General features: G+C 42.2%; 58 protein-coding genes and 1 pseudogene (1 of these 59 only partly in view). 24 read left to right on the top strand and 35 right to left on the bottom strand.

Going from position 1 to position 57671, the window contains the following annotated elements; genetic code table 11:
• The first annotated feature begins 204 nt into the window (after nt 1-204).
• From mobC to KV40_RS29485, 3 genes are all read left to right on the top strand, one after another.
• Nucleotides 205-711: a plasmid mobilization relaxosome protein MobC gene (gene mobC / locus KV40_RS29495; RefSeq protein WP_036488818.1), complete on the top strand. Its 507-nt coding sequence runs from the start codon at nt 205-207 to the stop codon at nt 709-711.
• Nucleotides 708-1739: a relaxase/mobilization nuclease domain-containing protein gene (locus KV40_RS29490; protein WP_052056077.1), complete on the top strand. Its 1032-nt coding sequence runs from the start codon at nt 708-710 to the stop codon at nt 1737-1739. The genes mobC and KV40_RS29490 overlap by 4 nt, the downstream gene beginning before the upstream one ends.
• Before the next feature lie 99 nt (nt 1740-1838).
• Nucleotides 1839-2381 (top strand): hypothetical protein, encoded by a 543-nt coding sequence (locus KV40_RS29485; RefSeq protein ID WP_036488816.1) that lies wholly within the window; start codon nt 1839-1841, stop codon nt 2379-2381.
• Between the two features lie 34 nt (nt 2382-2415).
• Here the strand turns inward: KV40_RS29485 and KV40_RS29480 are convergent, their stop codons facing one another.
• Together KV40_RS29480 and KV40_RS29475 are read right to left on the bottom strand one after the other, a co-directional pair.
• Nucleotides 2416-3006: a hypothetical protein gene (locus KV40_RS29480; RefSeq protein WP_036488815.1), complete on the bottom strand. Its 591-nt coding sequence runs from the start codon at nt 3004-3006 to the stop codon at nt 2416-2418.
• A gap of 53 nt (nt 3007-3059) precedes the next feature.
• Nucleotides 3060-3524, bottom strand: coding sequence for a hypothetical protein (locus tag KV40_RS29475; protein WP_036488813.1), 465 nt, complete (start codon nt 3522-3524; stop codon nt 3060-3062).
• A 129-nt stretch (nt 3525-3653) separates the two neighbouring features.
• On the opposite strand from KV40_RS29475, the gene KV40_RS29470 reads away from it, so the two are divergent.
• From KV40_RS29470 to KV40_RS29455, 4 genes are all read left to right on the top strand, one after another.
• On the top strand, nt 3654-3857 hold the full coding sequence (locus KV40_RS29470; protein WP_036488810.1) for a cold-shock protein: 204 nt from the start codon (nt 3654-3656) through the stop codon (nt 3855-3857).
• A 314-nt stretch (nt 3858-4171) separates the two neighbouring features.
• Entirely contained in the window at nt 4172-4765 is a 594-nt protein-coding gene (locus tag KV40_RS29465; protein ID WP_052056076.1) for a hypothetical protein, read from the top strand.
• The gene (locus KV40_RS29460) at nt 4765-5385 is read left to right on the top strand and encodes an RES family NAD+ phosphorylase (protein ID WP_036488807.1); all 621 of its coding nucleotides are present in this window, start codon (nt 4765-4767) and stop codon (nt 5383-5385) included. The genes KV40_RS29465 and KV40_RS29460 overlap by 1 nt, the downstream gene beginning before the upstream one ends.
• 6 nt (nt 5386-5391) lie before the next feature.
• Nucleotides 5392-6507, top strand: coding sequence for a tyrosine-type recombinase/integrase (locus KV40_RS29455; protein ID WP_052056075.1), 1116 nt, complete (start codon nt 5392-5394; stop codon nt 6505-6507).
• 59 nt (nt 6508-6566) lie between these two features.
• On the opposite strand, the gene KV40_RS29450 is transcribed toward KV40_RS29455, so the two are convergent.
• From KV40_RS29450 to KV40_RS29425, 6 genes are all read right to left on the bottom strand, one after another.
• Nucleotides 6567-8027 (bottom strand): multicopper oxidase family protein, encoded by a 1461-nt coding sequence (locus KV40_RS29450; protein ID WP_036488804.1) that lies wholly within the window; start codon nt 8025-8027, stop codon nt 6567-6569.
• Between the two features lie 297 nt (nt 8028-8324).
• Entirely contained in the window at nt 8325-8888 is a 564-nt protein-coding gene (locus tag KV40_RS29445; RefSeq protein ID WP_052056074.1) for a DUF411 domain-containing protein, read from the bottom strand.
• Nucleotides 8889-8962: 74 nt separating this feature from the next.
• Entirely contained in the window at nt 8963-12139 is a 3177-nt protein-coding gene (locus KV40_RS29440; protein WP_036488801.1) for an efflux RND transporter permease subunit, read from the bottom strand.
• Nucleotides 12140-12191: 52 nt separating this feature from the next.
• Nucleotides 12192-12626: a FixH family protein gene (locus KV40_RS29435; RefSeq protein WP_036488798.1), complete on the bottom strand. Its 435-nt coding sequence runs from the start codon at nt 12624-12626 to the stop codon at nt 12192-12194.
• A 104-nt stretch (nt 12627-12730) separates the two neighbouring features.
• On the bottom strand, nt 12731-14533 hold the full coding sequence (locus KV40_RS29430; RefSeq protein ID WP_036488795.1) for an efflux RND transporter periplasmic adaptor subunit: 1803 nt from the start codon (nt 14531-14533) through the stop codon (nt 12731-12733).
• A 234-nt stretch (nt 14534-14767) separates the two neighbouring features.
• Nucleotides 14768-16075, bottom strand: a complete 1308-nt coding sequence (locus KV40_RS29425; protein WP_036488792.1) for an APC family permease — start codon at nt 16073-16075, stop codon at nt 14768-14770.
• A gap of 470 nt (nt 16076-16545) precedes the next feature.
• On the opposite strand from KV40_RS29425, the gene rppA (KV40_RS29420) reads away from it, so the two are divergent.
• From rppA (KV40_RS29420) to KV40_RS29380, 9 genes are all read left to right on the top strand, one after another.
• Nucleotides 16546-17226, top strand: coding sequence for a two-component system response regulator RppA (rppA, locus tag KV40_RS29420; protein WP_036488789.1), 681 nt, complete (start codon nt 16546-16548; stop codon nt 17224-17226).
• A gap of 34 nt (nt 17227-17260) precedes the next feature.
• On the top strand, nt 17261-18604 hold the full coding sequence (gene rppB, locus KV40_RS29415; protein ID WP_036488786.1) for a two-component system sensor histidine kinase RppB: 1344 nt from the start codon (nt 17261-17263) through the stop codon (nt 18602-18604).
• A 127-nt stretch (nt 18605-18731) separates the two neighbouring features.
• On the top strand, nt 18732-19127 hold the full coding sequence (locus KV40_RS29410) for a helix-turn-helix transcriptional regulator (RefSeq protein WP_036488783.1): 396 nt from the start codon (nt 18732-18734) through the stop codon (nt 19125-19127).
• Nucleotides 19128-19382: 255 nt separating this feature from the next.
• Complete coding sequence (locus tag KV40_RS29405) at nt 19383-21332, top strand: heavy metal translocating P-type ATPase (protein WP_036488780.1); 1950 nt, start codon at nt 19383-19385, stop codon at nt 21330-21332.
• A gap of 148 nt (nt 21333-21480) precedes the next feature.
• Nucleotides 21481-22575, top strand: coding sequence for a tetratricopeptide repeat protein (locus KV40_RS29400; RefSeq protein ID WP_036488777.1), 1095 nt, complete (start codon nt 21481-21483; stop codon nt 22573-22575).
• An 18-nt stretch (nt 22576-22593) separates the two neighbouring features.
• Nucleotides 22594-23106, top strand: coding sequence for a hypothetical protein (locus KV40_RS29395; protein WP_036488774.1), 513 nt, complete (start codon nt 22594-22596; stop codon nt 23104-23106).
• Between the two features lie 73 nt (nt 23107-23179).
• The gene (locus KV40_RS29390; protein WP_036488772.1) at nt 23180-23746 is read left to right on the top strand and encodes a hypothetical protein; all 567 of its coding nucleotides are present in this window, start codon (nt 23180-23182) and stop codon (nt 23744-23746) included.
• Nucleotides 23747-23805: 59 nt separating this feature from the next.
• Complete coding sequence (locus tag KV40_RS29385; RefSeq protein ID WP_216595769.1) at nt 23806-24453, top strand: cation diffusion facilitator family transporter; 648 nt, start codon at nt 23806-23808, stop codon at nt 24451-24453.
• 47 nt (nt 24454-24500) lie between these two features.
• The gene (locus KV40_RS29380) at nt 24501-25529 is read left to right on the top strand and encodes a sodium:calcium antiporter (RefSeq protein ID WP_036488770.1); all 1029 of its coding nucleotides are present in this window, start codon (nt 24501-24503) and stop codon (nt 25527-25529) included.
• A gap of 114 nt (nt 25530-25643) precedes the next feature.
• On the opposite strand, the gene KV40_RS29375 is transcribed toward KV40_RS29380, so the two are convergent.
• From KV40_RS29375 to KV40_RS29330, 10 genes are all read right to left on the bottom strand, one after another.
• Nucleotides 25644-25973 (bottom strand): DUF190 domain-containing protein, encoded by a 330-nt coding sequence (locus tag KV40_RS29375; RefSeq protein WP_036488767.1) that lies wholly within the window; start codon nt 25971-25973, stop codon nt 25644-25646.
• Nucleotides 25974-26029: 56 nt separating this feature from the next.
• A complete protein-coding gene (rppB, locus tag KV40_RS29370) occupies nt 26030-27406 on the bottom strand; it encodes a two-component system sensor histidine kinase RppB (RefSeq protein ID WP_052056071.1) in 1377 nt (458 codons plus the stop codon).
• Complete coding sequence (rppA, locus tag KV40_RS29365) at nt 27403-28098, bottom strand: two-component system response regulator RppA (RefSeq protein WP_036488764.1); 696 nt, start codon at nt 28096-28098, stop codon at nt 27403-27405. Before rppA (KV40_RS29365) ends, rppB (KV40_RS29370) begins: the two co-directional genes overlap by 4 nt.
• Before the next feature lie 14 nt (nt 28099-28112).
• A complete protein-coding gene (locus KV40_RS29360) occupies nt 28113-28589 on the bottom strand; it encodes a DUF2808 domain-containing protein (RefSeq protein ID WP_036488761.1) in 477 nt (158 codons plus the stop codon).
• A 172-nt stretch (nt 28590-28761) separates the two neighbouring features.
• Nucleotides 28762-31923 (bottom strand): efflux RND transporter permease subunit, encoded by a 3162-nt coding sequence (locus KV40_RS29355; protein WP_036488759.1) that lies wholly within the window; start codon nt 31921-31923, stop codon nt 28762-28764.
• Nucleotides 31924-31949: 26 nt separating this feature from the next.
• On the bottom strand, nt 31950-33740 hold the full coding sequence (locus KV40_RS29350) for an efflux RND transporter periplasmic adaptor subunit (protein ID WP_081942966.1): 1791 nt from the start codon (nt 33738-33740) through the stop codon (nt 31950-31952).
• A gap of 200 nt (nt 33741-33940) precedes the next feature.
• On the bottom strand, nt 33941-35332 hold the full coding sequence (locus tag KV40_RS29345; RefSeq protein ID WP_036488756.1) for a TolC family protein: 1392 nt from the start codon (nt 35330-35332) through the stop codon (nt 33941-33943).
• Nucleotides 35333-35798: 466 nt separating this feature from the next.
• On the bottom strand, nt 35799-36701 hold the full coding sequence (locus KV40_RS29340) for a metal ABC transporter permease (protein ID WP_036488754.1): 903 nt from the start codon (nt 36699-36701) through the stop codon (nt 35799-35801).
• A complete protein-coding gene (locus tag KV40_RS29335) occupies nt 36698-37480 on the bottom strand; it encodes a metal ABC transporter ATP-binding protein (RefSeq protein WP_036488753.1) in 783 nt (260 codons plus the stop codon). The genes KV40_RS29340 and KV40_RS29335 overlap by 4 nt, the downstream gene beginning before the upstream one ends.
• Nucleotides 37481-37527: 47 nt before the next feature.
• Entirely contained in the window at nt 37528-38523 is a 996-nt protein-coding gene (locus KV40_RS29330) for a metal ABC transporter substrate-binding protein (protein WP_036488752.1), read from the bottom strand.
• 183 nt (nt 38524-38706) lie between these two features.
• On the opposite strand from KV40_RS29330, the gene KV40_RS29325 reads away from it, so the two are divergent.
• A complete protein-coding gene (locus KV40_RS29325) occupies nt 38707-39435 on the top strand; it encodes a tetratricopeptide repeat protein (RefSeq protein WP_253274424.1) in 729 nt (242 codons plus the stop codon).
• Between the two features lie 155 nt (nt 39436-39590).
• Here KV40_RS29325 and KV40_RS29320 read toward each other — a convergent pair whose 3' ends face one another.
• The 4 genes from KV40_RS29320 to KV40_RS33860 form a co-directional block, all read right to left on the bottom strand.
• On the bottom strand, nt 39591-40088 hold the full coding sequence (locus KV40_RS29320; protein WP_253274423.1) for a Spy/CpxP family protein refolding chaperone: 498 nt from the start codon (nt 40086-40088) through the stop codon (nt 39591-39593).
• A 100-nt stretch (nt 40089-40188) separates the two neighbouring features.
• Complete coding sequence (locus KV40_RS29315; RefSeq protein ID WP_036488749.1) at nt 40189-40620, bottom strand: heavy metal-responsive transcriptional regulator; 432 nt, start codon at nt 40618-40620, stop codon at nt 40189-40191.
• 93 nt (nt 40621-40713) lie between these two features.
• Complete coding sequence (locus KV40_RS29310; RefSeq protein ID WP_036488747.1) at nt 40714-41505, bottom strand: glutaredoxin; 792 nt, start codon at nt 41503-41505, stop codon at nt 40714-40716.
• A 289-nt stretch (nt 41506-41794) separates the two neighbouring features.
• Nucleotides 41795-42142 (bottom strand): four-helix bundle copper-binding protein, encoded by a 348-nt coding sequence (locus tag KV40_RS33860; protein ID WP_072013939.1) that lies wholly within the window; start codon nt 42140-42142, stop codon nt 41795-41797.
• A 394-nt stretch (nt 42143-42536) separates the two neighbouring features.
• On the opposite strand from KV40_RS33860, the gene KV40_RS29305 reads away from it, so the two are divergent.
• The 4 genes from KV40_RS29305 (at nt 42537) to rppB (KV40_RS29295) (ending at nt 45291) form a co-directional block, all read left to right on the top strand.
• Nucleotides 42537-42875 (top strand): hypothetical protein, encoded by a 339-nt coding sequence (locus KV40_RS29305; protein WP_036488745.1) that lies wholly within the window; start codon nt 42537-42539, stop codon nt 42873-42875.
• Complete coding sequence (locus KV40_RS37500) at nt 42841-42963, top strand: hypothetical protein (RefSeq protein ID WP_371260853.1); 123 nt, start codon at nt 42841-42843, stop codon at nt 42961-42963. The genes KV40_RS29305 and KV40_RS37500 overlap by 35 nt, the downstream gene beginning before the upstream one ends.
• 241 nt (nt 42964-43204) lie before the next feature.
• Nucleotides 43205-43939 (top strand): two-component system response regulator RppA, encoded by a 735-nt coding sequence (gene rppA / locus KV40_RS29300; RefSeq protein WP_036488743.1) that lies wholly within the window; start codon nt 43205-43207, stop codon nt 43937-43939.
• A complete protein-coding gene (gene rppB, locus KV40_RS29295) occupies nt 43936-45291 on the top strand; it encodes a two-component system sensor histidine kinase RppB (RefSeq protein ID WP_036488740.1) in 1356 nt (451 codons plus the stop codon). Before rppA (KV40_RS29300) ends, rppB (KV40_RS29295) begins: the two co-directional genes overlap by 4 nt.
• A 6-nt stretch (nt 45292-45297) precedes the next feature.
• Here rppB (KV40_RS29295) and KV40_RS29290 read toward each other — a convergent pair whose 3' ends face one another.
• Nucleotides 45298-46077, bottom strand: coding sequence for a DUF1206 domain-containing protein (locus KV40_RS29290; RefSeq protein WP_052056069.1), 780 nt, complete (start codon nt 46075-46077; stop codon nt 45298-45300).
• A gap of 320 nt (nt 46078-46397) precedes the next feature.
• Between KV40_RS29290 and KV40_RS29285 the strand changes: the two genes are divergently transcribed.
• Together KV40_RS29285 and KV40_RS29280 are read left to right on the top strand one after the other, a co-directional pair.
• Nucleotides 46398-46667 (top strand): thioredoxin family protein, encoded by a 270-nt coding sequence (locus KV40_RS29285; RefSeq protein ID WP_036488735.1) that lies wholly within the window; start codon nt 46398-46400, stop codon nt 46665-46667.
• Nucleotides 46668-46673: 6 nt separating this feature from the next.
• The gene (locus KV40_RS29280; RefSeq protein ID WP_036488733.1) at nt 46674-47114 is read left to right on the top strand and encodes a heavy metal-responsive transcriptional regulator; all 441 of its coding nucleotides are present in this window, start codon (nt 46674-46676) and stop codon (nt 47112-47114) included.
• A 69-nt stretch (nt 47115-47183) separates the two neighbouring features.
• Here KV40_RS29280 and KV40_RS29275 read toward each other — a convergent pair whose 3' ends face one another.
• The 3 genes from KV40_RS29275 to KV40_RS29265 all read right to left on the bottom strand — a co-directional run bounded on the left by KV40_RS29275 (nt 47184) and on the right by KV40_RS29265 (nt 49233).
• Nucleotides 47184-48359 carry an IS4 family transposase gene (locus tag KV40_RS29275; protein ID WP_036488731.1) on the bottom strand — a complete coding sequence of 392 codons (1176 nt, stop codon included), beginning with the start codon at nt 48357-48359 and terminating at the stop codon, nt 47184-47186.
• A 17-nt stretch (nt 48360-48376) separates the two neighbouring features.
• Nucleotides 48377-48571 (bottom strand): transposase DNA-binding-containing protein, encoded by a 195-nt coding sequence (locus tag KV40_RS35420; RefSeq protein WP_036488729.1) that lies wholly within the window; start codon nt 48569-48571, stop codon nt 48377-48379.
• 194 nt (nt 48572-48765) lie between these two features.
• The gene (locus tag KV40_RS29265; RefSeq protein WP_036488960.1) at nt 48766-49233 is read right to left on the bottom strand and encodes a hypothetical protein; all 468 of its coding nucleotides are present in this window, start codon (nt 49231-49233) and stop codon (nt 48766-48768) included.
• 111 nt (nt 49234-49344) lie between these two features.
• Between KV40_RS29265 and KV40_RS29260 the strand changes: the two genes are divergently transcribed.
• Nucleotides 49345-50505: an RNA-guided endonuclease TnpB family protein gene (locus tag KV40_RS29260; RefSeq protein WP_036488725.1), complete on the top strand. Its 1161-nt coding sequence runs from the start codon at nt 49345-49347 to the stop codon at nt 50503-50505.
• A gap of 94 nt (nt 50506-50599) precedes the next feature.
• On the opposite strand, the gene KV40_RS29255 is transcribed toward KV40_RS29260, so the two are convergent.
• From KV40_RS29255 to KV40_RS29215, 9 genes and pseudogenes are all read right to left on the bottom strand, one after another.
• Nucleotides 50600-50941, bottom strand: a complete 342-nt coding sequence (locus KV40_RS29255; RefSeq protein WP_052056068.1) for a hypothetical protein — start codon at nt 50939-50941, stop codon at nt 50600-50602.
• Nucleotides 50942-51055: 114 nt separating this feature from the next.
• Nucleotides 51056-51984: pseudogene (dmeF, locus tag KV40_RS29250) on the bottom strand (CDF family Co(II)/Ni(II) efflux transporter DmeF).
• Nucleotides 51985-52018: 34 nt separating this feature from the next.
• Entirely contained in the window at nt 52019-52561 is a 543-nt protein-coding gene (locus KV40_RS29245; protein ID WP_036488723.1) for a cupredoxin domain-containing protein, read from the bottom strand.
• Nucleotides 52562-52592: 31 nt separating this feature from the next.
• Entirely contained in the window at nt 52593-53417 is an 825-nt protein-coding gene (locus tag KV40_RS29240; protein ID WP_253274413.1) for a hypothetical protein, read from the bottom strand.
• Nucleotides 53418-53419: 2 nt separating this feature from the next.
• Nucleotides 53420-55702, bottom strand: coding sequence for a heavy metal translocating P-type ATPase (locus KV40_RS29235; protein WP_036488447.1), 2283 nt, complete (start codon nt 55700-55702; stop codon nt 53420-53422).
• Nucleotides 55699-55920 (bottom strand): heavy-metal-associated domain-containing protein, encoded by a 222-nt coding sequence (locus tag KV40_RS29230; protein ID WP_036488444.1) that lies wholly within the window; start codon nt 55918-55920, stop codon nt 55699-55701. The genes KV40_RS29235 and KV40_RS29230 overlap by 4 nt, the downstream gene beginning before the upstream one ends.
• A 36-nt stretch (nt 55921-55956) precedes the next feature.
• Complete coding sequence (locus KV40_RS29225; RefSeq protein WP_036488442.1) at nt 55957-56151, bottom strand: heavy-metal-associated domain-containing protein; 195 nt, start codon at nt 56149-56151, stop codon at nt 55957-55959.
• 87 nt (nt 56152-56238) lie between these two features.
• A complete protein-coding gene (locus KV40_RS29220) occupies nt 56239-56616 on the bottom strand; it encodes a hypothetical protein (RefSeq protein ID WP_036488592.1) in 378 nt (125 codons plus the stop codon).
• Between the two features lie 49 nt (nt 56617-56665).
• On the bottom strand, nt 56666-57671 hold the 3' portion of the coding sequence (locus tag KV40_RS29215) for a rhodanese-like domain-containing protein (RefSeq protein ID WP_036488721.1). 389 nt of this gene lie beyond the right edge of the window; the window shows 1006 of its 1395 coding nt (coding positions 390-1395); its start codon lies beyond the right edge, outside the window; it ends in the stop codon at nt 56666-56668.

Below are 57671 nucleotides of genomic sequence, written 5' to 3'. Positions count from 1 at the left end.
AAAATCTAATTATTGTCTGGAATTTGCTCGAAAATACCTTGGATAAGACAGAATTTATTTTGACAGCAAGCAGTGCAAGTATCCGTACATTTAATACTATTGTACTTAATGACTAAAACTTGCTGCTTGCCGAACCATTTGACTCAAAATAGACTATTTGGGAATTATCGACAAAAAACAGTTATAAATCAGAAAATGTTCTCTATGCGATCGAGGTTACAGTCAAGCGAATTCAAGCAAAGCCAAAATGTAATTTTATCTTTAGCTGCGATGCCTTCGGCTAGGCTTCGCCAATCGCAAATGGCTCACTATCCTAACAGCAACGGCGAATTTAAAACTAAGCGAGTAGAAACTAAGTGGTATCCATCAGATTTGGCAATAATCGATCGCCAAGCTAAACGATTGAACTTAACTAGAACTGACTACATAACTAAATGTGTTTTGCACAAGCCCATAGAAAAAGCACACATTTTCAAAGTTAGTTGGCGTACCTATAGGGTTATGGGAGAAATAGCCAGAGAGTTAAAACGAATTGGCAACAATATCAATCAAATTGCTAAAGTCTTTAATGCAGAAAGATTAGAGGGCGGTAAAATACCAGAAGATTATCCTTTGCCAGAAGAATTGAGTGCTATCGGGAGTTATACCGATCGCATTAACCGAGAGTTGAACCAAGTCAGATTGCTAGTAATCGGCAGAAAAGAGAAGTGATTGGCAATATAAGTACTGGCAGCGATTTTAGGGGACTAGTTGATTATTTATTAGATCCCAGCAAAACGCCTCAAATAGTCGATACAAATCTAGCTGGAGGCGATCGCAACACAATGACTTGGGAATTAGATACTTGTGCCAGTCAAAGATTGAGTACTAAAAAACCAGTAAAACATATTTCTATTGGATTTGCTCCTAATGATGGACGGCTAAATTCCAAAACTATAGAAGAAATTGCGATCGCCATAATAAATGGATTAGGTTATGACAACAATCAATATTTAGTAGTACGTCACGGTAGAGTCGATCCAAAACACGACCGCGCACACGAACACGATCATTTTCATATCTTAATTAACGCGATTGATTTTGAAGGAAAAAGGGTCGTAGATAGTTATGACAAGAAAAAATTAGAAAATATTTTAAGACAACAAGAAATCGAACACAACTTGACTATTGTTGCTGACTCCGAACAACGCAAATACAAAGCTTCTACAACTGGTCAAGTACAGCGAATGATGCGAGAAATAGAAGAATATAGATCGGGAGCTAGAACAGAAAGATCGGTCGTGACTCATGCTATGAAGATTCAGTCAGGAATAGATTTAGCCAGTCGCGATCGCCCCAATTTAAGCGTGTTTTTAGCCAGACTCCAACAACTTCAAATAGATCCTAAATTGAGAGTCGAAGAAGGAAAAATTACAGGTATCAGCTATAGGCTACAAGATTTTAAAATAAGAGGATGTAAGCTACATCAGGCTAGCTATTTGCAACTGCTAGAACATAGAGTAACTTATGAACCTCAAAAAGATATGCTCGCTGTGCGTAAGGCAAATCGGAATGAAATAATTGGATTAGAGCCTCAATTAGAAGTGAGTTGGAATCAGGTCGAGATCGAGAATTATGTTCCAAGCCAAATAAAACAATTATTAGAAGTAGCTTCCAAGCAACAAGAAATAGATACTGTCAGAACATCTGCTGTTCTCGAACACAACAAAACGAACAAAGAATTTGAAATTGAATTTTAAAGGGTATAAATAGATTTTGTCTCTACTTTACATCCCAAGTTTAATTTGCTGTAATGGTAGTAGTAACAGACGTTTGAGTGATTTTTTTTGAGAAAGCCAATGGCAGATGGGATTTATTTAAGAGGAGTAATGAATATTCTCAACCTATCTGAGTCTGCGGTAAACAAACTAGTAGACGAGGGACATCTAACGTTTACAAAAACAGGAGCTAAAGGTAAACGAGTGTTTGACAAAACCTTGGTTCAAGAGTTCAAACGCGATCCTGTGTACCAATCTTTAAAAAAGCAAACTGTTTTGGTATATCTGCGCTGCGAAACAGAAGAACAAGAGCGCATGATGAAGCGGAAAGTAGAGCAATACTGCAAGAAAAATAATTTTAAAGCAAACATTATTGCTCAATTAAATCGAGGTATTAAAGATATATCTCAACAAAGTTATAAATTGACCATAAATTATATATTTGAACACACAGGGATTGCTGGATTAATATTTTATGGACGCACGGATGACACTAAAGAAATAAAAAAGATTTTTCAAGCAAGAGAAGAAGCTTTTAGCTACTGTATCCAAGATTTAGATGCAAATTTGAAGAATAGCTTGCCAGACAGTAATGAAAGTAGTGTCGTCTTTGGTCATTCTTAATATAAAGTAGTATTTATTAATACACTAAAAGAATTTACCCGAACAGTTTAAGTTGTTCGACCTCATAAAAACCACCAGCCTGCTCTATTTTAAAATTTCCAAATAAAGCTGCAACAAACGTCTGAGCTAAAGTTAAGTCGTTTGATTTGGCTATTTCTGGAAGGGTATTCACTTTTGGATACAGCTTCAAATGTCGCTCTACTGATTCGACCCAAACTTCGATGTTCTCATCATGAGCTAAAGTGAAAACTTCTGATTCAAATAAATCTTCTGCTATTACATCTAAAGCTTCTGTTGCGGATAAAAATTTAATTAATTTAGTTGTCTCTCGGTGATAATCTGCCCTTCGTTGAGGCTGAAGATATTTGGTTAGAAAAAGTGTGCTAATGCTCTTCTGAGTAAGCGATGACAGAAAAGTATTGAAACTACGATTTATTTGAGTATCTTCTTCATCAACTTGCGATTGCCGTGACTTTTCCAGTAATGACTCAGCCTTATGTAAAATTTGCTCGCTGACAAAACAGATAAGTTCACCTGAACGCCTGAGTTTTATCTCATCAGAAATAGTGGCAGACTGAATCTTATCTACTTGTTTAATTAATTGAGTAAAGGGAATATCTGACAAAGCTAATTTACTCTATATGAAAAGACCAAAATGAAAAAATGAATATATGACAGTTAATTTGGCAAGCATTCTGGACAATCCTCTGCATTCAACCAATAAATTAGACCAAAACAATCTATGCCATATTCTGTTTCCAAATAGGCTAACAGCGATGAGATATATTCTTCTAATTCTGGCTGTCTGAGTCCTTGAGTATGTTGGGGCAACATTTGATGTGAAAGCTCGTTACCTTTATAAATTTTAAGCGCGATCGCATGAACGAATTGATTCTCTTTACCGTATATTTCTAGTTCGGCTCGATAGGCTTCGGGTAGTATTGGCTCAATCGTTTCAATACCTCTTTTCCTAGCAGCATCTGAGCGGCGTTTGGCGTTTACCTGGCTCTTGTTTCTCAGCCGATAGCGTTTGACACGACAGTTATGTTCGACGTAACATTCAGCGTTTTTTTCTTTGGCCTCATCTTCACGGCGGTAATTTTTAGCACAGTATACACATTTAGGATTAGCTTTTCTGCCCATAGATCGGGTTCAATAATATCTGTTAAGTTAAGAAATTTACCTTGTTTGACCATTTTGAAAGAACATGTTGGTTATTTTTACGATACACTTCAAGCGACTGGATTATTTATTTAGCAAAGAGAAAATTGTATGAGTACGGGTACTGTAAAGTTCTTTAATAACGAAAAAGGCTTTGGTTTTATACTTCAAGATGACGGAGGCAAAGATCTTTTTGTCCATGCTTCTGAAATTCAAGGCGAACGCAATACTACTCTTAATGAAGGACAGAAAGTAAATTACGAAATCGGACAAGGCAGGAAAGGACCTTGTGCGATAAACGTTATTCCAAATTAATTTGGCTGGCGAATTTTTAAAAACTAACATCAACATAGCAATTGGGGAGAACTGGAGCGCGAGGTTGCCTCACGCTATGAAAATCTGTTATGGAAAAAACTCAAACACAAACTTTTTGAGTTTGATTTGAATAATAGCGTATCAATTGCGTATCAAATACAAAATGTAAAAATTGTATTTGCTTATCGTTCTTGTTTAGTAATATTTACAGCAACTTGCTGCTAATTTTAACCTCTTATTAGGACACTAATCAGATGTAAGTAATTATAATATATATGCTGTAAAATTTAAATATACATCGTATATATAGTGCTATGAAAACTAAACAATTAACTCCCAGTTTGGGTAGAAAAGAGGCTTCTCGCCAAGTTAAGGACTTAGTAGAGTCATTAATTGCGATCGCGGATACGGAACAACTTGAAAAGTTAGCTGCTTCCTTGCAACCTAAGAAAGTAAGTAATGAAGAGGTAGAATTAGCAAAAGAGATTGCTGGAGATGATTATACTGACGAACCATCATGGCCTCTAGAATTAGCTAATCTACATCGTTTGTATCAACGTCGTCAAAGGCTATTAGAAAAAAGCTTAACTTCGACTGAGGTAGCCGATCTATTGGACTGGAAAACTAGAAAGACCATACACGATAAGCTCAAAGCTAATAGTATTTTGGGCATTAAAGATAAAGGTATCTATCGGTTTCCTGCTTGGCAGTTCGATCCAGAAGGAGATGATGGGATCTTGGATGGTTTGCCCCAGGTGCTAGAAGCGTTAAAGGTTTCTGACTTTACCAAGCTTAATTGGCTCTCAAAACCCCATCCAGCATTTGACAACTGTACTCCTGTAGAAATGCTCAAACAAGGAAATATCCATGATGTTTTAGTCGAAGCAAGAGCCGTAAATACTTTTTAATGGTCAAAGTCAAATTACCGCCACCTCAGCGCAATGTAAATCCCCAAATCCAAATTCTTCCAGCTAACACTAAGCTTAGAAGGATATTCGACCCAACAAGGTTTAATGCCACACCTACTGGTTTTCGTAGCTATGGTCCAGTAAGTAGATTCGATCATCATAGTAGTAATGAACCAACAGAAGATCCAGAGCGGAGAATTATTTATGCAGGGTTTTCTCTTTCGTGTTGTATTGCTGAATATTTTGGCGATGGTGAGATTATCAACGTAGAAAACATTAAACTGGCAATTATCTATCTAGGTAGAGAACTCAAGCTATTAGATTTAAGAGGCAAAGCTGCCATGGGAGCAGGAACAGTAACTGCTATATCAGCCATTACTCAGAGAGAAATTACTCAGGCATGGGGACGTTATTTTTACGAACACATAGAATTGTATGACCGAGTAGATGGTTTAATTTTCAGCGGGGCGCATAACGGGGAAGACGCGATTGCTCTCTATGAAAGAGTAGAATCGACTATCAATTCTTCCAAAGTAAAAGTAATAGATCTGGGGAGCGAAACACTTAAAAGTACTATTTTAAAAATTGCTGAAGAACATGGTTTTGACGTTGAGACTTAAAATTCTATGAAAATCGAAATTGTACCAGTTGTAGAAACAACTTCAGTTTGTAAGCTCAAGAACGAGTCAACTAAGCCGATCGACGGTCACTCGCAAGCCACGCCGAATCTGTGCGGGGAACGAGTGACTTCAATTACATCTCCATCTACAGTTATTGAATTAGAAGATATTTTTGCCCGATTCCTAATGATGGAAGTAGGAGATGGTGCAGCTTCCTCTGATACAATTCGCAACTACTTGTCCCAGACCAAGCAGTATCTGGAGTGGTGTCGAGATAATTTACTCTCGCCCACCGAGGCAGAACCAGAAAACATCAAGCTTTACCGTCAACATCTAGTTAACTTTGGATACGCTAACTCGACCATCGCAACAAAGCTCAACATTGTCAGAATCTTCTACAAAGCAGCACAAGCTCATGGGCTGATCGGCAATAATCCCGCTCAAAAGATTAAAGCTCCCAAAGATAGAAAAGATCCTGCTGCTCGGATTACCTTTATGGAGGCAGAAGAACTAAAGTATTTACTCGACTATCTACAGTCTCAACTAAAGCGGGCGAAGACGAATAAAGACAAACTGAGTTTGCTGCGCGATCGCGCTTTGATTAGCATCATGAGCTTGGAAGGATGCAGAACGGTAGAAATGCACCAACTAAAGGTAGAAGATATCGTCAGGCAGGGTATCAAAACTGGTTTGCAGGTAGCGGCAAAAAGAGCTAGCAGGATCGTCCCTCTGACTGAGAATCTGACAACTCAGCTAGATGATTATCTCCAGATGAGGCGCAAAGTTCTGAGAAGAAAAATCAAACCAGCAGATTATGTTTTTGTCTCTCTTAGTAATAACAATAAAGGAGGTCAATTATCCCGACGCAGCATTCGAGAGATCTGCGATTGCGCTTTGGTTGAATGCAATCTTAAACACACACCAGGTAGAACTCTTACCGCACATAGTTTAAGACATACTGCTGGAACGCTGGCATTAAGAACTGGTTCGGATTTGAGACAGGTACAGGATTTATTAGGACATGCCGATCCTCGTACTACTTCAATCTATGCTCATGTAGGAGACAGGTGGGAACACAATCCAGGCGCAGCGGTAGAAGAGAAACTTAATGCACCGTCATAATCGCGCTTTTTGTCTGCCAAGGGTACGATTACGCTCTGCGTAGCCTTCGGATCGCATTATCAAGCCTCAATCGCCAAGTTACCCATCATGCCAAGATCTTCATGGTCGAGAACGTGACAGTGATAGACAGTTTTGCCTGCAAAATCATTAAAGGGCATACGAATACGCACAGTTTCGCCTCTTTTTACCAGCACTGTATCTCGCCAAGCAGCTAATGGTTCGGGTTGTCCATCGCGACTGATTACCTGAAAAGCATTGCCATGAACGTGAAAAGGATGATCCATTACTCCCGTGTTAACTAATTCCCAATCTTCTACCGTATCGAGTTGGACTTTAGTATCTAGGCGATCGCTTTTATATGGTTGACCGTTAATTAAAAACGCCATACCTACCGCAGGACTCATGCCGTGATTGAGTTCAAAACGCCTTACTGTCTTAGGTTCGGGTAGAGCGGAAATGTTAGCTAACTTTGTCGGTACGGGAGAATCAACCGCAGCTTCATAATTAATCGTAGCTAATGCCATAGGGTTGTCGCGATCGCTACCACCCATCATTCCTCTACCCATCATACCGCCCATCATCCCCATTCCGCCTCGGTCGTAGGGTAAATTAAGCAGGCGATATCGTCCCGATTCTGGTCTACCTCGTACTAAAACTTCGGCTCGTTGTCCTGGCGTTAGTAATAATTCGTCAGCCTCTACCGTTTCGCTTAACGCACCGCCATCGGTAGCAATTTGGTAGAAAGTACCCTCTTCTAAAGCCAGCCGATAAAAACGGGAAGGAGAGGCATTGAGTATCCGCAGGCGCAATAGTTTATTTGCTGGCAAATTTAAACTAGGATTAACCTTACCATTGACCGTAATTAGATCTCCTTCTCTTCCCGACATCAGAGACATATGACTCGAACCCATTAGTCTGCCATCATTATCTAAAGCAAAGTCTTGCAGTACTAAAAACTCTTCCTGGGCTGCTTTTATTTCGGGTATTTCATCTAACTCTCCCCGCACGATAAACAAACCCGCCAAACCACCAAATAACTGTTCGGCAACTAAACCATGTAGATGAGGATGATACCAAAACGTACCTGCTGAATGATTCTCAGGAATAGTAAATTCGTAGGTTAATTGTTCTCCTGGATCGATCTGAAGGAAAACGTTATCTGCATTGCCCGTAATGGGTATATGCAACCCGTGATAGTGAAGATTAGTTGGTTTAGACAGGTTGTTAGTAAAGTGAATCTTTACTCTGTCTCCTGGGTTGGCTTCCAGGCGGGGGGCGGGAACTTGTCCGTTATAGGTTAGTAAATATGCTTGTTTGCTACCTAAATTGACGGAACTTTCGCTAGCTGACAGATCTAGTTCTAATAAACCATTTTGACTTTGATGTACTTGAGGCAAATTAGAAGACTTCGATACAGCTTGAGTGTTATTAGCTCGCCCTTTGGTACAGCCAGCAAAAATAGCAGTTCCCGCACTAGCAGCACTTAATGCCAGAAACTGACGACGATTCATTTTAACCATAATTTATTTACTAAGCTAAATTCTGAGAGTTATATAGTTGTTCAAAGCTAAAAGCTAAAAGCGCACCGCCACGCAACGCGAGAGCGTTGCCAGTCTTGCAATCGCTGGAGCGATTCGCCTCTGCTTCGCAGAGTCGGATTGCCGAAGGCAATCGAGACGATGGGGCATTAGCCCCGTCTGAGGTTTCGCGACTCGTATAGGACAGAGCAAGAAGCTAATGGCTAAAAGCTATATGCGTAGCGGTATCCTTTAGGACGAACCAAAAACTTCTCAACTAAGCCGATCTACATTCAACGATTAATAAGATTCGTATTCGTTGAATACCTCTACTTCTCCCGATTGGTTAAATGCCAAAACCTGAAATGGTTGTTTTATATCTCTTGCTTCCATTCCTGGAGAACCCAAAGGCATTCCTGGTACGGCTAAACCAATAAATCCTTCTGGTTTTTCGGTCATGAAGCGTTTGATGTCATCGACGGGTATATGTCCTTCCATGACGTAGCCATCGACAATAGTTGTATGACAGGATGAAAGTTCGGGCGGTACGTTATATTTCTGCTTCAACGCTTCCATGTCTTCGGTTTTGATATCTTCTACCTTAAAGCCATGCTTTTGAGCGTGTTCGAGCCATACCCCACAACAACCACAGGTAGGAGAGCGATAGACGTTAAGATCTTTTGTGCCTGTATAGTTGGGTTCGGTTTCTCTATCCCAAACGCTGGCTAGAGTTGCGGTATGAGCATCGTTGGCAACTGCCGAGTTATCCCTAACTCCTTGAGTGGAGGTTAAGTAAATTCCGCCACCAATTACGCTGGCAACTGCTACTGAAGTAATAGTTATTGTCGATAATAGTTTGGACATTATTAATTTCGATTTATAGTAATTTATTTTAGGTATTTATATTTTAAACTCTCTAGTTAGATAGAGAGTCAAGATTATCCTTGTGGAAGTTGTTTGCTACGAGAAGGTCTTCTCTTTAACTTACCCAATCCTTGGGTAATGTCATCTACAAAAGTGTAAACGATAGGAACGACAATTAGAGTCAGTAGGGTAGAAACAGTTAGTCCGCCTAAAACCACTGTGGCGATGGGAGAATAGGCATCCATGCCAGTTTCGGGATAAAAAGCCAGTCGCACAATCACAATCATGGTAGTTAAGGTGGTCATAAAAATTGCTTTGAGTCGCACTGGTGCAGCTTGGCGGATAGCTTCGGCTCTGGGTACTCCTTCTTCTCGCTTGGTAAGGATTAATTCTAGTAGCAGAATGGCAGCAGAGACGGAAATACCAGAGAGAATAATAATTCCTAGAATGGATACGGAAGAAAGGGTTTGTTGAGCTAGTAATAATGCACCAAATACTCCAATTAACTGTAGGGGAATTGAAAGCATCATGACTAGAGGTTGAATAAACGAACCGAATTGAATTACTAGAATTAAGTAAATCAAGATAATAGAAACTATCAAACCTTTAAGCAGGCGATCGAATTCAATCATCATATCGGTCATATCCCCCATAGAGTCTAAACCGTAGCCAGGAGGGAAATCTAACTCTTCTCCCGCACGCATGGCGATCGCCATTGATAAATCCATCGAAGCAGGACTGGATTTACGATAGTAACCATTGACGTAAACTACTCGCTTGCCGTTGACGTGTTCGATCAAAGTTGCCCCATATTCCCGTTTTAAAGTGGCAACGGTACTTAAAGGTACTTGCTGTCCGCTAGGGGTAGTAATGTAGGTAGCAGCCAGATTCTGACCGTATGCCCGATCGCTTTCGGGATAGCGAACTAAGATATCATTCTGTCTGAGATTAGGTCGGTTATAGTATCGACGAGTAAATCCACCATTGAGAGCGTAACGAGCTTGTTCGGCTACTTCTTCGATGTTTAAGCCTAATTCTTGAGCGCGACGGCGATCTATCTGCAAACGATATTCGGGTTGAGATAGAGAAGAACTGGTATGCGCCATGACTAACCCTGGAGTGTCCTTGGCAATCTCTAGTACCTTATCTGCTAGGGGATAAAGTACATCTAAATCTTCCCCATAAACCGCAATCTGAATCGGTGCAGCCGAAGTTGCCATTACGTCCACACCCATCTCTTTGATAGCAATGCGCCGTAAACCAGGGATAGTGCGACGGGCTTGTTCTTCCACTCCATCCATAATCTGCCAGATATCGCGATCGCGTTCATTTAAATCCTTGAGGGTGACAACTGAGGAAGCTGTATTAACGCTACCCATACTGTAACCACTAAAGTAGGTACTGTTGCGGGTAATCTCGAAACCAACGTTAGAAGATACTTTTTCAATTTCGGGCTGTTCTAACAGTATCGATTCAAACTGCTGCGCTACCCGATCTGTACGCTCGAAAGATGCTCCTGCTTCTAATTCGATAGTGGCAACAAACTGCCCCGAATCGCCTAGAGGCATCATTTCTTGGGAAACTAAAGGATAGAGAGCAAAAGCAAGAACAATAGTGGCAGCAGCGATCGCCAGAGTAATTTCCCGATTGTTCAAACAGATATTTAATAGCCAACCGTAACCTTTTTCTAATGCCTGAAAACCCAAACGGAAGGGAGATAGCAACCACTGTAGCCAGGTTTTACGATTGCCTTTTGTTTCTCCAATAGGCTTGAGGAAAAAAGCTGCTAGTAGAGGAATCAGGGTAATAGAAACTACTAACGAAGCGATAAAAGCAAACACCATTGGTAAGATTAGCCCTGCAAACATCAACCCCGTCAAACCCCCTGAAAGGATGGTAGGGATTAAAGCTGCAATCATCACGCAGCTTGCAGCAGCACTGGCGAGAAATACTTCCCCTGTACCTTGAATAGCTGCCTGTCGGGGTGTTTTCCCTTCTTTAAGCTTGCGATCGATCGAGTCAATGACAATAATTGAATCATCTACCAGTTTTCCAATTGCCATCATCATTCCTACTAAAGTAGAAGAGTTGAGGGACATTGAGAAAGGAATAAATGGCAGCATGGAAAGAGCCAGAGTAGTGGGAATGGAAATCATGACGATCGCCGTTGCCCGAAAATCTTCTAAAAACAGCAGAATTACTAACCCTGCTAGTGCCACACTAATTAATAATTCTCCCGTAGTGCTATCTTTGATTAACTCCACTAAGAAGGAGTTGTCGTAAGCCTCTTCAAACTCTAATCCTGGATACTGAGATTCAATTTTTTCTAATTCCTTTCTCACTCTGGCAATTACCTGCGGGGAACTAGAGTCGGGTTTTTGAATGACGTTAACTGCTAATGCCGATTCGCCATTATAACGATAGGCACTGCGACGCTCTTCATAAGTATCTTTTACTTGAGCCACATCTCGAACATAAACAATCTGCCCCTCCCTTTCCAAGATTGGGTAATTCCTGACTACCTGAGCATTAAGAGCGCGATCGTCGGCACGTACTAAGATTTCTTCGTCCCCTTGGGTTAAAACTCCCGCACCCTTACTGACATTATTGTTATCGATCGCATCTCTAACCTGAAGAATTGAAAGTCCGTAGGCTGCTAGCTTCTGGCGATCGACTATTACCTGTAGCTGTCGCCGATAACCACCTGTAATAAAAACCGATTGAACATCCTGCACGTTAGTCAGGCGATCGACTAAGGTATTATCGGCAAACTCCCGCAGCTTCACCCGATCCCAACCTTCAGCCTTGAGTGCCAAAGTAAGCACGGGACGATTAAGAGGATCGATCGGCAACACCCAATAAGAACGGGTATTAATGCCATCAAGGGGTAAATCTCCCTCTGCTGATTTCATTACGCTTTGGACATCACGAACCGCTTTATCTACGTCTCCACCCCAGGCAAACTGCACCGTTACCAGAGATAAATCCTGCTGCGAACTAGAACGCACAAAACGCACCCCATCCAGAACTGTCATGCGCTGTTCGATGGGTTTGCTGATATAGGTTTCTATCTCCATTGGGGACGAACCAGGAGTCCTGGTTATCACTGCTATCAGAGGACTCTGGACGTAGGGCATCATCCGCACGGGAATGATAATTAAGGTCAGAACAGAAAGGATCAGCACCCCAATGTAAAGGGCGACGGTAATTACAGGATTACGGATTGACCAACGGGTGAAAAAGGTTTTCATGAGGTGGAGGCTTCGGAAGGATTAAATAATTATGCTAGTTAGGTGAATTAAACTACTTAACTTCAAAAGAAAACTCTTGGTTCGCTTGATATTGAGGGTCTTTAACGCTGGCAACTACATTCCAAGTACCCTGCATTCCAAAATAAGTAGTCGCTTTAAAACGTCCTGGTTCGTCTGCGGGGCTAACTTCTACTTTACCGATCATGTCTTCCATACCGTCCATTGGCATAGTCGAGGTGACATCTAGATTTTCTACTTTTACGGGATTACCGTTGCTATCTACTACTTCCAAAACCATTTCTGCTTCACCCATTGGAATTTCTGTTTGGGGTTCGGGACTGACCAAATTCACGGTAGCGGTACTTGACTGTTTATTTTGCGCCTTTTCAGTTGGAGCAGTAGAAGTAACGTTTGTATCGCTTTGGGCAGGACTACAGGCGATCGCCAAAAGACTTAGAGGAAGTAGAATCAAGATTAGTTTTTTCATGGTTGGTATTCTCGTTAATAGATAAAAATTTGTATGGGAAAACTGTCCCTGCTGGGATAGTTGTTTTTATGGACTGAGGGAAAAACTTTGACAGCTTGGAGTCGTTACTTGACTTTGATGGCAAACTCTTGCTTACCTTTATTTTTCGGGTCTTTGACTTGAGCGGTAATTGTCCAGTCTCCTTTCATGCTGAGATAGGTATCAGCTTTGAACATACCTGGCTTGCCGTCTGATTGAACCTCAACTGGTGCAGACATCGGTGCCATGTTTTTCATGGGCATTGATGCACTCATCTCTAGGTCTTTGATATCTAATGGTTGACCTTGAGCATCTTTGACTTCGATTACCAGTTGGGCATCACCCATTGCTACCTCGTTATTGTCGGGACTGACTAGCTGGATTTGAATATCTTGAGTAGCAGCTTTGTTAGATGTAATGGGTTGTTCGGACTGATTAATTACCGCTACGGGGGCATTTTCTACTAAGCGATTTTGACCCGAAGTTACTACTGCTTGTCCCGACTCCAAACCATCAATCACTTCTACCCTGTCTCCCGTTGACATTCCCAAGGTTACGGGTTGGGCTGTTACCGTATCTCCTTCCACTACCCAAACTGAGGGTTGGTCTTGAAATTCCACTACCGCAGCTTGAGGAACAGTAATAGCATTGGGTTTACGGGCGGTGACAATCTTCATTTCGAGAAACTTACCAGAAAGCAATTGTCCATCGGGATTATCAATAACTGCTTCTACCGTTACCGTGCGAGTTTGACTGTTGGCTTGGGGAAAGATGCTGGTAATTTTTCCTTTGATTGGCGCAATGTTACTACCAGGAACAGTAGCAACTACTGTCGCCCCTGGATTAATATTTACCGCATCACTTTGAGCAACATTAGCCTGTAAGCGAACCCGATCGTAGTTGCCAATTTTAACGATGCCCATACTGGGTTGAACCACCACCCCAGGATCGACGTTTCGTTCTTGGACGATGCCCGAAATAGGAGAATTAATGGTGGTGTAACCCTGCATCACCTTGGCAGTATCGACTTTAGCTTTGGCTTGGTTAATCTTGGCACGGTTATTTGTCACCATCGCTTCCATCCGCGCCAGTTTCACCCGTGCTTGCTTGAGGTTAGCTTCTTTGCTTCTGACTTCGCTATCGACTACATCAAACTCATCTTGGGAAATCACTCCATCCTTAACCAGTCGGGCAAAGCGGTCTTTTTTTAGGTTGAGATAGTCGAGATCGGCTTCAATCTGAGCGATCGCGCTTCGCTGTTCATCTACCTCAATTTTGCTCATCTCTAGATCGGTTTCCATCGTGCTGACCTCTGCTACTGCTTCGGCGACCCCCGTAGTCAACTCCGAAGCATCCAGAGTAGCGATAGGCTGTCCTGCGGTAACGCGATCGCCTGGATAAACTGAGTAGTTGGTTAGTTGTCCTGCCACGCGAGGATAAACCATAATTTCTTCATAGGGTTTAATCGTCCCCGTATAGCTCACGCTGGCTTCTAACACTTGGGGTTTGACGGTTTCTACCCGCACGGGATTGGGGTTAAATGAACCATCCACCGCCATCATCTCATCGTGAGACATACTGCCATGATCCATATCCCCATGATCCATTCCTTCCATCCCTGCCATCGAACTAGAAGGTTTGAGATGGTTAGTTAATACCAGGATGTTTCCTGTCAGCAGGGCAAAAACGCCCAGTCCCAAAAGGGTTTTTCCCCATTTAAAACTGGAGGTTGATTCCTGTTGAGGAGCAGTTTCTGTTATTGGTTCTGGTTCGACAGTTGAAGGGTGCGTAACTTCTTCGGTTGCGCGATCTGATTTTAGAGAATCTTCTGGTAAGTTCTCATTGTCATCAGATGTTGACCCTTGATTCTTTGTAGTATTTGCGGTCATGGGCAAAGTTTTCAGCTAAAGTCGTATCTTTAAATAAGATGACATAAGACTATTAAATCAGTATGAAATCTCTTGAGTTGGTTGTTGAAAGAAAATAAAATTGATTGAGCTAACCCATGCTGACTGTAGGTAACATCAACCTGACAACGCAGAATAAATGCCAGCAATCTATTTTTGAAAAAGGAGATTATATTTTGGCTAAATGCTGATTATATAATCAACATACAATATCAACTATTCCCGAGCCATCTGGTGATTTTTGAGGAAAAATCGCTCGCCCAGAAATGTCAGTAGCAAACCTATAGCTGCAATTACCAGCAGCATGGGATCGGAACTTCCTTTCAAAATCGTCATTGCACCAAGAACAATAATATCGAGAACCAGAGCGGTCATAACGATCGCGCCATTGACATTGATATCGTTTTTTTGATTGCGAAAAACGCCCCAATGTATAGCTATATCGACCAATAAATAGAAAATAGCTCCTAAAGAGGCGATTCGCGTAAGATCGAAAAACGCAGCTAAAGCTGCTGCCAGAACAACGGTGTAAACTAAAGTATGCTTTTGAATATCTCCTGGCATTCCAAAATGGCGATGGGGAATAATTTCCATCTCGCTTAACATTGCCAACATTCGCGACACGGCAAAGACACTAGCAATAATTCCTGAAGCGGTGGCAATTATAGCAATTGCTACTGTAAACCAGACACCATACTGACCTAATGCGGGCTTTGCTGCCTCTGCCAAGGCGAAGTTTTTGGCTTCAACAATCTGAGCCAAAGGCAGACTAGAAGCTACGGCGAAAGCCACCAGCAGGTAGACTACGACACAAATTGCTAATGAAGCAATGATAGCTCGTCCTACATTTTTTTCGGGGTTTTTTACCTCACCGCCACTATTAGTAATAGTTGTAAATCCCTTATAAGCCAAAATAGCGATCGCGACACCTGCCATAAAACCACTACCTGGAATTACTTCACTAGAACCAGCCCCGAAATCGGGTTTGAACGAGAATCCAGCAGCCCACAAAGTTACGGCAGCAAAAACAATAATTCCGCCAATCTTTAAAAATGCAGTAACTTGAGAAAGTGAGCCAATTATTTTGTTGCCTGAAATGTTAATCAAAAAGGCTACTGCAATCAGACCTACTGCTAAGATTGGCACCCAATAGCTATTTTCTCCAACGTTAAAAAGCTGTAGCGTATAAGTACCAAAAGTGCGCCCTACCAGACTCTCATTGATAATCATGGAAAAAGCCATCAACAAAGCGCAAACTCCAGTCATAGTGCTACGACCATAAGCTTTTTTTAGATACATAGCAATGCCCCCTGCCGATGGATAGGCGTTGGACATTTTGATATACGAGTAGGCACTAAACCCGCTAATAATTGCAGCAGCTAAAAAAGCAAAGGGAAACAAAGCTCCTGCTAGTTCTGCTACCTGTCCAGTCAGAGCAAAGATGCCCGCGCCAATCATAACTCCAGTTCCCATAGCTATAGCACCGAGCAAAGAAAGGCTTCCCGATTTATATTCGTTTTTCATACTATTCAAGATTTTTGTTGAGATGAATCTAGCTAGCTTCTCAAGCGGACGTTAAGGCGCGAACGAAAATGCCGATTTGAAAAGCCACACGGTTTCGACTTTAAAATATGTAAATTGTTTAAGGTAGAACGGACTAAAATCGCCTCGAATACCGAAAATTGGTTTAAAAAGATCGAACAATTAGAATGATTCAAAGCTGAAACAGAGAACAAGAATCGCAATCTTTCCCAGACGAATGCGATCTATTATCATTCTCAAGTAACTAATTGATGTTCTACTCAATCAGAATTTTAGCAGATTGAGAACCATCTGAGAGCGAATAAAGTATTTTTCGCATATATCAAATTTCTGCATACAGATAAACGTTAATTTATACTATGGCTGTTATACAATTTCATCCCGATTTAATAATTTCGTGTAAATAATAAAACGATTAGTGTTTGCCAGAGAATTATTAACCGCCAGCGATCGTGAGAATATTATTAGTTGAAGACGAACCAGATTTAGGAGCTGCGATCAAACAGAGTTTAAACCAAAGCAATCACCTTGTAGATTGGGCTGTAGACGGTCTGGATGCTTGGGATTACTTTAAACTAAAGGAATACCATCTAGGAATTTTCGACTGGTTGTTACCTGGAATATCGGGGATAGAATTAACTAAGCGCATCAGGCAACAGCAAAAGCCCTTACCCATACTGATGTTGACGGCAAAAGACAGTATGGAAGATAAAATTGCTGGTTTGGATGCGGGAGCGGATGATTACCTGGTCAAACCCTTTGATATGCCAGAACTGTTAGCAAGATTGAGAGCTTTACAAAGAAGAACTCCTCAGCTACAACCCCAGCGATTACAAGTAGGTAATCTCAGCCTGGACTACGGTACTAATACTTTTTGGCTTCAGGAAGAATCGGGAGAGACACAAATACAATTGACTAAAAAAGAATTTCAATTGTTAGAGTATTTTATGCAGCATCCAAACCAAATTGTTAGTAGCGAACAGCTCTTGGAACGACTATGGGAATTCGGTGCAGAACCACCTAGTAATGTAGTCGCAGCACAAATCAGCTTGCTGCGACGCAAACTAGCTAAGTATGGGTGTAGCGATCTGATAGAAACCGTCTACGGGTTAGGCTATCGTTTTCAACAATGAGTGTGATTCAGAGTGTTCGAGCTAATCTTCAAACGTGAAGCAAAACCAACTTTTTTTCAAATCGCGCTGGCGACTGGCTAGCTGGTATGCAGCAATTCTAAGCATAGTCTTGCTTATTTGTGCTTTGGGATTTTACGAAGCAGTTGCTCATGCCCATCGTATTACTATTAACCAAGAATTAAAATCGGTCGCGGGAACTCTGCACGATAGCTTGTTACCCGTTCTCGAACAGCCAGGAAAAATAGAGCCTGAAGTAAAAGAGTTATTACCAAATACCTGCCTTGTAGAAACAGGCTGTTACAACCCCGATCGCTTTCAAGCGTTGCGATTAGGTGTAATCGGACAGGATAAATATTATTTACGCCTCTTCAGTTTGTCAGAAAATTTGGTAGCAGTAGCAGGGATGCAGCCCGAATTACCTCAAGTGTTAGATCGAGAGTGGGAAACCTTAACCGATTCTCAGGGTATTCGCTATCAACAAGTTTCTTTTCTTTTACACACTCAACAAGGGCAAAACTGGGGTTATCTTCAAGTCGGTAGAAGTCTGCAAGATTTTGATACTTATGTTGCTAATGTCAGATGGCTTCTACTGTTGGGAGTACCTTTAGTAGTGCTAATGGTAGCAGGTGTTAGCTGGTGGCTATCGGGGTCGGCTATACGCCCGATTTATCAGTCTTATCGGCAAATGCAGCAATTTACTGCCGATGCTGCTCACGAACTCAGGACTCCTTTAGCAGCCATTCAAGCAACGGCTCAATCAGATCTCATGCTACCCGATCTATCAGGATCTCAAGCTAAAGAGACTCTCAAAAGCATAGTGCGTCAGAACAAACGGCTGTCTTATTTAGTAGCGGATTTGTTGATATTATGTCGTATTGATGGTGAAATTAGCACCAGTAGTTCCAACAAAAATCGAGAAAAAGTTACTTTAGCAAACCTAATTATTGAAGTAGAAGAGGATTTGGCAGCCTTAGCAATGGCTTCAGAAATCGAACTCACTTCTCAAATTAAAGTGTCTCAGCCGATTGTGGTGTTGGGCGATCGCACTCAGCTATATCGTTTAATTACTAATTTAGTTACTAACGCGATTCAGTACACACCAGCAGGAGGGCAAGTTATTGTCAGTTTGACCGAAGAACATCATCGGGCAGTAGTTTCAGTCCGAGATACGGGTATTGGTATTTCAAAACCAGAACAACGGCGTATCTTCGATCGTTTTTATCGCGTGAATAAGGCTCGTTCTAGAAGCAAGGGCGGTTCTGGGCTTGGGTTAGCTATAGCTCGTGCGATCGCTTTGGCTCACAACGGGAGTTTGGAAGTGCAGAGTGAGGCTGACAAAGGAAGTAATTTTATATTACGACTTCCCGCACACTATTAGAAGAAACCAAAACTTGTATTTGTTCATCTGAATAGACATTCATTTAAAAAATGAGTATCATTATCATAGTAGGTCAGTATAAAACTGTATTGACTCAACTAAGTCGATCGGTTCATTGCACAACCAAATGAGCAAAGCTAACAAGCCAAAGAAACAAGCCTCTTCAGAATCGGGCGCACCAATCTGTGATTCGCCTCTAATTCATTTAGAGCAAGTGCGTCAGGTGCAGTCAGAAATTGTCACTACAGAGAAAGCACAGCAAATGGCTCAATTTTTTGGCGCAATGGCAGATCCCCATCGGCTCAAACTTCTTTCTGCACTTTCTCATGCCGAACTTTGTGTCTGTGACTTAGCAGCAGTAGTCAAAATGAGTGAATCTGCCGTATCCCATCAGTTACGTTTGCTCCGAAACCTACGTTTGGTGAAGCATCGTCGCGAAGGGCGTAACGTCTATTACAGCTTGGCAGACGCGCATATAGCTAATCTATATCGAGAAGTAGCCGAACATTTAGACGAAGTTTAACCTTCGGTTAGCCATTAGCCGTTAGCTGTTAGCCATTAGCTTTTTGGGTTTAAGTCCCCTCTTAAAATCTTTGATTTAAGAGTCTCAATCAATTAGTATTTTTAAACTACTAATTAATTAGCTAATGGCTAAAGGCTTAAAGCTAAAAGCTTTTTAAATTCTTTCTGAAACTCATTGCTTAATTGCTTTTTTTTGGATATTATCTGAACAAGTATTCAATTGTTCAATTATAAAATCTATTTAAGTGTTTGGGTAATGACAAGTCAACATTCCACTGGCTGCTGTTCTACCGATGAAGGTCATAACCATGAGGGACACGACCATAGCCACGAACATGGCGAATTTAATTTACGTCGAGAACTAATACCCCTCGGTATTGCGATCGCTTTATTTCTGGTGGGATTAATTTTCAACCAGCCTTTACACGATACTCCAGGAGCGATCGCCGAATACGCAGTTTTGATTCCCGCTTATCTAATAAGCGGTTGGTCTGTTTTAACCAGTGCGGGGCGGAATATTCTGCGAGGTAAAATCTTCGATGAAAACTTCTTGATGACCATTGCTACCATAGGAGCGATCGCCATTCATGAATTGCCCGAAGGTGTGGCGGTGATGCTGTTTTTCCAGATCGGCGAACTGTTTCAGGGTTTTGCCGTTGGGCGATCGCGTCGTTCGATTAAGGCATTGCTAGAGGTACGTCCCGATACGGCAAATTTAGTTATTGGTGGGGTAGTAAGAGAGGTCAACCCCGAAAAAGTAGAGGTTGGAGATACTATCATCATCAAACCAGGGGAGAAAGTTCCTTTAGATGGGGAAATACTAGCAGGGAGTTCCCAAGTTGATACTTCCGCACTTACAGGTGAATCTGTACCCCGAACTGTCAGGGAAGGCGAAATAATTCTCGCAGGTGCGATTAACCAAACAGGAAGCTTAACGGTTCGAGTCACCAAACTGTTTGCCGAATCTTCCATCGCCAAAATTTTGGATTTGGTTGAAAACGCCAGCAGTAAAAAAGCTCCCACAGAAAAGTTTATTACTCGTTTTGCTCGTTATTACACCCCTATAGTAGTTTTTCTTTCTCTAGCAGTTGCTATCTTGCCTCCTCTACTCATTCCTGGTGCTACTAGCGAACAATGGGTGTATCGGGCATTAGTTCTATTAGTCATATCCTGTCCCTGCGGATTGGTTATCAGTATTCCCCTCGGTTACTTTGGCGGAGTTGGTGGTGCAGCCAAAAGAGGAATTTTAGTAAAGGGTTCGACTTTTCTCGATGCGTTAACCGATGTCAAAACGGTAATTTTTGATAAAACTGGAACTTTAACCGAAGGGGTATTCCAAGTTACTCAGGTAACGTCTTATAACAGCTATAGCGAAAAAGAAATACTTACTATGGCTGCGATCGCCGAATCTCAATCCAATCACCCCGTAGCGCGATCGATTGTGGAAGCTTACGATAATGCGATTACCGATTCTGATGTCACCGACTATGAAGAAATACCAGGACACGGAATTAGTGCCAAAGTTAGGGGGATGGCAGTATTAGCAGGAAACGATCGCCTATTACATCGAGAGAATATAGAACACGACACCTGCAATGTTGAAGGTACGGTAGTTCATTTAGCCATAGATCGAAAATATGCTGGCTATATTTTAATTTCCGACAGAATCAAGTCAGATGCAGCCATAGCGATCGCCCGACTTAAAAAAGCGGGAGTCAACGAAACCGTAATGCTGACGGGAGATAACCGAGTTGTGGCTCAAAGCGTTGCCAATCAACTTGGCTTGGATACTTACAAAGCGGAATTACTGCCAGAAAATAAGGTAGAGGCGATCGAGCAGTATCTTCTTAAATCAGACAAAAAAAGCAAAGTGGCATTTGTTGGCGACGGCATTAACGACGCACCCGTAATCGCTAGAGCCGATGTAGGGATGGCAATGGGAGCATTGGGTTCGGATGCAGCAATAGAAACTGCGGACGTAGTGCTGATGGATGATGCCCCATCCAAGGTAGCAGAGGCAATAAATATAGCGCGTAAAACTCACACTATTGTCTGGCAAAACATCATCTTGGCAATGGCAGTTAAAGCCCTATTTATTTTACTCGGTGCGATCGGTCTTGCAACTTTGTGGGAAGCGGTGTTTGCCGATGTCGGGGTAGCACTGTTAGCGATTTTTAACGCTACTAGGGTTTTGAAAGTTAACTGAAGCCTGGAGTTGGCTTCGAGCATAAACAGATTCAAGAAATAATTTAACTCTTTCTTCCCATGTCAGTTCTATATTTCAAAAACTAATGACTAAAACTTTTTTACCAAAGATCCAGCGATGGGTTTTTAGGATCGGTCGAACACAGCAGATGCAGTTAAAACTACTTATATTCAAACTCGTTCTTCTAAACGGGATTATCGGAACGATGCTTCCTGTTTACGCTCATTCACCCAATGAAACATTAGAACAGTGGGAAGCAGATGTAGAAGTCAATCAGCTTTTGAGGCAAGGGAAAGAATTAGTAGAACAGGGCAAACTAGGGGAAGCTTTGAGTGCTTACCAGCACGTAATTAGTTTAGAAAGCGAAAATCCCCGCATCTTTTCGGCAATTGGCTACGTACAGGCAACCCAATCCAACTTTCCCGCAGCAGTCGAGGCTTTTCAAAAAGCGATCGCTTTAGAACCTGATAACTCTAATTTTTATTACGGTCTAGCCTACAGTCTTGCTAGTTCCGAAGCTTATGCTGAAGCTGCCGATGCCTACGATCGAACGATCGAACTCGACCCCAATCTGGTCAATGCTCATTTAGGTTTAGGAATTGTGCTGCTACGCCAACAAAACTACGACGGTGCATTGGATGCTTTTTCACGACTGACCACCCTCGCACCAAATAATGTTATCGCCTATCGCACGATGGGAACTATCCTACTTCAGAAACAACAGTATGCCAAGGCGATCGAGGTTTTACAAAGGGCTGCCGAACTCGCTCCCTCTGAAAGTGCGATTCAACTCGATCTGGGAATCGCTTTGTTGGAGCTAAACAATACCCCTAAAGCGATCGCAGCTTTTGAACGGGCTGCCGAGTTAAATCCTAATGATGGCAGAATTCATTTTCAGGTGGGTAAAATTCTGCAAACAGAAGGCGATGTTGATGCAGCCTTAACCGAGTATCGCAAAGCAGCCAATCTGCAACCCGATTCGGTAGAAACTAGAAAAGCGATCGCCGATATTCTTTTAGAACAGCAGGATTACCTAATGGCGGTTGTCGAACACCGACAGTTAATTGCTCTCAAACCTCAAGATGCCCAGTCCTATTATCATCTGGGACTGGCATTGAAAGAGAGACAGCGCATCGAAGAAGCTATTACTGCTCTCGAACAAGCTTTAAACCTCTATCAACAGCAGGGTAAAACCGCGCAGGTAGAGACAGTTGAAAACATTTTAGATGAATTAGAAGAATAATTTTTCACTTACAGAAATATGAAAATATTGTCAATTATTAAAACATGGCAGTTTATAACCATCATTATTGCCAATGCTATGGTTGCCGATTCGGTTTTAGCTCATGGAACGAACATCAAGCATCTACAGACACCCGCTATGGTAATTCAAGCAGCTTTTGATGATGGAACTCCAATGTCAAAAGCTCAAGTAATAGTCTATTCTCCTGAAAATCCTGCTAGTCCTTGGCTCAAAGGAACAACTGATAACGAAGGAAAGTTTACCTTTGTTCCCGAACCTGATGTATCGGGCAATTGGGATATTAAGGTACGTAAGGCAGGGCATGGAGATATTGTCAGTGTTGCGGTAGAAGGAGAAAGCAGTGGATCTGACTCCAAACAGAGCGAAACAGACGACAAAGTTGGCATCAGAGCGGATCTTGAAGAAACTCAGCCCTTACAAAAGTTCTTGATGATTTCTACTACGGTTTGGGGCTTTATCGGTACTGCCCTGTTTTTTGCTCGGAAGAGAGAAAAAGCTAGTAAGTCCTAAGTTAATTGTGTTTGCTCTCCAGTCGAACAGGGACTTTTAAATCAAATAAAAAATTATTTTGGAAAAAATTATCATGAAACGTCAATTTGTTCTAGGAATAGTTTTATTTTTCTTCACTTTAGGTTTGGTATTAGTCGTACCCAGACTAGCAACTTCTCAAGAAACACAAGTTGCTATGTGCGGAGGTGACATGATGGGTGGAGGCATGATGAACGACCGCATGATGAGAGACGGCATGATGGGTGGTAATAGGGAAGATATGCAAATCGTTCATCGGTTATTCGCCAACCACGACCAAATTCGACGCACTGTTGAGGAAATTCCAGGTGGAGTACGTACTCTTACAGAGTCGGATAATCCGCAAATTACGGCTTTGATTCAAGCTCACGTCCAAAGTATGCACCAAAGAGTTGATGAAGGACGGTGGTTTGCGATGATGAGTCGCACCTTACCAACTATGTTTCGCAACGCAGATCGCTATCAAAGACAAAATAAAAACACTTCCAAAGGAATTTCCGTCACCAAAACCTCCGACGATCCAGATTTAGTAGCTGTTCTTCGCGAACATAGCCGTGAAGTTAGCGGTTTTGTCGAGGGAGGAATGCCGTGTATGGGAGGTGGCATGATGAGAGGACGGTAATTGACAAACAGCTTTGAGACTCGATCGCAGTTTTAACACTATTAAGGATGATTGGTGAATTGAACCGAAATATTAAAACCAGGAATACATCTGAAGCAGAAATTAAAACGCAACCATTGAAGCTTTTGTGGATTGTTTTATGTTTGCGAAGCGGATTATTTTTAGCTGAATTAACAACGGGACTTCGTGTACATAGTTTATCCCTTGTCGCTCTATCTGGACATCTTTTTGTCGATCTAATGGCGATCGCTATTGCCATAGCTGCTGCTTGGCTAGTCGAGCATTCTACTCAAGCCAAATTACCATTGAAACCCCGACAAATCGAAGCTATAGCTGCCTTACTGAACGGCTTAATTCTCTTGGCAGTAGCAGGATCGATTCTGTGTGGTGTTTGGCATAACGTTCGAGCTTCTGCTTCTGAAGCTGGTTTACCTATGCTAGCCATAGCAGCATTAGGACTACTTGTTAAAGGAATAAATGCCAGCTTACTTTACGAAGAAAGCCACCATAACTTGAACGTGCGGGGCGTATTCTTCCATGCGATCGCCGATGGAGCGAGTTCCTTTGGTTTACTTGCAGCAGCGTTAGTTATCTTCTACCTTGACTGGTTTTGGGCTGATACGGCAGCTAGCTTGTTAGTAGCTATTTTTATGCTGGTAAGTGCCTTTTCTCTACTCAAAGAAAGCATACAAACTTTGACGGATTAGCCGAACATAACAAAATTTTTAAAACTCATAACATAACAACTATATCTATGAACATTTGGATTTGGGCTATAGTTCTGATTGCTGCTGTCTGGGCAGCACATTGGGGCGCAGAACAACTCGATGAACCCCTGAAAAAATTACGCAGACAGTGGGGTTTAACTCAGGTTGCTGGTGCAGCTTTTGTGGGATTAGCTGCTGCTAGTCCCGAAATTGGGATTAATACGGCTAGTGCAGTTACGGGTGTGTCGGATATTGGTTTGGGAACGATGCTAGGGTCAAATATCATCGCTATTCCTATAGTCGTTACAACTGCTTACTGGGCTTCTCGTCGAGAGCGATTGGGAGATGAAAACGACCCTGAACCAGGAGAGGACTTCGATACTCATGCCCTTCACCGACAGCAAAGACTGTTGCGAGTGGAAAAATCAGCCGTCAGCGTCCAAGCCATACCTTATTTAGCAATTATTGCTGTAGTTGCTGTCTTGACTCTGCCCAAATCAGTACGGGGACTTCAACCCATCGATGGTTTGGTCATGGCGATCGTCTACCTGGCATATCTCGGACAGGCAGTATTTCGCGGTCGTCAGCAAGGTAGAGAGGTGCAGTGGACAAAGCAGGAAATGTTTAGGGCGATCGCGGGGGTTGTAGTTTTAGCGGTTGGCGCGTATTTCACGGTAAGGGCAACCGAAAATATAGTAGGTGCGATCGGTGTCTCCGAAATTATCGGGGGACTATTCATCACCGCACCAATGGCAATGCTACCAGAACTGTTTGCTACCTGGAGCGTTGCCCGTAGCGGTCAGGTAACTGCTGCTACCACTAGCGTCATCGGCGACCACGCCGTAACTATGACCATCGCTTTTGTCCCCCTGGCATTAGCAACTGCACCTGTTAACGATCTTCAGCTTTATTCCGTCAATCTTGCTTTTGTCGCTCTGATGCCAGCTTTATACGCTGGATTTATTCATTGGGGAGGGAAAGAACACGGCTTTCAATTATGGCAGGTATTAGCCCTAGACGGCGTTTACCTCATCTATCTTGCCATTATGCTCTTTGGCGTACTCAATGTCTTGTGAGCGGACAAACCAGGGTTAAACTAAGTCGGGAAACCTACTTTTCGACTTAGTTTAATCTTGAACCAAGATGATTTCTGAAAATTTCAAAATACTTCTTAGTTTCTAAAATTTCAGTCAATGTTTAGACTCAAAAACTTCTATACTTTGGCAAGTAATAAATTTATCTTTAACCATTTCTCTTACTGAAGATAGAAACTCGGAGATTGCTGCTTCTCGATCTATTACTATAATCAGAAGCGGTAACGCAGAAGATTCCAAAAAGGTATCTAGCTCGTTGTCAGTGCGAAAAATACCGTGTTTGCCATATCCAGCGATCGCCTTTATTACCGTCACGCCTGTTAACTGATGTTGGTGAGCGACTCCTAACAGAGCTTGGTAAAGTGGTTGATGGTGCCAACAATCCGATTCACCGATGTAGATCGTTAATTGTTTCCAGGATCTCATAATCGCATTTCTAAATCTAGATAAAGTTTGATATTTTCTAAATAGCAGACAAATTTTTAGTTTTTTCTTTTGTTTCTCTGTTTCTTATGGGAATCAGCAGCTAATGATAATTTCAAACTAAAAATGCTTCCTTTGCCTAATTCACTGTGTACGCTTAGACTGCCGTTATGTGCTTTGGCTATAGCTTGGGAGATCGCCAATCCCAATCCAGAACCACCAGTTTTTCGAGAGCGATCGCTATGTACTCGATAAAAACGATTAAAAATCTTTTGCTGTTCGGAGCGGGCAATGCCAATTCCCGTATCGCGAACTTGAATTAGGGCTTGATGATTACTACGTTTGAGAATAACGGTTACATTTCCACCTTCTGGGGTGTATTGAATAGCATTATCGATCAGATTGAAGACAAGGCGGTATAGTTGGTCGCAATTTCCTAATATTTCTAAAGACTCTTCTACATGTATCTGGTAGCTTAAGGTTACTTGATTCGCGCTGGCGGTCGCTAGGAATTCCTCAATTAGATCTTCAACAAGATCGTTCAAACAACAGGGTTCGCAGTGCGAGTTAACCAAATTTTGATGAGTATTAGCTAGCAGCAGCAGATCGACAACTAGCTTAATAAGTCGTAGGTTTTGACGTTCGACAATTTGCAACACATTTAGAGCCTTTGAAGGTTCTAGTTGGGATGTTGATAATGCTGATTCTACAGCACTTTGAGTTGTTGCTAGAGGAGTTCGCAGTTCGTGGGCGACATCGGCAGAAAACTGCTCCATTTGCTTGTAAGATTCATAAATCGGACGCATCGCAACTCCAGCCAGCCCCCAACTTGCTCCACCGACTACTACTAACGAGAAAATAGAACTCAATATGATGATTTTTTTCGTTCTAATCAATAAATGTTCATACTCTTCACGGCTATAACCAACTTGAAGATAACCCCAAACTCGTTCGTTCTGCGTGTGAACCAAAAGAGTTATTTGACGATAATTATTTCCTTTTCGATCCGATACAGTTTGCCAAGTTTTTCGCTTAAAATCTGAAGATAATCCTTCAGGATAGGTTCCTGCTACTGCCAGCAAACGACCAGAAGGATTAAATAGGCGAACGTAATAACTATTTTGATTAATAGCACTAAGATTGCGATGAGTTGGAGAACTTGTTGCAGCTAAACAACGATTTCCAAGCTGGCAAAGATTGGGCAGCAATTGTTCGATTGCAGGCTCGATACGTCCTGGTTGTTGAAGCTGCAATTCTAGACTTTGGTATAGGGTTCCAGTTGTAGATTGCAAATCTCGGTCTATTTCCAGCGAGTAACTGCGCTTAATTGCCTGATATGCTCCTATTCCTAATAAAATCAAAATTAAACCCATAACTCCTGCATAGCAAAAAGCTAGGGTAGTACGGGTCTTGCTAAACAACTTATGTTTTTTCATGGCTCGGGATTAAGACGATATCCTAAACCAGGGACAGTTTCAATAATATTGTTACAATCGATAGATGCTAATTTGCGTCGAAGTCGTCGTACCTGAGCTGCTACTACATTGCTGTAACTATAGTCATTAATTTCCCAAATCTGACGACGAATGCGATCGCTTTGAATGACTTGTCTGGGATATTTCATTAAATATTCTAATATTTGAAATTCTTTATTAGTTAGAGAAATTTCCCGTATCTGACCCTCCAAAGATTGCCAATAAGCAATGCGAGTACCGCAGTCTAAAATGAGTCCGTCTACTTGTAGTCTTGAAGGTTGTAAAAGAGGAGATCTCCTCTGTAAAGCCCGCACTCTCGCCAATAACTCAGGTATGCTAAAGGGTTTGACCAGATAATCATCTGCACCAGCATCCAAACCAGATACTCTATCTTCTATTTTATCCTTGGCAGTTAATACTAGAATGGGCAAAGGATTTTTTCGATTTCGCAGTCGCTGACACAGTTCCAAACCAGTCAATCCAGGAAGTGACCAATCAAAAATAGCTAGAGAGTAATCTGCTAAACGATCTTGAATATATTCCCAAGCTTCAGCGCCATCTTGTACCCAATCTACTACATATTTTTCGCGATTTAAAATTTCTTTGATGGTCGCCCCCATATCTGGCTCATCTTCGACTAATAATATTCTCATGCTACAAATTTTCCTTAGTCAGTATGAATTCTGGCTACTCCCAAGCTTACTTCTCGCTCCATGCCGACCTTTAAAACATTGATTCGATACATTAAAGTTCTAATAATACGTCTCTGTCGATGAACATCTTTGAGCTTAATAGACAGGGTTGTATCGGGAGCAACGGGTTGGGCAAAAGCAAGGGTCACTTTTTCTGGGTCGGAGGTAACTCTTGGTTTAAGTTCTGTACCTGTTTCATCGGTTACTTTAACTCCATCCTTAATTGTCATTGCTTCTGGTAGCTCGATAGTAACTGCCGAGATGGGTTGCCCTTGAACGTGAATTCTAAAACTATAGTTAGGATGGGATGCTCGAAGTCTCTTGGGAAAAGCTCCAGCACCGATAATATGAGAAGTTCCCTCGATTCCATGACTGTCTTTTGCCAAGACGTTAGCAGGCATTGCAGCCAGGATTAAAGATAATACAGAGGTATAAATTAGTAGTTTTTTCATCTTATTAGTCTTGCTGAAATTCAAATTTTATGAAGTAGGTTATGCTGCTATGGCAGTAAAATTTATCCGTGTTTCTAGGTCAGGATTCTCGCCGTCCTAAAAGACGACGCGACCCATACGAAACGACGGGGCTTGCACGCTATGTACTAGCTTCGCGTCGCCTGAGCGTTGCTCAACCTCGATTATTTGCTGCCTGTGCTACGCCATTTTCTTCACTGAGAATCAATTGCGATGTTTTGGATAACGACGAATTGGTTTTGGTTGATTTGGGCATCAAGAATTTGCCAAACAAGGAATAGAGGGCGGGTAATACCAGTAAGGTTAAAGCAGTAGAAGTAAATAATCCTCCTAAAACCACTACTGCTAGAGGTTGCAGCATCTCCTTCCCAGGACCCGTACCAACTGCCAGGGGTGCCATTCCTAATGCTGAAGTTAAAGCTGTCATCAAAATAGCGTTTAATCTCTCTTGAGAGCCATTGATAATCGTTTCTTTAAGACTCATTCCCTCAGCAAACTTATTATTGTAGGTTTCTACGAGTAACAATCCGTTACGGGCTGCCACACCAAACAAGGTAATAAAACCCACCAAAGAGGCAATCGATAGATCTCCTCCAGTTAAGGCGATGGAAATTATTCCGCCAACTAAGGCTAAGGGAAGGTTAATCATAATCGCTATGGTTGAGGCAATCGATTTGACAGCAAAGTACATCAGCACCGCGATCGCCAATAGAGCTAAGGCACCAAATAGCAGCAACCTTTGGGTAGCTCGTTCCTGTGCCTCAAATTGACCGCCATATTCGATGAAGTATCCTCCAGGAAACTCCACTTCTTGTTGAACCTGCGTGCGGATATCTTGAATCACAGATCCCAAATCCCGACCCGAAACATTAGCCGAAACGATCAACCTACGGGAAACATTTTCTCTGTTGATGGTATTGGGTCCTGTGCCGTAGTCAATCTTGGCAACTTGAGACAGAGGAATTTGTCCGTAGTTCGGAGTGTTGATAAATAAATTTCTGACATTTTCGAGGTCGCGGCGAGCTTCTGGTTGCAACCAAACCACCAAGTCAAATAATTGCTGCTGTTCGAGAACTTGAGATACCACGCGACCGTTTAAAGCTGTTTCGATGGTTTCTCCTACTGCACCGACGCTCAAGCCATAACGAGAAGCTGCTTCGCGATCGACCTTAATCTGGAGTTGTTTAATAGGAACTTGTGGTTCTAGTTGTAAATCTACTACACCAGGAACAGCTCCCATCACCGACTGGATCTGCTGTCCGAGAGAACGCAGTTCTTCTAATTCTGGACCGTATATTTTAACAGCAATACCAGAACGCACTCCTGAAATTACTTCATCGATACGGTGAGCAATAAAACCACCTACGCTGGGAACTATGCCAGGAATTTTATTAAAGGAAGCACGCAGCTTTTCCATGCTCTCGTCGAGGTTATTCGCTGCTGCTTCAGTTACTTGAATATCGATTTCGGCAAAGTCCACACCATTGACTTCGATATCTCCAGTAGCACGACCTGCCCGCAGTTGAATTGTTTCAAAGTCAGGGTTATCTTTAAGTTCTTCTGATAGGGCAAAAGCAGCCCTTCTAGTAGTATCTAAAGACACTCCAGGATAGAGATTCATGGCAACCACCTGAGACTGTTCTTGAAACTCTGGTAGAAACACTTTTCCCAAGCCTGAAACAATGATAGCGGAAGCTACTAATCCTGCCACAGCACTCATTAAGACAATTTTAGGCTTACTAATCGACCATCCTAAGAGGGGACGATAAACGCGCTTAAATCGACGTGCAATCCAAGTCTCATCATCGGGAAGTTTACTGTTTGCCAGTAATAAGGCACACAAAGCTGGTGTCAAAGTTACTGCAACTAAAGTCGAAGCACCAATTGCCAATAGATAAGTAATTGCCATGGGCGTAAAAATCTTCCCTTCTACCCCCGATAGAGCAAATACAGGGGCAAATATTACGGCAATAATCACGGTGGAAAACAGCACGCTCACCCTAACCTGCACCGAGCTATTAAAAACTACTCTTAGGGGGGCAATAGGATTACCCGCTCGTTGATTTTCTCGCAGACGACGGTAGGAGTTTTCCATATCGACGATCGCGTCATCTACTACCGAACCGATGGCGACGACTAACCCCCCCAAAGTCATGGTGTTAATTCCTCCACCCTGAAACTTGAGAAACATCAGCCCCAAAATTAACGCTAAAGGCATAGCACTGAGGGTAATAACAATAGTGCGCCAGTTCATCAAAAAGAGAATCAAAATCGCCCCAACGATAATGATTCCATCCCGCAAAGCTACTTGAACATTTTTCACCGATGCTTCGATAAAATCTGCCTGTCGAAAAGTTCGAGTTAATTTAACATCTTCAGGCAAAGTTTTTTCAATTTCCTGCATTACTGCTTCCACTGCCTCAGTGATCTTGACAGTATCACCAGTAGGTTGTTTTTTAATCATTAGAACTACAGCAGGCTTACCTCCTAAAGCTCCATCCCCCCTTTTTACTGCCTTGCCAATTTTTACCTCTGCCACATCCCTCAAACGCACGGGTGTCCCACCCCGTTCGGCAATCACCGCACGCTCTAGATCGGCGATCGAAGTCGCTCGACCCTGCTGTCTGACAATCAGTTCGCGATCGGGACTAATCAAAAAGCCTCCAGGGGCATTCACGTTCGAGCCACTGGTTGCTTCGGTTACTTGCTCTAAAGACACATTAAATTGCTGTAACTTAGCTGGATCGACTAAAATTTGATACTGTCGCTCTTCTCCGCCAAATACTACTACTTGACTGACACCAGAAATGCCTAGCAGACGGTTTTTAATTTGCCAGTCTGCTAACCGCGTTACTTCCATCAATGGCGTAGTCTCGGCAGTTAGAGCATATTTCAGAATGTCTCCTATGGGTGAAGTAGTAGGAGTCATCTCTGGCGGACTAATGCCTTCTGGTAGTTCGCTTTGAACTTGCTGTAACCTTTCGGTAACTAACTGTCTGGCTCGATAGATATCGGTATTTTCTTCAAAAATAAGGTTAACGACGGAAAGACCTACGGCAGAAGAGGAACGAATCGATTGTAACCCTGGAGTACCGTTGAGCGCACTTTCCATTGGCAAAGTGATTAAAGATTCTACCTCGTCGGGGGCGAATCCAGGGGCTTCTGTTTGAACTTGTACTTGGGGGGGGGCAAAACTCGGTATTACATCCAAGGGCATTTCCCTAATGACGAACAGTCCCCACAAGGCAATTATAATCGCGCCGATAACTACGAACCAGCGTCGCGCGATCGACCATTTGAGTATGGAATTGAGCATGTTTATTTAGTTTAAAGTCTTAGAGATTAATCGGAAGATTCATTATTTTGAGGGGATATTTGTGGGGTCTGTTCGCCCTCGTAGGCACTATCACCAGTAGTATTCGCCTCATTTAGCCCAAATTCCTCTAGTTCTTCTTTCTCTCCTACTAAAGACTGAGGTTGCATTCCCGTATGACGACCCACCGCAAAGGCAGTGGTCATTCCCCCTACTCCAAGCAATGAGAGCAACCATAATGATGATGAGCTAGAAGAACTGGTGCTTTCATCTGTCTTTTCATCGTGTTCGTGTCCCTCTTCATCATGAGTTCCTTCGGGTTCTTCCTCACCGTGTTCGTGTCCCTCTTCATCATGAATTCCTTCAGGTTCTTCTTCATCGTGGTCGTGTCCCTCTTCATCATGAGTTTCTTCTGTATCAGGTTCTTGACCACCACCTTTTAAAGACTCAGCGTAAAGCATAACCCCTCCTTGAGCTACTATGCGATCGCCCTCTGTTAAACCCTCTTCAACCGCTACCAAGCCACCAGAGCTTTCTCCCAAGCTAACTGCTACTGATTCGTAGACTTCACCCTGGTCTTCTTGAAGAAATACCAGATTCCTACCATTAGCTTCTACTACCGCTTCTTGAGGAATAGCTATAGTAGCAGATGTGGTTTGGTCGGTTAATACTTCTAGACTGGCGAACATCCCAGGTTTCAACTCACCGTTAGGATTATCTAATTTTGCACGCACGGGAATTACTCTTGTTTCTCCTTGGACTACCGAGCCAATAACGGTAATATTGCCCGTAAAGGTGCGATCGCGAATGCTAGGAACTTTAACTCGCACTTGCTGACCCTGACGTATTTGGGATAAATCCTTTTCATAGACATTAGCCGTGGCAAACACGCTGCTATCGTCAATAATTGTCATCAAGGTTGCCCCTGCATCCTGAAAAGATTGACCTATATTTGCTGGGCGTTGTGCCACCTTGCCAGAAATCGGCGCTCTCATTGTTAATAATCCACGCTCGTTAGCTTGAATTCCCAGTTGTTGTAATCTAGTAAGGTACTGAGTCTCACTGAGTTTGAGACGGGATTCAGCAGCTCGCACATCTGCCTGAGCTTTTTGTAGTTGGTTTTCCGCAGCTATGACCTCTCGTTTGCTCTCGGCATTGGTAAGTTGAGCTTGCGCTCCTGCTAACTGGGTTTCCGATTCTAGTGCATTACGACGGGGGATTACTCCTCGTTTTGCTAACTCGCTATCTCTTTGATACTGCTCGCGAGCAAATTTTAACTGGCTCTTTGCCTGGACGATTTCGGCAGCAGCTATGTTTGAATACCGTTGATAGTTCTGCTTGGCTAGCTGTAGGTCGGCTTGCGCTTGTTGTAGTGCAGCTTCAGCTTCGGCTCGTTGATTTTGAGAATTTACTCGCAATTCAACTAAACCAGGACTAGACAAAACAGCAATAGGCTCTCCCGTATTGACAGCTTGCCCTGGTTCGACCAGCAACTCTACAACTTGAGCTTGGTCGATGGGCGTATTTACTTCTACTTGTTTGTTAGGTAAACTTTCTATTTGTCCTGGAGTTTTAATTGCTACTGACAACCTCTGTCGCTTTACTGGTTCGACTTGAATTCCCAGGTTTCGAGCAACTTCGGGGGCGACTTCAACTGATTTACCCGCTTCATTACCTGCTGATTCAAAAACGGAGCTTCCATGACTGTGACCCTGACCAGACAGCGCAGGCTCGGCGATCGCCAACAAGATCGAGCTTAAAAATGATACGTAAGTATAGAGTTTCAGTGGTGAGAAGTATTTAGGAGATAAAATTTTCATTGCTGGGATATTTCTTTAGACGGCGAAGGAATAAATTGTTAAACCTACCAGGTGTCATGCTCGGCAAGCCATTTAAGCAGTCAACCCATTGTTATATAGCTTTACAATTAATTGACGTTTTTTACATCTTTCCATACAGACCATGAAATTCGGATGAAATTCAAAGTTTTTGCAAGTATTGCTTTTGAAATTTTGTCAACCTAAAGCCGATCGATTGCCCTCTGAAGCAATGCCAAAGAGCGATTATAGTTGGTTATAGCTCTTACTCGATTGCCAGCAGCTTGTGTCAATTCGTTTTGCGCGGTATTGACTTCTAACTGTGTACTCGCATCTTGACTATAGCCAAAACTAACTAATTCCAGAGCTTTTTCCGCTTGTTGTAAGGCAATAGTAGCCGTTTCAATGTTCTTAGCGTTAGCTAGGAGGTTTTTGTAAGCTTGTTCGACTTCTAAACGAATTTGGTTGCGGAGATCGGCAAAGCGGACTTCGGCAATTTGAGCATTAACGGCTTCTTGCTTTGCAGCAGCAGCGGTAATTCCTCCATCAAAAAAATTCCATCTGACCCTAGCACCAACAGCATAGCCATCTGTACTTTCTTGACTTAACTCTCCTACTGCCTGATAGTTAGCAAACAAACCGAGGTTGGGTCTTACTTCTGATAAAGTTACCCGTCGCTGCTGGAGACTAATATCACGCTGGATTAATTGTTGTTTAAATTCCGCTCTATTTTGGAAAGCTTGAATAATAGTCTCTTCGAGGGAAAGGTTCCATTCCTCGCCAACTTCAACTGGATTGGCAGCAGCAACATCGATAGTTTCAGATAATCCTAAAATCCTAGTCAGGCGATCGCTAGCCAGATCTTGTTGAGTTTGCGCTTGAATCAGTTCTTGTTCGGCATTTTTAAGCTGAACTGTAGCACGGGCAATATCTAATTGAGTACCTAACCCTCCTTCCTCTAAAGCTCGTGCATCCCGTAAAGCTAGTCGGGCATTTTTCACCGCAGCTTGACTGATACGTACCTGTTCGTCAGCTTCTTGGAGATCGTAGTAAGCATTAATGACATCCAATTGAATTTGTTGCTGGAGTCGTTCTAGTTCCAATTGGTCGAATTGTAATTGTTTTTGAGCAGCTTTAATTCGTGCCGAACGTTTGCCAAACGTAAAAACATCGTAACTGAGTTCTACTGTACCCGCTAAAAAAGCAGGGGAGGAGCTAGCCGTCTCAAAATTCAACTCCGTAGGATTTTCTATATTATCTACCTGTACCAGTTCAGTACTCAAAGCTAAATTGGGATACCAAGCTCCTTGCGCCTGTCTCAAAGCTACCTGCGATCGCTCTCTAGTTAGAACAGCAACTTGCAATTCTCGATTGTTTTTCTTAGCTAGTTCCAGTGTTTGTTCGAGAGTAAGAGATTGCACTTGTTGAACTTTTACTCGCTCGGTGGAAGTAGGAAGTTCTAAAATAGAGGAATTCGCTGATGAGGTAGAACTAGCAGAAATTTGAGCCGAAGTTTGCGCTGAAGCTGACTTTAATTGAAATAAACTAATTCCTACACTAAATCCTGTAGCTATTAGTCTCCACAATGTAGACATATGTTTGTATTGCTTAATAATAAAGAGTCCAATCAGATGCCAAAACTATTCTTGGAGAATATACAATCAGCGAAGCATTGATAATTGTAGAAAGTATTTTTTTCATTGGTTTTGTATCAAAAAATTGCTGTCTCCTTCAACAATTTAACGAGATTCGATGAAATTCGGATGAAATTTCAGTTGCCAGCCCAGATACCTATTGATTGTTTAGTTTGCCTGAATCTGAAATACTTAGCCAAAATCTTAGAATTGACCTTTTAGAATTGACCTTGAAGTTGAGAGGAAATTTGACAAAACGGTTAGAGATACTTTTTAACTGCCATAGCTTAAGAGACAAAAATATTAACTCAAATGTCATCTTACTTACTTCTGTTAGAATATGAGAAAAATATGAAAACTAGCAAAAATGACATGTAGCTGGGGCAGCTTTTGTAGGATTAGCTGCTGCAAGCCCCGAAATTGGTATTTAATGTGGCGAGTGGGGTCGCGGAAGTGCTTGCTCTTGATGCTGATGAGAATTCTGAGCCAAAATTCCGTATTTAGGTGCAAATACCATTGTTATCATAAACAAGACTGTCAGAAGTACCACAATTGAGCCACCTGTAGAGACATCGAAATGATAGCTAAGATAAGTTCCACCCACACAAGAGAAGACACTCGTAACAATAGAAATTATTAACATACGGTCAAAGCGATCGGTTAATAGGTAAGCTGTCGCTCCAGGAGTTACCAGCATGGCAATCACTAAAATGATACCTGCGGTTTGAAGGGCAGTTACGATAGTAAGAGCCAGCACCGAAAGCAAAGTATAATACATAAATTGAGTATTAAGACCGATGGCTTTAGCGTGATTGGGGTCAAAACAAAATAGCAGCAGGTCTTTACGGCGTATTAAAATCACCACCAGAGTAATTGTACCTGCAATCAAAGTTTGAATGATGTCCTGTTGAGATATGCCCAACACATTGCCAAACAAAATATGAAACAGATCGATATTACTGGGAATTTTTGTTACCAGCACCAAACCGAAGGCAAAAAAACCTGTAAATACTACGCCAATCACGGCATCTTCTTTAAGACGAGTTTTTGATTTAATGTAGCCAATTGCCACGGTTGCCCCAAAGCCAAAGACAAATGCGCCAATAGCAAAGGGAATATTCAGGGCATAGGCTACTACTACCCCAGGCACAACCGCATGAGAAACCGCATCTCCCATCAAAGACCAGCCCTTGAGGGTAATGTAACAAGAAAGCACCGCACAGACTAAACCGACAAAGGCACTAACCCAGATTGCCTGAACTAAAAATCCATACTGTAAGGGTTCGATCAGCCAGTCTACCAGGGGAATATTGGCAATTAGATTACTCATCTATCCACCTCAGATGTCTGGAACATTTGACGTAAGCTGGTAACTGGTAAACCACCGAAGGTCATGGCTAAGTTTTCTTCGGTAAAAGTTTCTTCTGTCGTTCCAGCAGCTAGAATTGTTTGGTTGAGGAGGATAGTGCGATCGCAAAACGTGGAAATCGAAGCTAGATCGTGGGTGGATACCAAAATGGTGTGTCCTTCTGACCGTAGCTGGATCAGCAGATCGATGATGCGCTTTTCGGTCTTAACATCCACACCCGTAAAAGGCTCATCGAGTAAAATCACCTTGCCTTCTTGAGCTAAGGCTCTTGCTAAAAATGCCCGTTTTTTCTGACCTCCAGACAGTTCGCCAATTTGATGATGGCGAAAATCAATCATACCCACCCGCTCCAAACTTGCCATTACTAACCGACGATCTTTAGCACTCGGAATCCGCAGCAGGTTCATATAGCCGTAGCGACCCATCATTACCACGTCAAATACGCTGACGGGAAAATTCCAGTCTACTTCGTCCGACTGAGGTACATACGCCATTAGCTGACGTTTTTGAGCTTTTTGTACCGAAATACCACCAATAAGGATTTGCCCTTGTCTCGGTTTTAAAAAACCCATAATTGACTTAAACAAAGTAGACTTGCCACCACCATTTGGTCCAACTAAACCAGTAATCGTCCCTGGTTCGACAATGCAGTTAGCATTATAGAGAGCGAGTCGAGCATTGCTGTAGGTAACGCTGAGGTTATTGACGCTGATATCGAGTGTTTGAGTTGCAGATTGCATAATGCTTTTTTCCTAGTTATGTTACTCAAGACTTATAGAATGAAAAATTACTGACTTTTACTGCCCCCTAGCAAACCATTAGTAATAGTGCGGGCATCATATTCGAGTAAATCTATAAAGGTGGGAACTGGTTCTTGTTCCGTCGAAAGAGAATCTACATAAAGGTTGCCTCCAAATCTTGCCCCTGTTGTCTTAGCAACTTGCTTTTGTCCTTCATTGCTAACGGTGCTTTCACAGAAAATAGTTGGCACATCGTTGGTTTTTACTTGCTCAATTACCCTCTGTATCTGCTTGGGAGTAAACTGTTGTTCGGCATTAATCGACCACATATAGATTTCTTTCATGTCATAGTCGCGAGCGAGATATGAGAATGCCCCTTCGCAACTTACTAAATAGCGTTGCTTTTCGGGTACTTGCTTCAAGTCTGCCTGTAGTTTTTCATCAATTGCTTTTAATTGTTCGCTGTATGCGGATGCGTTAGCGTTATAGGTATCCGCGTTTTCTGGGTCTAGTTCTACAAAAGCTTGACGAATATTTTCTACATAAACTAGTGCATTAAGAGGCGACATCCAGGCATGAGGATTGGGTTTGCTGGCATAAGGTCCTTCAGAAATTGGAATCGCCTCAATTCCCTCTGTCAATAACACCGAGGGGACATCTTTCACATTACCTAAAAACTGTTCAAACCAACGCTCTAAATTCATACCGTTATAAAGAATCAAGTCGGCATCTTGAGCTTTTACTATGTCGCTTGGTGTAGGTTCGTAACCGTGAATTTCTGCACCAATGCGAGTAATAGACTTTACTTCTAGCTTGTCACCTGCCACATTTTGAGCCATATCCGCCAAAATAGTAAAAGTAGTGAGAACTTTCTTTTTGCCTTTGGTGTCTGTTGATGAGTCGGCAGCAACGTCAGCCACATCTGTATCGTTTGATGTAGTTGTTGACGAAGTTCCCCCAGTACTACTACAGCCAGTGAGCCACATCCCTAGCGTTAAGCTAATGAATAAGATAATGCCACGCCTTAAATAAATTTCCGCCATAGAAAAACAAGCCAATCTGATTTCATAATCATATCACTTTTCTTTCATATTTATCTCATAATTGAGCTGAGAAACCACGTAAAAACGTCAAGATATTTGAGGCAAGAGCTTATTGAATAAATACTTGCGATTTGATTCTAGTTTCATTTACTAGAATGGTATTGAGAGGTGAATGTTTTTGTTTTGAGTTACAACAAGAACGATCCAGCCATGAAACTGATGAAGATATTAGGCATTTTATTAGGGATGACATTAACTGTTGGCGGATTGTCGGTTTTTGTCAGACCAGCTTTAGCCATTGCTTCTACCCAACAGCAATCGGCAGTTTCTACCGAGCGCATGAATGTTGAAAGCCTGTTCGAGCGCGGTACGGAAAAAATCAATCGTGGTGATTATCAATCGGCAATTGCCGATCTAGATCGCGTTATCGAACTCGACCCTAACTATATTGAAGCCTATTGTAGTCGGGGAATGGCAGAATTTGGCTTGGGAAATTTGGAACGGGCGATCGCTCAATTCGATTTGGCATTACAGGTTGCTCCCCGTCATGCTGATGCTTTGAATAGAAAAGGTATCGTTCTCGCACAGCAAGGTAATCTAAAGCGAGCCGTCAACAACTTTGGTCAAGCTTTGAATTTTGACTCTAACTTTGTTGATGCCTATTACAATCGAGGTAAGGCGCGTACTGAATTAGGAAATCTTCAAGGTGCGATCGCTGATTATAACCAAGCTATTAAGCTCGATCCCAATTTAGCTGAGGCTTACGGCAATCGGGGATTTGTTCGCGCTCGAATAGGAGAAAAACAAAAAGGTTTAGAAGATTTACAACAGGCAGCCCAACTATTCTTAGATTCAGGGAATATGGCTGGATACCAACAAACTCTCGCTTATATTCAAATGATTCAACGGTAGATTAATTAGTTGAAAAGTAAATTTTATAATGTAGTTATCTCAAATAATTTCAATACTAATAGGTCTATATTTTTCTTAAAGATACAAATGCCAGAAATAACCAAAAAACCTAATTTTCGCGATGTTGCTGCGTAAAATCAAATAACTGTTCGGTCTTAGTTATCTTGCTCATAACCTCTAATTCGATCGTATTTTCGGATTTGCTCTACCGATAAAAGTGGAGTTATTTGCAAATGTGCCTGTAAATGGATTGACCTTAATTTTCCATAGAGTCGTGCCAATTCATTAGTTTTATTATGGAGTTGGACATTAGTAATTTTTTTCGTAGTAAAAGCTTCGCTGAGTTCTTGTTCTTTAGCGACTATAGTTTGACCGAGACTTTTTGCCTCAGACTGCATTTGGTTAAAGGCTTTTTGAATTTTTTCTATCTGTGTAGCAGAAAGATTTAGCTGCGATCGCAAGTCTAAGACATGACGAGGACCTGGATAGCTATTCAGTTCAGCCATACGTGCGTAGCCAGCACCTTTACCCTCCAGGAGATTGTCAACCTCTTCAGCATTCAAACCCCGTACAGGGGAATTTAACTGTTCTGCGTAAGGCGAGTTTAAATCATTATAATGGTTATCCTGCGGATGTTGAGCTAGAGCTGTCATGCTGCCCGTAGTTATGAAAATACTCAGCAAGAAGAGAAAATATCTAATACGAGCAAATGACATCGTTATCTACTTTTTTTGCTAAAACTGTTTCCGATATTCATAAACTATTTATAGATACACTCGAAATTAGAGGACAAACCTCTTCAGAGTTTGGTTCGAGCGCGGGGTTATCTATCCAGCTAGAGCGATATTCTTCTAACTCCTTTTTAAACAAACTCATCCGTTTAATCTGAATTTCCAGTTGTTCGATCTTGTCATTTAATAAGCCCTGTACCAAATCGCAAGGCTGTTCCCCGCGATCGCGCACGTTTAGTATTTGCTTAATCTCTTCCAAGGTAAATCCTAAAGCTTGAGCTTTCTTGATAAATTGCACCTGCGAACCTGCGTTCTGACTATAGTAACGATAGCCATTATCTCCCCTATGTACGGGAACTAAAAGCCCAAGATCGCTATAGTAACGTAAAGTTCCTACTGCTAGATCGGTTTGTTTGGCTAGTTCGCCAATTTTTAGGTAAGCTATTTCACTCATAGTTGTTTTGCAATTTCTTCTTATCGCTATTTAGAGTATAAACTCTCTAGCGTACTAGAGAGTCAAGACAATTAGAAGCTAATTAGTATTTGTCTATTTAGCTGCCTCTTGTAAGCGAACGATCGCAGCGGGTTCGGCTTCTTTAATTTTGGTGGTTTCCGCTTCTCCTGTAAAAGCATTGAAAAGCAGTACTCCACCCATAACCGCCATAATCGCATTTTCGGTAAAGCTGACAATACCCAAGGGGGCTTTAGAATTACCGCCGACACAAGCACAGTTGAGAGCCAATTTATCAATATATACGGCTTTAATCACCGATATTCCACCACTAACACCGATAAATAGAGAGGTGATACCAGTAGCTATTGGAGCAACCCCAGAGAGAAATCCTAGAGCGATCGCCAATTCCGCAAAAGGATATATTTTGGCGTAAGGTTTAACTTTCTGGGTTATCAGGTCATATTTCTCAAAACTCTCGGCAAAAGATTCAACATCCATTAGCTTAAGGGTAGCCAGCAAAGATAGGGAAAAGCCCATAAACCCAGTCAGTCCCATCGCAGTAGCCAAAGCCATCAGTCCTGCACTGGAAAAAACGGCAATTACAGGAGTGTAGGAGTATTCTGCCCCTTCAGCTTCTACATCTAGTTTTTCTGCTAAATCGGTATATCCGCCAACTCTTTCGTCTCCAAAAAAGATCTGAGGCGTGGTTTGAACGTTATGTTTGGCTTTAAAAGCTTCGGTTTCTTCTTTTGATTTTAGTTTGTGGTCTTCAAACTCGATGCCTTTTTCATCAAGCAAATTGACCGCTTTCAACCCCCAAGGACATTCGTGTTCTGGGGTAGACATTCGATATACTCTAACTTTTTCTAAAGTCGCGCTGTTCATACTGGTGTTATTTTATTTAATTTGTATATATCCAAACCAGATAGATTTTAAATCCGATCTATAAGTTTGGAATCTGCAATTGGAAACATTGTTTACTGGCAATAAAAGAGTTTTTTCCAGATTGCCAGTATGTACTTGCAAATACGAGGTTGCATTCTAAATAAGATTTTCGAGACTTACGGAGAGTAGAACGAGGTAACACTAATGCTAATGCTGGGAATCATTTTAACTATTACGTCTTATCTACTACCTGCTGCTCGCATACAAAGAAATGCAGCACCTGGCGTTACTACGCTGTCGCCATTTGACGGCAGGATTCAGCACAGCGACGACAAGATTCAGCACAGCGTTTACAGTGGTCGCTATCGTGACTACCACACTCTTCAGCACAACGTTCGCAAGCTTCAGCGCAGACACTACACATTTGAGCGTGAATACCAGAGGAACGCATCATCAGACGAGCGCAAAGGTCGCAAGTATCAGAACAGTCACGGCATAATTCGATACACTTGGACATCATCTGCACCATGTCGCTATTAAGACAGGCGGTAGCGCAGTTTTCACAGTCTTTAAGACAATCCAGACAAGCTTGAATACAAGAATCTAAGTTAGAGGATTGAGTTGATGTAGCTGTCATAATTAAATCTTTCCAATTGTTTTTTGTGCAGATTGCTCTGCAATTCCTAAACTATAAGGTTGCAACAATGACGACATCTTTCTTCTGGCTGAAACGGAATTTATAACTAAAGGAAGAAAGCAATTTCATGGTGATTTCATTTTTATGTACTATGTAAATTAATTGTTAATTTAAAATTGACCCAGGTGCATGACAATAAAGATGTTTTTGAGAATAAAAGCTGCTTGAAGCGACTATAATATAGATATTTACCGTATTAAAATTGTTATCTATCAATATTTTGTTTGCTGTTAAGCAATAACAAAGATAGTTTTAGATAATTTTACTTTTATCTGCATTTGTTAGAACTTTAGGTAGATATTGAAAGCTGCCGATCGCGCTAGACTCAATAATTATGAAGCAGCAATCTATCGAGACATCATCTTCGTTATCGTATATACGTGCTTTATCAGCAGCACTAATTTTGGGGGTGTGTTCTGTAATTTATCTGACATATATACCCAAAGCTGCGGTAGCCGTCCATAGTGGTGTTGTCTTGGCTGTTGCTGGTGCTATATATGTTGGTTTCGGTTTGGTTGAAGGAAGCAACAATGCAGTAATCTTAGAAGCGATATCGGGCTTGTTTTTCGGCAGCATTGCCATCGTCGGTACGATTTATTCACCTCAAAATTTTGGGAATAGGTTTTTTGCTCCATGCCGTGTGGGACTGTCTGCACCATTGGAAAGTGGTTAAGACTGAAATAAATCTTTGGTATCCTTCTTTCTGCGCGATATACGACTTTATTGTAGGCATATATCTTTTAGTTATTTATTTTAGTTAAAAAAGTAAAGCAACACCGATGGAAACGACTATCGATCTTCTATACCTATGAATTAGCAAATTATTAATGTTTTGATGCCTCAAGATATTAATTCAAACCAGAAAAACTCAGGGCTTATTTTTGACAGACAGTATTCGAGCCAAGAAAATTTGCACCGCACCATTTTTAAAATCTCCTAATCAAAACTTTTTATAAATAGTTTTTAGCACGGCAATAATTCAGACAAAAGGGTAAATATAAGATGCGAATACTTTTAGTTGAGGACGAACCAGATTTGGGAGCAGCCTTGAAGGATACTTTAAACCAACACAATTATACGGTCGATTGGGTTTTAAATGGCGACGAAGCCTGGAACTATCTGACAACTAAAAACATTGAATATCACGTAGCAATTTTTGATTGGATGTTGCCAGGGTTATCAGGTATTGACCTCCTCAAAAGATTAAGAAGACAGCAAAGTCCCTTGCCAGTATTGATGTTGACTGCCAGAAGCGAGATCGAAGACAAAGTAACGGGATTGGATACTGGTGCGGATTATTATTTAGTCAAACCGTTTGGAATGGAAGAATTGCTGGCGGTAATACGGGCATTGCAAAGGCGATCGCCAGAACTCGCTCCACCAGAGCTAACCTTGGGTTGTCTGTCCCTCGACTACAACAATAACTGTGTTTGTGTCTGCGATGCCGATCGCTGTTTGCAAACAGTTACTTTAACTACCAAAGAATTTCAACTACTAGAATATTTTATGCGCCATCCCGACCGCATTATTTCCCGCGACCAAATTTTAGCTCAGCTTTGGGACTGGAACGCCGAAACCATGAGCAATGTGGTTGCTGCTCAGGTAAGATTGTTAAGACGCAAGCTAGCAGAATGTGGCTGTGCCGACCCCGTAGAAACTGTATACGGATTGGGTTATCGTTTTAGTGCCAATCCCCATTTAGATTTTCCATCAGCTACAGACTCAGACAAAAGATGAAGAGAAATCGGCTTTTCCAACAAACTCGTCGTCAATTGGCGACCTGGTTTGTAGTCGTAATGATATCGATTATAATTATTTGTGAAATTAGTCTCGATCGCACTTTGACTCGCGCCCATCAGCTGCATCTCGACCGCGAATTGACTTCTACCGCCAACACGATTCACAATGGATTTTCCAATGTCCTCGACATACCAGGCGAACTAAATTTGAGCGCGATCGATCTATTGCCAGACCTCTGCCCCTACAGCGATCGCTGTTACGAAACAGACGGTTTTGAACTATTACCAGTAGAGGTAATCTACAAGGTCGAATACTACGTACGCTTGTTAGATAAGGAAGGTGAGCCGATAGCCATAGCGGGGAAAAGAATCAAGTCTTTACCTATAGATTCGAGTAATTCCCAATGGTTAGATCTACTCGATGATGATGGCTATCCCTACCGTCAAACTTCCCTAGAGCTACATACCAAAGACCAAGAAGTTTGGGGATATCTCCAAGTAGGACGTTCGGTGGAAGAGATGAGAGAATATTTAGGTATTGTCCGCCGAGTCTTGATTTTGGGGTTTCCCTTCGCTGCAACTCTAATTGGCATCGGAGCGTGGTGGCTGGTGGGCAAAGCGATGATGCCTATCTATCTTTCTTACCGTCAAATACAGCAGTTTACCGCCGATGCTGCCCACGAACTGAGGACTCCTTTGGCTGCAATTAGAGCGACGGTAGAGTCTACTTTGATGAGACCTACTTTAAATGAAATTAGCACTAGAAGCACTTTGGAAACCATATCCCGTCAGAACCAAAGACTATCAAAGATCGTATCAGATTTAATGATCCTGAGTCGTTTAGATCGTCAGTTGTCTGGTTGGAATACCTTTGCCTTAGATGAATTGGTAGTCCTCAACGATTTGGTCAACGATATAGCCGAAGAATTTGCAGCTTTGGCGATCGCTAACAATTTACAACTGCGATTACAAAATGAAGTAGCCCAACCATTAGAAGTGGTCGGCAATTCCGAACAACTGTATCGAATGGTATCTAATTTAGTAATCAACGCCATCAACTATACTCCCGCAGAGGGAACAGTAACGATTATGCTCAAAGCGACTCGCAGCGAAGCCGCGATCGAAGTTCGCGATACGGGAATTGGCATTGCTAAACCAGAACAGAAACGTATTTTCAACCGCTTCTATCGGGTAAACAGCGATCGCTCTAGACAAACTGGTGGTTCGGGACTGGGGTTAGCGATCGCTATGGCAATTGTCCAGGCTCATAAAGGTAGTATTGAAGTGATAAGCAAACTGGGCGAGGGAAGTGCATTTATCGTTAAATTACCCAGACTAGAAAATGATTAATGATTATCAATTTATCTCGATCTGACGATAGCGAACTTTTAATAGCGAACACACGGCAAAAGCGATGAGTCCCAATGCTGCTATAGTCAATAGAACCTTGCCGTAGGGCTGTCGGGCTAAAGTTAATAAAGCACCGTCTAATCCTTTTACTTCTTGCGGATTGTAATTTTTGGCAGCGTCAGCTATAAAAAATCCCGTCATTACGAAGACAACACCCCTGGATGCTATACCAAAGCGACTGATATGAACTAACGTCTTCTTCTGTATAGCTCCAAGCTTATCTAAATTGTGCTTTTTATGAAACTTCACTTTGTAAGCAAGATAAACTTTATAGAAACCAACACCGATAACGATCGCGCCAACCAAACCCACTAACCATCTCCCAAAAGGCTGCTGCATCAACATTGCCGTCCAATCTTTTTTGGTTTTAGTATCGCTACTGCTACCATCGCCTAATAGTAATGATGCAGCATTATAAGCTATGCCCAAATAAAATAAACCGCTCGCTCCGTAACCCAAACGCAAAATCGAACCCTTACAGTCGATCCCTTTATTGCCAGGGTCTTTTATTGCTTGAACGAATCGCCAGAAAACGTATCCTAGTAATCCTACAACAAACAAAGCAAGTAGTATTCGTCCGAAAGGTTGTCTGGCAATCGTTTGTAACGCACCGTTAGTCCCCGTGGTTTTACCACCAATGCCAAACGCTGCAAATAGTGTCAAGATACCAATTAAAGCGTAAACAAAACCTCTAGTAATATAACCAAACCTAGCTAGTGCCTCCATATTAAATATTTCTTAAATATATTTTTAGTATTCAGTCTATTTTAAAAATATCGATTGCCTATCTCTCTTGGTATGTAGATTGAATCGTTTTATAGAGTTGTCAATGCTTTTGGCTGATTAGAGCGATCGCGGTTTACTCTATTCAAACCAAACTCACTATTCAATTTGCTCGTATTCATTATCAGTATCAAAGTATATTTGTCACCCCAACTGATAGAAGAGTCTGAGAAATTGAATGCAAAATCTATATTTCCTCTTGACATTAGAGTTGACTCTAAGGTTTAGGCTAAGTCTAGAACGATAATATTGAAGAGGAAGAAATGACAAAACAATTAGTAGAAGTTTTTATAGCTGGCTGTCCTTTATGCGATGAAACAGTCAAGTTGGTAAAAGAGTTAGCTTGCTCTAACTGTGAAGTAAAAATTTACGATCTCCATCAAGAAAACGCAGCAGGAAAAGAGAAAAGAACGCAATATGGAATTTATCGCGTACCTGCGGTAGTAGTGGATGGTAAATTAGCAGAATGTTGTTCCTCTCAACAGCCCGTATCTCGCGAGATGCTCGTAGCTGCTGGTATCGGGCAAGGATAGGAGAAGATGACAGAAAGAAAAGGCTGGTTAATTGGTGAATTGAGCGATCGCGTCGGGGTATCGGCTCATACAATCCGCTATTACGAACGCTTGAGATTACTCGAACCTTCAAAGCGAACTGAGTCAGGATACCGTATCTATAGTGAAGAAAATGAAGAACGCTTGCGCTTCATTCAAAAAGCCAAAAGATTCGGACTGTCTTTGGATGAAATTAAACAGCTAATTACCATTAGAACTAAGGGAACACCCCCTTGTGCCAGTCTCAAAATAATGGTTAAGCAACATCTCGACGATTTAGACCACAAAATTGAAGAAATGGTGTCTTTACGTCGAGAATTAGCCAGTCGTTATGAAGAAATAGATAGATTGTTATCGGATAGCTCTACTCCTACATCTGAAGAAATTTTTCGGGGTAAGATCTGTGGGTTAATTGAATCTATCGACTAGTTCGGTAAACAAATTGCACAGCCTGGTTTTACTACAATTACGCCTTCTTAACTGCCCTTACTTTTCCCGTTAAGTGTTTCGGGCAAGCTCCCAGCCCTCACAAAGGTCGTGTAATTTTAACCAACCACGCCAGAGAACTTGGATGCCAATGTTCGTCTTACGACGATGTTCGAGATAGCCCCCCAGATAAGCAACAGCCTCTACTGCCCAAGCAATGGTTAAGAGAGGAGGGAGTTTTTGTCTGGCCTTGACTTTTAAGACTTCAAGCTGAACGGAATTGAGGATGGCGATCGCGGGAGCATCGGGTTGAGTTCGATGGAGATAAGTAACTTGTAAAAGTTCAACAGCGATGACACTCAAAAAGCCGAGTAAAGTCTTCATGCCTACAGCAGCCAGTCGATATCGCTCGCTCTGACACCCAGACTTCAAAATTTTATGATAGTCTTCAACTCGCCAACGGTAAGTGTACCAGCGTAAAATAGTCGCAGCCATGAAGGCATCTTCCACCACTTCTGTCGTCAGCAGCATCCAGGATAGAGGGGTTTCCCCTTCGGGACAACCGATTTCTGTGGCATAGACAGCATAAACTTTTAAAGGGTCACGATTCTCAAAGCGATAAGGAGTTCGCAAGTTGACCTCCCTAAATCTTACGGCTAGTTTGGCTCTTCGCGCTTTACGCTTAGCCGTGGCAGGTATCTCGATTTCTTGTTCAAAACGAATGGGTTCGGTTTCCATCTTAGACCAGAGCCGTTCGCTGTTTTGGTCTAAACTGCGATTATGGGCAGCTCTGACTACAACTCCTGTGTGTTTCAGTTGACGCACTTGGTCAAAAACTTCGGCCACATCTCCTTCTCGGTCGAAGATATGAATCACTCTGGTGTTGGCTTCTACTTGCTTGTCCACCACACAGAGAGCTTCGACCCATTTGTAAGATTCTTTCTCGACAAAGGGTCTTTGACGGGCCTTTTTTCGGTTTTCGGCTTGCCGTTGCTTTTTTTGTTGGGGAGTTTCATCTTGGGGAGGTTTGGGCTTGTGTTCTCGATTCCACAGTTTTTGCCACAGTAACCCCAAAGTTTGTCCTTGTTCTGGTTCAATCGCCAAAGCACTATGCAAAATTAGACCATTGCCACCATTCCCTGTGGGACCATAGCCTTCCCTTTTCGCCTTAATGCTGCGATAATCCAAAAAGGTCGTATCTCCTACCGATAAGACCAGATCATATTCTTCCACGGCGGCAGTTGTCATCTGACAGTGCGGCTCGATTATCTTGTCAAAATCGGTCTTCGAGTTAGCAAAAATTCATAGGACTTTTTCAACTCTTTGGCTCCAGAAAATACTTCTGAGAAGGCTTTTCCAAATCCTTGACTCAAAGCTTTTCCAATCGAGAAGGCTCGGTTGTTTAAGCGCTCGTCTCCCAATTGACAACTGGCAAAATTTTTCGTTCCCCATTCCAACATTTTTTGACCTCCACTCACCCAATTTTTTTCACTATACCTTCAAAACTACCTCAAGACTTTTTGCTCTTCTAGTCTGTATTTCAGACTTAGCGGTAAAAGTAAGCTTAACTGCCACGCCAATAATTTGAGGGTTAACAATCTCAGAAACATCTGCCTGAAAATGCTAAGAATGGACTCGCACGAACTCAATTTAATTATTTAGGCTTGATCGATGAAAGTTGTCTTTTTACAAACCAAATAATTAACGGTGGAATTATTAACCACTGAAGTACGGGTAATAAGCCCGTACCCAAAACTGTTAGTGTCGGCATAGCTTCGCCATACTGCCATCTATTTAAAACTCCTGTAGCCAGAGCTTCAAAAATTATCGTAATAATAATTCCTACCGAGATAAAAATAGCAACTTGCCACCAGTTAGGTCGGAAAATCCAGCGACGCGACTTAGCTATAGCTGCTACCGTAACAAAAGCCGTTACTGAAATTCCTGCATCGCCAAAAGTAGCTAGGGTACAGTTGTTGATTATGTCTATGTAGCTAAATTCAGATGAAACTTGAAAATAGGGCATTTGCCGAATTTCCCAAAAGAAGTTTAGCAAGAAAGAGAAAATAGCAACATTTAGTTCTGGTGTATTGAGCCAACGAAATAGATCGATCTTCAACATTAAAATATTTATAGAAAAATGTAAACCCACGTCATTTATGCGTGGGATGAAAATTGAGGCAGTAGCTAAACTTGATTTACAGCGAAGCCGTGTTTGTGGTAAAAACATATCATGAAACAGCTTCGAGGGTTTAAATTTAGATTCTATCCGACTTCGGCTCAACGATTAGAGCTAGCGCAAACGTTCGGCTGCACCAGATACGTCTACAATTGGGCATTAGCATTGAGAACTAATAGCTACTACCAGGCGGGAGTTTCACTTAGCTATACCGACACCTCAAACGCTCTGACTAAGCTAAAGAAAGACCCCGAAAAACCTTGGCTCAAGCAAGTATCAGCCGTACCACTACAACAAGGGCTAAGACATTTGAATACAGCGTTCATTAACTTCTTTGCTGGTAGAAACAAATATCCTAGGTTTAAGAAGAAAAACGGTAGACAGTCGGCACATTACGCACCGAACGCTTTCAAATGGATTGATGGCAAGCTAACTTTGGCTAAGATGTCTCAACCATTGAAAATTAGATGGAGTAGACATTTTGAGGGTCAACCAAAGTCAGTTACTATCTCTAAAGATCCAAGTAATAGGTACTTCGTTTCTTTCTTGGTTGAAGAGGAATTAGAGCAGTGGCAAGCTACAGAAGGTAAAATCGGTGTCGATCTAGGTGTACTAGATGTGATGGTAACTAGTACAGGATTTGCTTCTAGCAATCCAAAGCACTACCAGAAATACCAAGCTAGACTGAAAACTCTACAACGTAGACTAGCCAAGAAAAAGAAAGGTTCAAGCAACCGATATAAGGTAAGACTAAAAGTAGCTCGTCTTCACGCGAAAATAGCCGATTGCCGTAGAGACTTTTTGCACAAATTAACGACTCAGTTAGTACGTGAAAACCAAGCTATCTATACTGAGACGTTAGCTGTAAAAAATATGATGGCTAACCGTAAGCTATCAAAAGCTATTGCAGATTGTGGATGGGGTGAGGCATTACGCCAATTCCAATACAAATGCAAATGGCACGACCGAGAATTGGGAGCAATAGATAGATGGTTTCCATCTTCTAAGCGATGTAGCAGTTGTGGCTATATCCTAGATAAACTAACGCTTTCAGTTCGTAAATGGACTTGTCCTAACGATAGCTGCCGTACAACTCATTTGAGAGATGTTAACGCAGCTAAAAACATTTTAGCCGTCGGGCAGACGGTGTTTGCTTGTGGATCTGGCACTGGCGGGGAGACAATAGATTTGTTGTCTCTAGCTATCCAGGGATGAATCAAGAATCCCACTGCTTAAGCTGTGGGAGTGTCAACTACATACAATGCGATCTCCTAAAGACTTTAAATACGCCAAAAGAAAGGCGCGATCGCTAGCCTTTTGGCAATACCTCAGAATTTTCTGGCTGAAGTGCAGTTGAAGAACAATGGTTGGGCAATCCAGCAAAGCCTGTAAGCATACCAAATATCAACATTAACGCGCCTAAATTCAACACGTTGTCGATAATGGTTTCTCGAACAGCTTCACGTCTTTTTTTTAGCTGAATCTGTCTGACTGCGCGATCGATAAACTCAGGCGAGATATGAGCTTCTGCACCAATCTTTTGGAGTTCGGCTATGGAGTAAGTTTGTTCGTGTTTAGCCTGAAGTTCGGCAGCTAAAGCGAAGATTTCATCAGTATGTTCTTGAGAAATGCGCGATTCTGGTTTATTCATAGGTAAATAATTCTTAACTACATTCGGTATTGATGTCGAACTGACAAATCAAGACTCAATTTAAAATTTTCCAAAAGTTTAATTTTGCTGTTATGCGCGATCGCCACTTTTACTTCATTTCAGACAGGGTTCGCCTCGACATTGATTGACTTCTACTAAAACATGGCTGAGGGAAGATATTCCACTTAGCAAACCTTTATAATATTCTGGCGATCACGGGTAGTGGGTAACTAAGGAAACAGTTGCAGCCAAGCAGTTTTCACCAACATACCAAACGTGCAGATCGGCAATCCGATTGTCGGCATCTGCTTCAATAGCAGTCATAATATCCAATTTTATCTGTTTATCAATTGTCCCATCGAGCAAAACTGTACCCGTATCTCGAACTAGATCGTAAGCCCATTTAGAGATAACACCCGCACCGATCAATCCCATCACTGCATCCAACCAAATCCAACCAAAAACTTGCCAGCGAATAAAGCAATAATAGCTAAAATCGAAGTTAGAGCATCAGTGAGAACGTGAATATAAGCTGCCTGAAGATTAGAATCGTGGTGATGGTGATGGTCATGATGGTGGTCATGATGGTGACTATCTTGTAGCAACCAAGCACTTACTAAGTTTACGATTAAACCCAAAATAGCTACCGCGATCGCCTCATTAAATCGAATCGCTATTGGTTCAAAAAAACGAGTTATGGACTCAATAGCAATAGTTAAAGCCGTTACCGCCAGAGCAACCGCACTGGTATAACCTCCAAGAACGGTAACTTTTCCCGTTCCAAAGGTATATCTAGGATTGTTAGCGTGATGGCGAGCATAACGGTAGGCAAACACGGCAATACCAAATGCTGCAACATGAGTTGCCATATGCCAACCATCAGCAAGCAAAGCCATCGAACCAAAAAAACTTCCTGCGATAATTTCCACTACCATAGTGATGGCTGTCAGCCACATTACTATAGTGGTGTTTTGCTCGGCACGGTCGCGAGTAATAGAAAAGTTATGGGAATGTTGCCATTGTTCTAATATATCCTCGTGCATTAAACTACTCCTTATTTGTTTTACCTAATAGAAGCTATGATGGGTCATTTGCTTCGGCTTTGATTACCCCACGATACATATTCATCCCACAGGTAAAAGTATATTCTCCTGGTTTTTCGGGCATAACTTCTACCGAGGTAGTTTGGTTTAGAGTTAAATCTAATGCCTTATTAAAGTCTGGCAATAATACCTGTTCCAAGCAGCCACTAGGATCTTGACGATAAAAATTGAGCCTGACGGGTTCGCCAGCAGCTACTTCAATTCTATCGGGAGTGTAACCTCCATCTACTGTAATATCTATCTCTTGAATGCCTCGATCTACCCGTGCTTTTTGAGATTTGGTTTTGCTAAACATAAACCACCAAAGTTCCGCCCCAATTAAGCCCAAACCACCTACGGCAACGGCAATTTTTAAACTTAAAGGCTGTTCGAGCTTTTGGAATTGAGCAGTTTGTTCGCCTTCGGAAATGGGCATTTCCACTTCCATATCTCTCTGTGCTAATGCGACGTTAGGTATTAAAGCAAGGAAAAATCCCAACCCCGCTAGAGTGCCATATAGTTTAGTTTTAGTTAACATCTTTATTTATATTTATACGTATTTGTCTTGTTTAGCGATCGCCCTGACGTTCTGGATGACCGAACCAAGAGTGAGGAGAATCGCTGTATTTCTCTGCCATCAACTCCACCACATCATCCATCTGTTTATCGGCTGCTACCCAACCATTTTCTAGATCGGGAAAGTCTAATTTGCAGTTCTCACACTTTTTCCCGTCATAAAAACGGATCGGACACCAAAAAGACTCGACATTACGCAGCATTTCGGCACCGAGAGAATATACGCCCGTCATCCAGTCGCAATACCAACACCAAATTAAGTCGTGTCCTACCAAACCTTCAAACTTGTGCCGACTGACGTTGACCCACTCACCAATATTGTAATGAGGAAAGCCTAATATCCAGACTAGCAGGGGATAGATAGTAATTTCTGACAGGCGAATTAAAAGAAACATGGGTAAAGCCAAGGTAGAAACCCATAATCCCAAATGATTGCGCCACCAGCCAATTTCTTGATTTAAAAAATGAACGATCCGCGAACCGCTCGTAGCTTCAGGATGAGTTCTTTGGTGCCAAAAAATCCAAAGCTGCATTGCCGTAATCTGTCCGACTAAGGTAGCTACCAAACCCAACCAACCTGCTATCCAACTTCCTATTAACCAGGGAATTGGTACGAGCATTAATACAACAAAATCCAGTCCAGGGGCGCGGGTACAAGCTTCAGAGATTGTTTTGCCTAACTTTCCCGTACTAGGTAGTGCTATCAAACAAGAAATAAATGCCACTTCAAAGGTTAAAGTCGCGGTAGCTATGGCGGTATAAACGTTCATCAAAGTCATTGACTGTTTGAAATTAATTATTGTTTGGATGTCGCTCATGTTTAGACTCGCACTTTCGACGGACTAAAGTTACGTAATCTCAAGGCATTAGTTATCACTGAAACCGAACTAAACGCCATTGCAACTCCAGCAACAATCGGATTGAGCAACCAGCCAGAAAAAGGAAACAAAATACCTGCTGCAATAGGAATACCCAGGACGTTATAGATAAAGGCAAAGAAAAGATTCTGACGAATATTGCTAATCGTTGCTTTGCTTAACTCGATCGCGGTCACAATACCCTGTAACTCACCAGAAATTAGAGTAATATCGCTAGCTGCGATCGCCACATCCGTTCCCGTACCGATGGCAATACCCACATCTGCCTGTGCTAGTGCGGGAGCATCATTGATACCGTCTCCTACCATCGCCACAATCTTGCCTTCCTGCTGTAGTTCCTTAACCTTTACTGCCTTTTGGTCGGGGCGTACTTCGGCTTCGACTCTGACAATACCCACCTGACGGGCGATCGCTTCGGCGGTTTTCTGATTGTCTCCCGTCAGCATTACTACTTCCAAATCTAGGTTGCGTAAAGCTCTAACTGCTGCATTGGAAGAAGGCTTGACCGCATCGGCAATGCCCATAATGCCTTCTAGTTGTTTGTCTACGGCAATTAGCACCACGGTTTTTGCTTCGGCTTCCCAAATATCCTTTTGTTTTTGTAACTCGTCGGCATGAATACCCAACTCACCCATCCAGCGTTGAGTACCGATTTGAATCAGACGACCCGATACTATACCCTGTACGCCACTACCTGCCACTGCTTCAAAATCTCTAGCTTCTGTTGGTTCGATATTCTGCGATTCGGCGTATCTAACCACAGCTTCGGCTAAAGGATGTTCGGAGTTGCGTTCGACTGCTGCAACTAAACGGAGTAGTTTTAATTCTGCACCATCGCTAATACCCCGAACAGCTTGATAGTTAGTTACAGTCGGTTTTCCTTGAGTAATCGTCCCTGTTTTATCGAGAACAATAGTTTGTATTTTATGGGCTAATTCTAAACTCTCTGCCCCCTTAATTAGAATCCCGTTTTCTGCACCTTGACCAGTACCGACCATCACAGAAGTAGGAGTAGCCAAACCCAAAGCACAGGGACAGGCAATAATTAGCACTCCGACGGTAGTAATCATTGCTAGGGAAATATTACCCATGACAATAAACCACAGCACAAAAGTAGTTATGGCGATCGCAATTACGGCGGGAACAAACCAACCCGTTACTTGGTCGGCTAATCTTTGAATTGGTGCTTTAGAACCCTGGGCATCTTGTACCAATTGCACGATCTGGGCTAATACCGTATCTCTACCGACTCTAGTGGCTTTAAATTTAAAACTGCCTGTTTTGTTAATAGTCGCACCAATTACTTCATCCCCTGGCTGTTTTTGAACGGGAATACTTTCTCCTGTTACCATCGCTTCATCGATCGTCGAATTACCGCTCACGATCTCGCCATCGACAGGTATCTTTTCCCCAGGACGTACCAAAATAATGTCGTCAATCTGTACTTCACCGATCGGAACATCTATTTCTCGTCCATTGCGTATAACCCTCGCATCTTTAGCTTGCAAACCCATCAGTTTACGAATTGCCTCGGAGGTTTGTCCTTTGGCACGATTTTCAAACCACTCTCCTAGTAGAATCATCGTAATGACTACAGCAGCAATTTCGTAGTACACTTCTGGCATTAAGCCCTGGGTTAAAAAGAAATTAGGAAAGACAGTAGCAAATACAGAGTAAAAGAAGGCTGCGCTAGTACCCAAAGCGATTAAAGTATCCATGGTGGCAGCATGACGCTTAAAAGCTTTCCAAGCATGGATATAAAAACCATAACCACACCAAAACTGCACGGGAACGGTCAAAATTAACTGTAGCCAGGGGTTGTGCAACCATGCAGGAATAAAAGGTAATTCTAACCCTGTCATCATCGGCAGCGAACCGATAACTAAGATAATACTTATTATCCCACCCACAATTATTTTACGGAATAAATCGCGAGATTCGGCTTTGCGGGCTGCTTGTTCGGCATCATCCTCTCCCGTAATCATCTCCTGTTCCTGGAGAGAATAAGATGAATAGCCAGCTTCTTCTACCGCGTATTGAATTTCCTCAATACCAGTGCGACGGGGATTGTATTTAATCGCAGCCTGTTCTGCACCGAAGTTAACGTTACAGGACTCTACTCCAGGAACATTACTAATTGCCTCCTCAATACTGCTGGCGCAGGAAGCACAGCTCATTCCTCTGAGTTTAAGATTGATGTTTTCTATATTGGTGGCGGTGTTCATAAATCGTAGAAGAAAGGTTTGGCAAGACTTGCACAATAGCCCGCATCATCAAGCACTTCGATAACAGCCGATTCAGAAGCCTCGGTTTTTACCGTCACTTGTTTACTTTGAAGGTGGGTTTCTACTTCTGCTTCGGGATCGAGAGAGTGAATCGCTTCGGTAATGGTTTTGCTACTAGCATTGCGAGATATATTTTGAATTTCCAACTGTATAAGCATGGCGTTTAGTCGCTTTACTAGCATTAAGTTTTCAATTTAAGCAGCGGGATAACCAGCAGCAGCGATCGCTTCTCGGATGGATGATTCTTTAGCTTGGGTGTCTACTTTGACTTGCTTGCTTTTAGGATCTGTTTGTACGTCTGCACCAGGATCGACTGATTGAATCGCTTTGGTAATGGTCTTACCGCAACCACCACAAGCCATGCCTGGTACTTTTAGTTCTATAGTCATTGTTATTTACCTCGTTTGTTTAGTTCTAAAATTAGCTTAAACTCTCAAGTTAGCTAGAGAGTCAAGGGGATAAGAGAAATTTTTTATCTACTGTTGAGGATGGTGTTCGGAATTTCCCGACATCTGAGAATTATTGCCATTCATCGAGTTCTCACCCATCATTTCTTCCATCTGTCCCATCATTTGCTTCATGTGTTCCTTCATTTGTCGATCGTGTTGTTGTAATTCCTCTGGAGACATCTGAGCTAGCTGCTGCTGCATTTGACCCATTCTCTGCTGCATCTGCCCTAGCATCTGCTGATGCTGTTGCCGTATTTGCTCTGGAGTCATTGAGTCTGTCATAGTGCCATTGGGCATCTCAGGCATATCGGTAGTGGTCTGTGCCACAGAGGAAGTCGCGCTCAACCCAATCGCGATGAGTCCCGCTAAAGCGAAAGCTCGTAAGGCTTTACTATTTGAATTCATTTTTCTGATTGAAATCATGCTGATTTTCATATTTTGTTGTTCTGTGTGTTTAAGCTGTCTGTTCGACGGGAAGTTCGGCACTCTTCCAGGCTTTCCAAGAGCCAGGAACATTGTTTACTCTCTCGAACCCATGTTTTTGTAAAATGCTGGCAGCTAAGGAGGCGCGATAGCCCGTACCGCAGTAAACGGCGATCGCTCGCTCTTTATCTAATTCATCTAGATGTTCTGCTAAATGAGGTACGTAGATATGTTTTGCTCTAGAAATTGCCCCATTTTCATATTCACCGTCGCTACGCACGTCTAGTATGGTTAAATCCGCATCATCTTTGTGCCGATCTAACTCTTGTACCGTCATCTCACCAACGCGCTGTAGTGGTAATCCTGCGTTGTACCAATCGAGCATTCCATTGTGTAAATAGCCCGCTAGGTTATCGTAACCGAGGTGAAATAGTTGTTCGGTAATTAAATTCAAATCTCGCTTGCTTTCGATTACCAACAAAATTTCTCTTTCTGGATCGATTGTCCAGCCCACCCAGGTAGGGAATGCAGGACGCAGGGCAATATTAATTGCGCCAGGGATATGTCCGCCACCAAAAGCGAGAATCGATCGCGTATCGATAACTATGACATTTTCTCCTGCCATTTTTTCTTGAAACCGATCTACCGATAATGGTTGAAGAGTAGGGATGCAGCCCATCACCTTTGCACCTTTAGCATTAACTTTCTTCAGACGCGGGTAGTGAGTGGGTGGTTCGGGTAAATCGCTTAAAATCCACTCGATAAATTCTGCTTCGCTACGCTGTTTGAAAGCATCGCTAAAGACTCGCTCGTTACCGATAGTGCTGCGATCGCGATCGCCAATTGATTTACCGCAGGATGAACCCGCACCGTGACAGGGATACAACTCTAAGCGATCGCCCAACGGTAAAATTTTATCGAACAGAGAATGATACAGCTTGGCAGCTAAATCTTTTTCCGTTCCCCCGCCGAGTAAATCAGGTCTACCGACATCTTTGTTAAATACAGTATCTCCAGTAAAAATACCAAAGGGTTCG

The sequence above is a fragment of the Myxosarcina sp. GI1 genome (assembly GCF_000756305.1).
Classification (GTDB): Bacteria; Cyanobacteriota; Cyanobacteriia; order Cyanobacteriales; family Xenococcaceae; genus Myxosarcina.
This window is presented reverse-complemented; position numbering and strand designations above follow the sequence as displayed.

Coding starts and splice junctions, on each gene's coding strand:
- KV40_RS29285 (WP_036488735.1), top strand. CDS start 46,398: ATGACAAAACAATTAGTAGAAGTTTTTATAGCTGGCTGTCCTTTATGC.
- KV40_RS29255 (WP_052056068.1), bottom strand. CDS start 50,941: ATGAATAAACCAGAATCGCGCATTTCTCAAGAACATACTGATGAAATC.
- KV40_RS29290 (WP_052056069.1), bottom strand. CDS start 46,077: ATGGAGGCACTAGCTAGGTTTGGTTATATTACTAGAGGTTTTGTTTAC.
- KV40_RS29360 (WP_036488761.1), bottom strand. CDS start 28,589: ATGAAAAAACTACTAATTTATACCTCTGTATTATCTTTAATCCTGGCT.
- KV40_RS29475 (WP_036488813.1), bottom strand. CDS start 3,524: ATGGGCAGAAAAGCTAATCCTAAATGTGTATACTGTGCTAAAAATTAC.
- KV40_RS29380 (WP_036488770.1), top strand. CDS start 24,501: ATGAACATTTGGATTTGGGCTATAGTTCTGATTGCTGCTGTCTGGGCA.
- KV40_RS29265 (WP_036488960.1), bottom strand. CDS start 49,233: ATGTTGAAGATCGATCTATTTCGTTGGCTCAATACACCAGAACTAAAT.
- KV40_RS29460 (WP_036488807.1), top strand. CDS start 4,765: ATGGTCAAAGTCAAATTACCGCCACCTCAGCGCAATGTAAATCCCCAA.
- KV40_RS29230 (WP_036488444.1), bottom strand. CDS start 55,920: ATGCTTATACAGTTGGAAATTCAAAATATATCTCGCAATGCTAGTAGC.
- KV40_RS29455 (WP_052056075.1), top strand. CDS start 5,392: ATGAAAATCGAAATTGTACCAGTTGTAGAAACAACTTCAGTTTGTAAG.
- KV40_RS29305 (WP_036488745.1), top strand. CDS start 42,537: ATGAAGCAGCAATCTATCGAGACATCATCTTCGTTATCGTATATACGT.
- rppB (WP_036488740.1), top strand. CDS start 43,936: ATGAAGAGAAATCGGCTTTTCCAACAAACTCGTCGTCAATTGGCGACC.
- KV40_RS29240 (WP_253274413.1), bottom strand. CDS start 53,417: ATGAGCGACATCCAAACAATAATTAATTTCAAACAGTCAATGACTTTG.
- KV40_RS29465 (WP_052056076.1), top strand. CDS start 4,172: ATGAAAACTAAACAATTAACTCCCAGTTTGGGTAGAAAAGAGGCTTCT.
- KV40_RS29485 (WP_036488816.1), top strand. CDS start 1,839: ATGGCAGATGGGATTTATTTAAGAGGAGTAATGAATATTCTCAACCTA.
- rppA (WP_036488764.1), bottom strand. CDS start 28,098: ATGAGAATATTATTAGTCGAAGATGAGCCAGATATGGGGGCGACCATC.
- KV40_RS29260 (WP_036488725.1), top strand. CDS start 49,345: ATGAAACAGCTTCGAGGGTTTAAATTTAGATTCTATCCGACTTCGGCT.
- KV40_RS29435 (WP_036488798.1), bottom strand. CDS start 12,626: ATGAAAAAACTAATCTTGATTCTACTTCCTCTAAGTCTTTTGGCGATC.
- KV40_RS29405 (WP_036488780.1), top strand. CDS start 19,383: ATGACAAGTCAACATTCCACTGGCTGCTGTTCTACCGATGAAGGTCAT.
- rppA (WP_036488743.1), top strand. CDS start 43,205: ATGCGAATACTTTTAGTTGAGGACGAACCAGATTTGGGAGCAGCCTTG.
- KV40_RS29345 (WP_036488756.1), bottom strand. CDS start 35,332: ATGTCTACATTGTGGAGACTAATAGCTACAGGATTTAGTGTAGGAATT.
- KV40_RS29355 (WP_036488759.1), bottom strand. CDS start 31,923: ATGCTCAATTCCATACTCAAATGGTCGATCGCGCGACGCTGGTTCGTA.
- KV40_RS29430 (WP_036488795.1), bottom strand. CDS start 14,533: ATGACCGCAAATACTACAAAGAATCAAGGGTCAACATCTGATGACAAT.
- KV40_RS29235 (WP_036488447.1), bottom strand. CDS start 55,702: ATGAACACCGCCACCAATATAGAAAACATCAATCTTAAACTCAGAGGA.
- KV40_RS29245 (WP_036488723.1), bottom strand. CDS start 52,561: ATGTTAACTAAAACTAAACTATATGGCACTCTAGCGGGGTTGGGATTT.
- KV40_RS29330 (WP_036488752.1), bottom strand. CDS start 38,523: ATGGCGGAAATTTATTTAAGGCGTGGCATTATCTTATTCATTAGCTTA.
- KV40_RS29375 (WP_036488767.1), bottom strand. CDS start 25,973: ATGAGATCCTGGAAACAATTAACGATCTACATCGGTGAATCGGATTGT.
- KV40_RS29275 (WP_036488731.1), bottom strand. CDS start 48,359: ATGACAACTGCCGCCGTGGAAGAATATGATCTGGTCTTATCGGTAGGA.
- KV40_RS33860 (WP_072013939.1), bottom strand. CDS start 42,142: ATGACAGCTACATCAACTCAATCCTCTAACTTAGATTCTTGTATTCAA.
- rppB (WP_052056071.1), bottom strand. CDS start 27,406: ATGAAAAAACATAAGTTGTTTAGCAAGACCCGTACTACCCTAGCTTTT.
- KV40_RS29310 (WP_036488747.1), bottom strand. CDS start 41,505: ATGAACAGCGCGACTTTAGAAAAAGTTAGAGTATATCGAATGTCTACC.
- KV40_RS29410 (WP_036488783.1), top strand. CDS start 18,732: ATGAGCAAAGCTAACAAGCCAAAGAAACAAGCCTCTTCAGAATCGGGC.
- KV40_RS29280 (WP_036488733.1), top strand. CDS start 46,674: ATGACAGAAAGAAAAGGCTGGTTAATTGGTGAATTGAGCGATCGCGTC.
- KV40_RS29445 (WP_052056074.1), bottom strand. CDS start 8,888: ATGTCCAAACTATTATCGACAATAACTATTACTTCAGTAGCAGTTGCC.
- KV40_RS29395 (WP_036488774.1), top strand. CDS start 22,594: ATGAAAATATTGTCAATTATTAAAACATGGCAGTTTATAACCATCATT.
- KV40_RS29315 (WP_036488749.1), bottom strand. CDS start 40,620: ATGAGTGAAATAGCTTACCTAAAAATTGGCGAACTAGCCAAACAAACC.
- KV40_RS29340 (WP_036488754.1), bottom strand. CDS start 36,701: ATGAGTAATCTAATTGCCAATATTCCCCTGGTAGACTGGCTGATCGAA.
- KV40_RS29350 (WP_081942966.1), bottom strand. CDS start 33,740: ATGAAAATTTTATCTCCTAAATACTTCTCACCACTGAAACTCTATACT.
- KV40_RS29425 (WP_036488792.1), bottom strand. CDS start 16,075: ATGAAAAACGAATATAAATCGGGAAGCCTTTCTTTGCTCGGTGCTATA.
- KV40_RS29390 (WP_036488772.1), top strand. CDS start 23,180: ATGAAACGTCAATTTGTTCTAGGAATAGTTTTATTTTTCTTCACTTTA.
- KV40_RS29320 (WP_253274423.1), bottom strand. CDS start 40,088: ATGACAGCTCTAGCTCAACATCCGCAGGATAACCATTATAATGATTTA.
- KV40_RS29335 (WP_036488753.1), bottom strand. CDS start 37,480: ATGCAATCTGCAACTCAAACACTCGATATCAGCGTCAATAACCTCAGC.
- KV40_RS29470 (WP_036488810.1), top strand. CDS start 3,654: ATGAGTACGGGTACTGTAAAGTTCTTTAATAACGAAAAAGGCTTTGGT.
- KV40_RS29450 (WP_036488804.1), bottom strand. CDS start 8,027: ATGGTTAAAATGAATCGTCGTCAGTTTCTGGCATTAAGTGCTGCTAGT.
- KV40_RS35420 (WP_036488729.1), bottom strand. CDS start 48,571: ATGTTGGAATGGGGAACGAAAAATTTTGCCAGTTGTCAATTGGGAGAC.
- KV40_RS29400 (WP_036488777.1), top strand. CDS start 21,481: ATGCAGTTAAAACTACTTATATTCAAACTCGTTCTTCTAAACGGGATT.
- KV40_RS29225 (WP_036488442.1), bottom strand. CDS start 56,151: ATGACTATAGAACTAAAAGTACCAGGCATGGCTTGTGGTGGTTGCGGT.
- KV40_RS29440 (WP_036488801.1), bottom strand. CDS start 12,139: ATGAAAACCTTTTTCACCCGTTGGTCAATCCGTAATCCTGTAATTACC.
- mobC (WP_036488818.1), top strand. CDS start 205: ATGCGATCGAGGTTACAGTCAAGCGAATTCAAGCAAAGCCAAAATGTA.
- KV40_RS29220 (WP_036488592.1), bottom strand. CDS start 56,616: ATGAATTCAAATAGTAAAGCCTTACGAGCTTTCGCTTTAGCGGGACTC.